Here is a 54,559-nt window from a genome sequence, read left to right on the forward strand (position 1 = left end):
AGCCTAACTATTGAACCAGAAACTCTCCGGTAAACCCGGGGCGGTTCAGATTGCCTCGTCGAAAGTCGATGAACTGTGGCCCCGTGCCAGCCCTTGGACGCTGTCAACAAAGTAGCTATTCACGACTTCACGGACGTCCGATGATCGCTCCTCGTAAAACTCTACCTCGTCGCGCCGCTGATCAGAGACATTTTCTTCGATCAAGTAGTTCCGACCGATACAACGTTCGTCAGGATCGGGTGACCTTGCGAGCAAAACGACTGAGTCGTTCAATTCTGTTCGAATGAACTGCACGACGTCTCCTGGGCTCTTTCAACACAAAACGGCGCCGGATAGCCGACGCCAGTGCACATAAACTATTCGATAGAACCGACGAAGAGAAGCCCTTCTGACTCGGCGTCGGCTGCTGAGCGCTGAAGGCATTTGCTATCAGGCGCTAACCAAGCACTCTGGGCAATTTGTACCGCTTGTCCAATGACTCACTTGGCGAGGCGAGCGCTGTCAGCGGCTGCAGTGGGCTATTGGTGACATCGGTAAAGCCGTACCTTAGCCTGGCATGATGTCGAGCCAAGCGTGGACAGATGCCGAGAACGACCTGATCGTCGCGGATTACTTCGCTATGCTGGCCGACGACGTGGCAGGCCGCCCCTACAACAAAGCGGAGCATCGGCGGCAGCTTCTACCGCGCCTGAACGACCGCTCGGACGGGTCCGTCGAGTACAAACACCAGTATGTCAGCGCCGTGCTCAAGGGACTCGGCGAGGCGTGGATCATGGGGTACAAACCTTCCTTCAACTTCCAGACCAGCCTGATCGTCGCAGTCTTGCGATGGTTGGCGCTCAACCCCGATTGGACGCAACGCACCCTCTCTTCGCGGCCACTCGAAGGTATCGCCGAGGCGGCGCAACTCTGGGTCGGGCCTGCACCTGCTCTGACCAACTAGCCACCGCCCGACGAGCTCGAGCAGATGCTCCACATCGCCAAGAAATTAGACGTGGCCGCGCGGGATGAACGCAACCGTGCCATTGGCAAGGCTGGGGAGGAACGTGTCTTGAAGCACGAGCGTGACACGCTGACTGCAGCGGGGAGGGAGGACTTAGCACAACAAATCCGCTGGGTGCCCGAAGAAGACGGGGATGGCGCGGGTTATGAAATTGCCAGTTTCGATGCAGACGGACGGCAGCGTCTCATCGAGGTGAAGATCACAAACGGGTGGGAACGCACGCCGTTCCATGTCTCGCGCAATGAACTTGCAGTGGCAGATGAACGGCACGAGGAATGGTGCTTGTTTCGCCTTTGGAACTTCGCACGAACGCCCAAAGATTTCGAGTTGCGCCCGCCGCTTGATGCGCATGTGTCGCTGACGGCGACCAGCTTTCAAGCAAGCTTTCACTGAATTGTCTTGACGAGAGAAGTCCAGCATGTCGTCGCGGGTGATGTTGGCGATCTCCTTGTTGCCGACGACAGCCACGAAGTTCTTCACCGCCTTCTTGCGCGGCGCTTCCCAGCGGCGCAGTTGGTCTTCGCTTTTGCCGAGGGTCCTCTCCTTGGCAAGCGTCCAATAAAGCTCCAGCGCCCTGGTAACCGTAATGCGCGGCTCAGGGACGGTGCCGAGAAGGGCAGCGGCTTCGATGGCATCGGGTTGCTTCACCGGGGCTGGGATCGCCTCGACGCGCTCGACGACTTCCTCAACCGGCAACTTGGCCACCGCCCCCACATCCAGATACCGAAAGCCGCGCGCCCGGGCGAGGTCGCGCGCGGCTTCGTAGCGGGCCTCTGCATCTTCACTGTTCCCGGCCAGCCGCGCCTCCCAGGCCTCGATCATCTGGGACCAGGCGCGATCCGCCTTGCTGCGCGCGATGGTCTCGGAATCGGTATGCAGGCTGATCCAGACGGTTTCGCGTGGCTCGATGCTCCGATACCGGCGCGGGACGCGACGGCGGAGGTGGTAGAGACGGCCTCGTTTTGCAATGCTCATGGCGGAGAGATCCCCCATTTGTGCAGCATATTGTGTAGCAAGATGTGCAGCAAATCAAGCGGACCAAACAACGCCATCAGCGCGAAAACGCCGAATTCCACCCTACTATCAGTTAGTTGTGTGGTAGCCTATTCGAGTAAAGTGGCGGAGACGAAGGGATTCGAACCCTCGAGACGGTTTCCCGCCTACTCCCTTAGCAGGGGAGCGCCTTCGACCACTCGGCCACGTCTCCGCTGACCTGCTTATTGGCTTGAAACGCGAGGCACAACCCGCAATCCGCATACGGCCCAGAACCCATATTCAGGCGGCCCGCGGCGTTGTAACAATATGCTTACGCATGCTTGCGTACATTGGAGCAGACAACTACATGCGCCCCATGGAGGACCGCGATGGACCTAGTCCGCGTCCAGTTTGAGTGCGAACACTGTGGGAGCACCGGTCTCGTCTTCGACCACCATCCGGCCGACGACACCATTGTCACGTGCGAGCAATGCAGCAAGGTCTTCGGGACCTTCAAGGAGCTCAAACGCAAAGCTGTCCGCAAGGCGGTCAACGCGATCATCGGTGACGTCGCTCACCGTATCAAGAAACGTTCGTGACAATTCGAACGAGCTGATCTTCATGGTTCCCTCTGGCGCAGGTTTTTCCATCAATACGGACGGCGCCCGCGTTCGGATCACCTGGAATCGCCAGAGTGCCAGAATGTCGCAGCCTGACGGCCGGGGGATCACTCTTCGGGCGCGATCTTGTCCTGCGTCTTCGTGTCGAAATCCGCGGCGGAATGGCGTTCGTGAAGCTGCAGTTCGGGCTCGCCGAAGGTGCGGTTGACCATGCGGCCGCGCAGGGTGGCTGGGCGCGCGTCGATGGTTTTTGCCCAGCGCTGCACGTGTTCATAGCTTTCGACGTCGAGGAATTCGGCGGCGGAATAAAGCCGCCCCAGCGCCAGCTGCCCGTACCACGCCCAGATCGCCATGTCGGCGATGGAATAGCTGCCCGCCATCCACTCGTTGTCCGCGAGGTGCCGGTCCAGCACGTCAAGCTGGCGCTTGGCCTCCATCGCGAACCGGTTGATCGGATATTCCCACTTCTCGGGCGCGTAGGCGTAGAAATGGCCGAACCCGCCGCCAAGATAGGGCGCGCTGCCCATCTGCCAGAAGAGCCAGTTCATCATCTCGGTCCGGGCGTGGCCACCGGGGATGAAGGCCCCGAACTTCTCGGCCAGGTGCAGCATGATCGAGGCGCTTTCGAACACCCGCAGGGGCGCATCGCCCGACCGGTCCATCAGCGCGGGGATCTTGGAGTTGGGATTGACCTCGACGAAGCCCGATCCGAACTGGTCGCCCTCGTTGATGCGAATGAGCCACGCGTCGTATTCGGCGTCATGGCCCGCCGCCAGAAGCTCCTCGAACAGCATCGTGACCTTCACGCCGTTGGGCGTGGCCAGCGAATACAGCTGGAAGGGATGCTCGCCGACCGGCAGCTCCTTCTCGTGCGTGGCGCCCGCGACGGGGCGGTTGATATTGGCGAATTGCCCGCCCGAGGCCGCCTCCCATTTCCAGACTTTCGGCGGCTCGTATGTGTCGGTCATGGGAAGGCTCCTGAGGGGTGCGTGTCGGCGCGCAGTCTAGCACGCGGGGCGCGCGAGGTGCGAGGGCATGGATGCGCAACGGCTCTTGCTCGACGCCACATCCGCAAAGGGGGTCGGCTGGCAAGCAGCCGACCTACGGCGCCGCTCTGCGGGTAGGTCGGCTGGTCCCCAGCCGACCCCGCCCAAAGGATCAGGTATTGAACAGGAAGTGCAGGACGTCGCCGTCCTTGACGGTGTAGCCCTTGCCCTCGGCCCGCATCTTGCCCGCTTCCTTGGCCGCCTGCTCGCCGCCCAGCGCGACGTAATCGTCGAAGGCGATGGTTTCGGCCCGGATGAACCCCTTCTCGAAATCGCCGTGGATCACCCCTGCCGCCTTCGGCGCCGAAGTGCCTGCCGGGATCGTCCAGGCCCGCGCCTCCTTGGGCCCGGCGGTGAAATAGGTCTCGAGGTTCAAAAGCTGGTAGCCCGCGCGGATCAGGCGATCGAGGCCCGGCTCTTCCAGCCCCATCTCGGACAGGAACATCTCCTGCTCGTCGTCGTCGAGCTGGCTGATTTCTTCCTCGATCCGGGCCGAGATGATGACATGCGCGTTGCCCTGGGCGGCGGCCATCTCGGCCACGGCGGCGGAATGTGCGTTGCCGGTCGCGGCCTCGTCCTCGGCCACGTTGCAGACGTAGAGGACGGGCTTGGTGGTCAGAAGCTGCAGCATCGACCATTGCCTGGCGTCTTCGTCCGACACCTCGACCGTGCGGGCGGGCTGGCCGTTTTCCAGGGCTTCCATCGCCGCCTTCATCAGGCGTTCCTGCTGCACCGCCTCCTTGTCGCCGCCGCGCACCTTGCGCACGATGTTCTGCAACCGCTTTTCGAGGCTCTCGATATCGGCCAGCATCAGTTCGGTTTCGATCGTCTCGGCATCGGCGACCGGGTCCACCCGGCCCTCGACATGTGTGACGTCGCCGTCCTCGAAACAGCGCAGCACGTGGGCGATGGCGTCGACCTCGCGGATATTGGCGAGGAACTGGTTGCCGAGGCCCTCGCCCTTGGACGCGCCCTTCACCAGCCCCGCGATGTCGACAAAGGTCATGCGCGCCGGGATCACCTGCCGGCTTTTCGCGATCTCGGCCAGTTTGTCGAGCCGCGCGTCGGGCACCGCCACGTCGCCCACGTTGGGTTCGATCGTGCAGAACGGAAAGTTCGCGGCCTGCGCGGCGGCGGTTTTGGTCAGGGCGTTGAAAAGCGTCGATTTTCCGACGTTCGGAAGCCCGACGATACCCATCTTGAAACCCATCTGCGCGCCCCTTTGCTGTGCCGCGCCCCTGTTAGAGCCGCGAACCGCAGGGCGCAAGGGCAGAGCCGCGCCATCGGCGGGCCGCGGTGCGTAGATCCGCACTGGGTGCTGCGCGCTTTATTGTTGCCAAACCCGAACGACGCCCAAGCGGTGCACCAAGATCTGCCAGATCGACGCGCCGGGGGGCGGCCCGTCGATGGCGCGGCGGCCTGCGGCCTTGATTCCGCGCCGGACCGGAGCTCCTATCGTCGCGGCCGCAATCGTGCTATTTTGCCAACATGCGACGCCCACCCAAACCCGAAAGCTTTGACCGGTTCTACATGTCCAAGGTCGCCCTTGGCGAAAATTGCGGCTGTGCCGAGCGGGTGATCGACCACCGCGATATCGAACGCGCCAAGCGCGACGCGGCCCTGCGCGGCCCCGGCCTCTTGACCCGCCTCTGGCGCCGCCTCTTCCGCTGACCGGCCACCCCGAACGCGGTAGCCTGCCCGCGACCTGACGGGAGCCACGACCATGAAGCTCAACCCCTACATCACCTTCGACGGCACCGCCCGCGCGGCCATCACCCATTACGCGCAGGTGTTCGACCGCGAGGTGCCCGACATGATGACCTTCGGCGACATGCCGGGCGACATGCCATGGGTGACCGACGCCAACCGCGACCGCATCGCGCATGCGCGGCTCGACCTCGGCGGCGTGATGCTGATGGTCTCGGATACCGGCGGGACCGAACCCTTCGCTGGCCATAACGGCATGGCGATCAATGTCTCGGTCGACAGTGTCGAGGATGGCCGCGCGCTGTTCGACAGGCTGAGCGACGGCGGCGAGGTCACCATGCCGTTCGAGCCCACCTTCTGGGCCAAGGGTTTCGGCACCTGCCGCGACCGCTTCGGCGTCGGCTGGATGGTGAATGTCGAGTAGGCGTTGACCTTTCCGCCCGCCCCCGGCACATCTGGCACGCCAGAAGGGGAGCGGACATGTCTCGGATCGACGCGAAATTTGCAGAACTGCGCAAGGCGGGGAAAAAGGCCTTTGTTTCTTACGTCATGGCCGGCGATCCCGATTATGACACCGCGCTGGAAGTGGTCAAAGGCCTGCCCGGCGCGGGCGTCGACGTGATCGAACTGGGCCTGCCCTTCACCGATCCCATGGCCGATGGCCCCACGATCCAGCTTGCGGGGCAACGCGCGCTCGAAGCAGGCATGACGCTGCAGCGCACGCTGCAGATGGTGCGCGATTTCCGCGAAGGCGACAGCGACACGCCCATAGTGCTGATGGGGTATTACAACCCGATCTATTCGCGCGGCGTCGACCGGTTCCTCGAAGAGGCGAAGGAAGCGGGCATCGACGGGCTGATCGTCGTGGACCTGCCGCCCGAGGAAGACAGCGAATTGTGCATCCCCGCGCAGGCGGCGGGCCTGAACTTCATCCGCCTCGCCACGCCCACGACCGACGACAAGCGCCTGCCCAAGGTGCTGCAGAACACGTCCGGTTTCGTCTATTACGTCTCGATCACCGGGATCACCGGGGCGGCGGCGGCGCAGTCGGGCGATGTCGGTCCGGAAGTCGCGCGCATCAAGGCCGCGACCGACCTGCCGGTGATCGTGGGTTTCGGCATCCGCACGCCCGAGACCGCGCGCGAGATCGCCTCGGTCGCCGATGGCGCCGTCGTGGGATCGGCCATCGTGTCGGAAATCGCCGAGGGCAAATCCCCGGCCGAGGTGCTGTCCTTCGTCAAATCCCTCGCCGACGGGGCCCATTCAGCGTGAAATACGCCGCGGGACCAGACGACCTGCTGACCACGGCCGAGATGCTTGGCATGACCGGGCTCGCCTTCATGCAGGGCGTGCTCGACGGCACCCTGCCCGCCCCACCCATCGGCAAGACGCTCAACTATCGCGTGACCGACGTCGCGCCGGGCGCGGTCACGTTCGAGGGCAGCCCGACCTTTGACCATTGCAACCCGATCGGCACGGTGCACGGCGGCTGGTACGGCACGCTGCTCGACAGCTGCATGGCCTGCGCGGTGATGACGATGCTGGAAAAGGGAACGGGCTATACCACGCTGGAATACAAGGTGAATATCACCCGTACCGTCCCGCTGGGCATGCAGGTCGCGGCGCGTGGCGTGGTGCAGCACATGGGCCGGTCCACCGGCGTCGCCAACGGAGAGTTGCGCGGGGTCGAGGATGGCAAGCTTTATGCGACCGGATCGACCACCTGCATCGTCCTGCGCCCCTAGGCGCTGACGCGGGCGCTTTTATTCTGCCGCAACATCCGACTTGGCGCGTGCCGCCATCTGGCGCGCACGCTCCAGCAAGGCCGGGCTCATCCGCTGGGTTGCCTTGCTGCGCTTGGTCTTGGGTTCGGGGGCCGGAGCGGGTTTGACCTCGTCCACCGGCGGCGCATCCTGCACCACGCTCAGATCGGCGCGTGCCGGGCGGACGGGCGTCACCTTTGCCTCAGCCACCGGCGCAGGCGCGGGCTCGGCCAGCGGCGGCAGCGCCGGGGCCTGCGCGGGCGTTTCAAGCTGGCGGGGGCGGAACGCGGCCACGTCGTCGGGACGCGCCCGGCGAAAGATCAGCATCGTCTGGTAGGTTGTGGTCGGCCCGTTCAGCGCGCTGCGCTCTTCGCAGGGCAGCGTGTCGCTGCGCTGGTATTCCCAGCCGCCTTCGGCCATCTCGTTCATCACGCGTTCCATGGCCAGCGCGAACCGGGCCTCGACGCCGCGAACGCCCCGCGCCTTCTGTCCGCGCTGCGGCGCGGGAACCACCTTGTATTCGAACGACGTCATGTTGCGTGTCAGCCCCGGATGAACCCGTACCAGCCTAGCAGGCGGCGCAGGCCAAATCCAAAACCGATCCGTCACAACACTGTTTACGGTTCGGAAATCACGTTGGCTGGAAAATGCGCGGCCGACGCAGTCGCAAGACCGCGCCGACCGTGCCGATGGTGATCCACGACACCTGGATCATTGCTGATGCCAGGTTCCACTCCGCCGCGAGGCTCACCAACACGAGGGACGCTGCCAATACATTGGAGAGGGGATACATCAGGCCCTGGCCTTCAATAAGCTCCAACTGCAGCGCGGCGAAACTCGCCATATACAATAAAAATCCGGCCACTCCCGCCGCCTTGCACAGCAGCACAACGTCGAGACCGTAAAGGTACTCATTGAACATCTTGATAAAATCTCTGCTTCAATACCCGTGACCTTGCCCGGTCAGGCGCGGCCCCACATCCCCCAAATGGGGTAAAATGAAGGCAAAGGGTCAGAGATATCGCAGGATCAGCGCCAGCGCGTCACGCCAGTGGCGAAAAAACAGAAGCTGGCCCGCGTCTTCGTAGAGCTTGAATTCGATCCACGGATGGGCGGCGGCATGTTCGGCAATCGTGTCGGGATGCATGCCGGGGTCCTGCAACCCGTTGAGCGAATGGTAGGGGAAGCGCCCCTCGCTCCATTTAAGCAGCTTCGGCAGGTCGGGGCCGTGCTCCCACAGGGTCTGCCGGGTAAAGCCGTCATGCGCGGAATGGGTGTCCGACAGGCAGACCTCGGACCCGGTCACCAGCGCCTCGAACACCTCTTCATCCTCGAAAGTGGCGATGTCGGCGGGGCTTTCGCCGAAGACCGAATGCACGAAGGCGCGCTTGCCGCCGCGCCGCGCAAGGTGGAACCCCGCCTTGACGAGGAACGGCAGCAGATGCGGCGTATACCGCGCGCCTGCCTGGATAAACCGGTGCCATTTGTGCATCCGCTCCACCTGTTCCGAGGTGACGCAGGGAAAGTACCCGCCCGCCGCGACGATGGCGGTGACGGTGCCGGGGCGCAGTTGTTCCAGCCGCAGCGCGATCATGTGATCGGCGGCCAGCGCGAGGACAGGGCAGGATGTGACGCCCTCCTCGTCCAGCACGCGGATGGCGTCGCGCGCCGCGACATCACCGAAATTCGCGCCCTTGGGTGTCGGGTCGGAATGGCCGAAGCCACCGCGCACCGGCACGATGACCTTCAGGCCGAGCCGCGCCGCCTCGGCCTCGGCCGACACGGTCCAGCGGACGAACCCGAAATCCATGTGGAAGAACAGGACCGGCGTGCCCTTGGGATCGCCGAGGATGAGGTAGTCGATGGCGCGGTCGTCCGCGTCGAACACGGTGCGGAAGGGCAAGGGCTCCAGCTGGCCAAGGCCCTGGCTGATGAGACGCGGGCCGGGCTGGGCGTCTTCGGTCGCGCCCGCGATGTCCATCATCGACAGGGCAAGGCGGATCAGTTCGATCTGGCTGCGGGTTTCGGTCTTGCCGAGGATCGCCTTGATCTGCGCCCGGACGGTTTCGACCGACCGGCCCCGCGTTTCGGCTATGTCCTTGACACTACAGCATTCCACCAGCAGGCGGACCACGTCCGTCTCGGCCGCGGACAGGCTGAACGCCTCGGCCAGGATGTCGCCGAACCCCTTGGGCCAGCGCAGGTCCGAGGTCACCGCGATCACGATGGGTTCGCCCGAGGCGCGGGCGGCGCGGCGCATGTGGAAGACGATGAACTGGCCTTCTTCCTCACGCCGGACGCGGAAGACCGACGGCTCGGAGGACGCATCGCCCAGCATCCGCGCGATCTGACGCGCAAGCGCCGCGCGGTCCTCGGCTTCGAGCGGGAAGGAGGTCAGCCGCGCGCCCTGCCCCGTGCCCAGGAGGTGCGCCGCGGCCTCGTTCAGCCCGGCCACGTCCAGCCGTTCCGAGATCACGACCGCCGCAACCGTGTCAAACTGTTGAAGCAAAAGCGCGATTTCGTCCGTGCTGCGCTTGGCGCCCATACCTTCGAGCACCGCGTCGGCGCGTTCGAAATGGCCCACGATCCCCGGCTCGTCCAGAAGCAGCGTGGCGTCCTGCGCCTGCCGCAGGGGGGCAACGGTACTTTCCCACTTGTCGAGAAGGTCCTCGTACCGCGACGGGTCAAGCGCCACGTCGTAGACGCGCCCGATCAGGTCGTCGATATCGGCGTCGCCGCCGTCTCTCTGGCTGGCCTTCGCGGTCATGATGCTCCCCTTGCCCGTTCGAGGATAGGCCGCCAAGGGCCCTCGGCAAAGGCGGGTATTCCGGACGAATTGGACGGATCGGGGAGAGTTATCCACACGCCTTGCACCCATGGGTGGTGCGCGTGTTCTGCTCAAACTGCACAGAACACCCCCCGAAAATGAGCAGATGGCCCGGCGCGCATTTCCCTTCGCCACGCCCTGCATTAGGCTCGCCCGAACGCCGCCCGGCAAAAGGACGCTCACCGGATGTTCCAGACCTTTTCCTCCTCTGCCTCTCCCGACCAGGGACCGCCCCGGCTGGCCGCGCTGCGCGGCGCGATGGAGGCGGCTGGGCTTGACGGGTTCCTCGTGCCCAAGGCCGACCGGCACCAGGGCGAATACGTGGCCCCGTGTGACGAGCGGCTGACATGGCTGACGGGGTTCACCGGGTCGGCAGGGTTCGCCTGTGTCCTGAAAGACGTGGCGGGCGTGTTCGTGGACGGGCGCTACCGGGTGCAGGTGCGGGCGCAGGTGGCCGACGTGTTCACGCCGGTCGACTGGCCCGAGGTGGGGCTGGCCGACTGGCTGAAGGCGCAGAACGCGACCGGCAAGCTGGGCTATGACCCGTGGCTGCACACGGTGCGGGAGGTCGAGGCGCTGGAACAGGCGCTGGACGGGCGCGACCTGGCGCTGGAGCCGGTCACGAACCTGATCGACCCGCTGTGGGCCGACCGGCCCGACCCGCCCGCCGCGCCGGTCGTCGATTACCCGGTCAGCCATGCCGGCACCTCGTCACGGGCCAAGCGCGCCTCTGCCGCCAAGACCTTGCGAGAGGCAGGACACCGCGCGGCGATCCTGACCCTGCCGGATTCGATCTGCTGGCTTCTGAACATCCGCGGCGCGGACATTCCGCGCATCCCCATCGTGCAGGCCTTTGCCGTCCTGCACGAGGACGGGCGGGTGACGGTCTATTCCAACCCGGCGAAGTTCGCGGGCCTTGACCCCGACCCGGACATCACTTTGCGCGACTGGCGGGATTTCGATGGTGACCTCGCGGCGCTTGACGGGCCTGTGCGGATCGATCCCCTGTCCTGCCCCGCCGCCGTGGCGCAGCGTCTGGACGCGGCGGGCGTGGCGGTGGCGAGGGGCGACGACCCGTGCGTTCTGCCCAAGGCCTGCAAGTCGGATGTGGAGATCGAGGGTTCCCGCGAGGCGCATCTGCGCGACGGCGCGGCGATGTGCGAGTTCCTGTGCTGGCTGGACGCGCAACCGGCGGGATCGCTGACCGAGATCGACGTGGTGCGCGCGCTGGAAGGCTACCGCCGGGCGACGAACGCGCTGCAGGACATTTCGTTCGAAACGATCGCGGGCGCGGGGCCGAACGGGGCCATCGTGCATTACCGCGTCACCGAAGAGACCAATCGCGGCGTCGGAGACGGCGAGTTGCTGCTGGTGGATTCGGGCGGGCAGTACCTTGACGGCACGACCGACATCACCCGCACCATCGCCATCGGCACCCCGCCCCAAGACGCGGCAGAGGCGTTCACCCGCGTCCTGCAGGGCATGATCGCGATCAGCCGGGTGCGGTTTCCGGGCGGTCTTGCGGGCCGCGACCTCGACGCGCTGGCGCGGGTGCCCTTGTGGGCCGCGGGGCAGGATTACGGCCACGGCACGGGCCACGGCGTGGGCGCCTACCTGAGCGTGCATGAAGGCCCGCAGCGCCTGAGCCGGATCAGCCACGTGCCCCTGCAACCGGGCATGATCCTGTCGAACGAGCCGGGTTTCTACCTTGAAGGCCGGTTCGGCATCCGGATCGAGAACCTGATCGTCGTGCAGCCCGCGCCCGACCTGCCCGGCGGCACGGTCGACGGCATGCTGCATTTCGAGACGATCACCTGGGTCCCCATCGACCGGCGCCTGATCCGGGTGGAGATGCTGACACGCGCCGAACGCGACTGGATGGATGCCTACCACGCGCAGGTGCGGGCGCGGATCGGCCCGCGATTGAGCGACGCCGCGACGGCATGGCTTGACGCGGCCACTGCCCCCCTGTGACAAGAAGCGGCAGCCTGTCCTGACATGCACCGGTTACACTGGTGCGTCAGACAGGCGTCACCGCGCGGAAAGGACACGACATGAGCAGCCATATCCGGATCGTCACGTCCCCCGGCACATGGGCCGTCCGCGCGGGTGGCGCGGTGCTGGGAGAGACCAAGTCCGCGCTGGAACTGACCGAGGGTGATTACCCGCCGGTGATCTATTTCCCGCGTGCTGATCTCGCCATGGCCTTCCTCGAACCGACCGACCACAGCACCGTCTGCCCGCACAAGGGCGAGGCGAGCTATTTTTCGATCGTGACGAAAAGCCAGACGCTGAAGAACGCCGCATGGTCCTATGAAGACCCGGCCGAGGGCGTGGAGGAGATCCGCGATCACATCGCCTTCTATCCCGGCGATTACGTGGCTATCGAACAGCTGTAGGCGCGGATCAGCTGTGTTCCTCGGCGGCGGTGGCCGCCAGCGCCTTGTTGTAGGCTTTCAGCGCATCCACCTGGTAGAGCGCGCCTTGCAGTTCGGGCGCGTGATCCTCTCCCGTCAGCGTGACCACCGGCAGGAAGGTGACCTCCATCCGGTCCATCAGCGGCAGGGCGGCCTCCAGCGTGGCGCTGGCATCGACATAGATGCCGTCGCGGATCATCTGCCAGCACGCCTCTTCATCCACCCGGCCCTCGCCCAGAGGCCGCATGACGCGGCCCACGCCGAACATCGCCAGCAGGTAGGCCTGCGGCCCGGCGGCGAGGTGGATGTTGCGGCGTTCCAGCTGGGTCAGGAAGAACGAGCGGTCGACGAGGCGGGAGGCAAGCGCCGTCGACATCGACACCGACACCATCACCGCCAGCCCGGTCTGCCAGTCGCCCGTCAGTTCGAACACGATCAGCGTGGTCGAGATCGGCGCGCCCAGCACCGCCGCCGCCACCGCGCCCATGCCCGCCAGCGCATAAAGCGTCACCGCGCCCGACGAGTCCGGGAAGACCGAGGTGGCGATCAGCCCGAAGGCAAGCCCCGTCAGCGCCCCCACCATCAGCGACGGCGAAAAGACCCCGCCGCCCATGCGCCCGCCCATGGTGACGGCCACCGCCACCACCTTGACCGCGCAGAACACCATCGCCTCGTAGACCAGCACGCTACCGGTCAGCGCCGCGATAGTCATCTCGTACCCCACGCCGATGATATGCGGGAAGGGGATCGCGATAGCGCCAAGGATCGCGCCCGCCACCACGGGCCGCATCCAGCGCGGCAAGCCCGACCGGGCCTGCAGGCCGGTGCCCGCGTCGTCGGCAATGAAGATCGCCTTCATCATCGCCACCGCCACCGTCCCGCTCACCAGTCCGAGGATCAGGAAGGCCGGCAGTTCCTGGTAGAATTCCAGCGCGCTGGTGGTGCCGAGGCTGAACTCGGTCACGTCACCGAAGACCAGCCGGTTGATGACGGTCCCTGCCGCCGAGGCGATCACGATGGGCGCGAAGGCGTGCAGCGCGAAGTGGCGCAGGATGACCTCGAGCGCGAAAAGGGCCCCCGCGATGGGCGCGTTGAACGAGGCCGACACCGCCGCCGCCACCGCGCAGCCCAGAAGGTCGCGCCCGGTGACCCCGTTGGCGTTCAACAGGTGACAGACCTTGGTCGAGATGAGCCCCGCAAGGTGCACCACCGGCCCCTCGCGGCCCGTGGAGCCCCCGGTGCCCAGCGTGATGAGCGACGCAAAGGCCGAGGCGAGGCCCGCGCGCCCTTCGACACGGCCATCGTTCAGCGCCGCGCCCTCGATCACGTCGGCGACCGACCGCACGCGCCCGTCGGGCGTGAAATGGTGCAGGATCTGGCCCACGACGAACCCGCCGAGGATCGGCACGATCAGGATCCAGTACCACGGCAGCGTCGCGGCAAAACTGTGGATCGTGGCGGTGCTGTCATTGCCGTAGACGGTGGTCTGCAACCATTCGATCCCGAACCGGAACCCCACGGCGGCCAGCGCGGCGGCGATCCCCACCGCCAGCGCGATGAACCAGAACTGGATCTGCCCCGGCCCGCGGTTGCGCAACAGCGTCCAGCCCGCGCCGATGCGCGTCGTTGCCCCCTGCAAGGCCCGTGACAAACCGACCGATCCGGCCACGGCTCCGCCTCCTTCACCCTCTCGCGCCGCGCGCCCTTCCCAAGCCATCCGCGCGCTTCTACTGTGCACGGCGGACGGGGAGGATACCATGACGATCGACACGGGGCTTGCGGCACTGTCGCCCTTGTTAGGCGAACGGCTCAGCCGGTCCAAGCCCGATCTGGACGCCCACGCCACGTCCGAGACGCACTTCGCCCCCGTCCGCCCGGACGCCGTGGCCTACCCCGAGACGACCGATGAGGTCGCAACCATCGTCGCCACCTGCGCCGAACACCTCTGCCCGGTGGTGGGCTGGGGCACCGGTACCGCGCTCGAAGGCCACGCGCTTGCCATCAAGGGCGGGCTGACCGTCGACTTCAGCCGCATGGACAAGGTGATCGAGGTCAGCCCCGAGAACATGACCGTGCGCGTCCAGCCCGGCTGCACCCGCGAGGCGCTGAACCTCGCCCTGCGCGACACGGGCCTGTTCTTCCCCGTCGATCCCGGCGCCAACGCCTCGCTCGGCGGCATGGCGGCGACCCGTGCCTCGGGCACGACGGCGGTGCGCTACGGCACGATGCGCGAAAATGTCGCGGGGCTCGAAGTGGTGCTGGCCGATGGCCGCATGATCCGCGCCGGCGGCGCGGTGCGCAAATCTTCGGCCGGGTACGACCTGACCGCGCTGATGGTCGGGTCCGAAGGCACGCTGGGCCTGATCACCGAACTGACCTTGCGCCTGCATGGCCAGCCCGAGGCGATCTCTGCCGCGATCTGCGCCTTTGCGACGATGGAAGACGCCGTCGCCGCCGTGACCGACACGATCCAGATGGGGGTGCCCATGGCGCGGATCGAGTTCCTCGACGCCGCCACCGTGCGCGCCTTCAACGCCTATGCGGGCGAGGACATGCCCGCCTGTCCGCACCTGATGCTGGAATTCCACGGCTCGGAAACACAGGTCGCCGAACAGGCACAGACCTTCGGCGAGATCGCCGCCGACCATAACGGGCGCGGTTTCCGCTGGTCATCGCACCCCGAAGAGCGCCGCGCGCTCTGGTCCATGCGCCACAACGGGTACTACGCGATCCTGCAATCGAAACCGGGCCACCGCGCGCTGGTGACCGATGTCTGCGTCCCCCTCGACCGGCTCGCCGAAGCGGTCGACGCCGCCCAAACCGACATCGCCACCTCCCGGATCGACGGCCCCATCCTCGGCCACGTGGGCGACGGCAACTTCCACGCCATCCTTTTGGTCAAGGAAGACGCCGACCTCGACGAAGCACACCGCTTGTCGGACCTGATGGTCCGCCGCGCTCTCGACATGGGCGGCACCGCGACCGGAGAACACGGCGTGGGCATCGGCAAGCTCGACTACATGGCCGCCGAACACGGCGCCGGATGGGACGTAATGGCCGATATCAAGCGCACGCTCGACCCCAATAACATCCTCAACCCCGGAAAACTCGTCCGTCTCAATGGCTGAGGCCGCTGGGGGCCAGCCCCCAGACCCCCGAGGTATTTTCAAACCAGAGAATGAACAGGACCTCGCCGCTGCTTCTTCGGTTCGGAAATACCTCGGGGGAGGTTTCGGAGGGGGCAGCGCCCCCTCTGAAGGCCTGCGTGGCCTGAACGCACTCAATAGCCTTGCGCGTCAGCGCGCCTTGAAGGTCAGGCGCGGGCGGACTGGATAAGGCGCAGGATGTCGGCGGCGGCTTCGGGGATGTTGGTGCCGGGGCCGAAGATCGCCTTGACGCCCGCATCGTGGAGGAACTGGTAGTCCTGCTGCGGGATCACGCCGCCGCAGATGACGATGATGTCTTCGGCGTCTGCTTCCTTCAGCGCCTTGACCAGTTGCGGGGCGAGCGTCTTGTGGCCTGCGGCTTGGCTTGAGATGCCGACGACGTGCACGTCGTTGTCGACGGCGTCCTGCGCGGCCTCGGCGGGGGTCTGGAACAGGGGTCCCACGTCCACGTCGAAGCCGATATCGGCAAAGGCCGTCGCGATCACCTTGGCGCCGCGGTCGTGGCCGTCCTGGCCCATCTTGACCACCAGCATGCGCGGGCGGCGGCCTTCGGCCTCGGCGAAGGCTTCGACATCCTTCTGGATGCGGGCGAAGCCTTCGTCGCCTTCGTAGGCCGCGCCGTAGACACCGGCCAGCGTTTTCACCTCGGCGCGGTGCCGGCCCCAGACTTTTTCCATCGCCATCGAGATCTCTCCTACCGTGGCGCGGTGGCGCGCGGCTTCGACCGCGGCCTCCAGCACGTTGCCGCCGTCCGTGCAGCGGCGGGTCAGTTCATCCAGTGCGGCCGTGCAGGCCTGCGCGTCGCGTGAGGCGCGGATGCTGTCGAGCCGCGCGATCTGGCTTTCACGCACCGCGACGTTGTCGACATCGAGGATGTCGATCGGATCCTCCTTGTCCTTGCGGTACTTGTTCACGCCCACGATCACCTCGTCGCCGCGGTCGATCATCGCCTGGCGTTGGGCCGCCGATTCCTCGATCCGCAACTTTGGCAGGCCCGAGGCGACGGCCTTGGTCATGCCGCCCATCTCGTCGATTTCCTCGATCATCTTCCACGCGGCATCGGCCAGATCCGCCGTCAGCTTCTCGACGTAGTAGGAGCCTGCCAGCGGGTCGACGACCTTGGTCACCCCCGTCTCTTCTTGCAGGACCAGTTGCGTGTTCCGGGCGATGCGGGCCGAGAAATCGGTGGGCAGCGCAATGGCCTCGTCAAGCGCGTTGGTGTGCAAAGACTGGGTACCACCGAGGACGGCCGACATCGCCTCGTACGCGGTGCGGATGACGTTGTTGTAGGGGTCCTGCTCCTGCAGCGACACGCCCGAAGTCTGGCAGTGGGTGCGCAGCATTTTCGACCGGTCGTTCTGCGCGCCCGCCTCGGTCATGATGCGGTGCCACAGGAGGCGCGCGGCGCGCAGCTTGGCCGCTTCCATGAAGAAGTTCATGCCGATGGCGAAGAAGAACGAAAGTCTCCCTGCGAACTTGTCCACGTCCATGCCCGCATCCACCGCGGCGCGGACGTATTCCTTGCCGTCCGCCAGCGTGTAGGCGAGCTCCTGCACGAGGTTCGCACCGGCCTCCTGCATGTGGTAGCCCGAGATCGAGATCGAGTTGAATTTCGGCATCTCGTTCGAGGTGTATTCGATGATGTCCGACACGATCCGCATGCTCGGTTCTGGCGGATAGATATACGTGTTGCGGACCATGAACTCCTTGAGGATGTCGTTCTGGATGGTCCCCGACAGGGCAGCGCGGTCCACGCCCTGTTCTTCGCCTGCCACGATGAAGGAGGCGAGCACCGGGATCACCGCGCCGTTCATCGTCATCGACACCGAAACTTTATCCAGCGGGATTCCGTCGAACAGGATCTTCATGTCCTCAACCGAGTCGATGGCCACGCCCGCCTTGCCCACGTCACCCACCACGCGTTCGTGGTCGCTGTCATAGCCGCGGTGCGTCGCCAGGTCGAAGGCGACCGACACGCCCTGTTGCCCGGCGGCGAGGTTGCGGCGGTAGAAGGCGTTCGATTCTTCGGCGGTGGAAAAACCCGCGTATTGCCGGATCGTCCACGGGCGGCCTGCGTACATGGTGGAGCGCACGCCGCGCGTGAACGGGGCCTCGCCCGGCATCGTCCCGAGGTGGTCGAGCCCCGCGAGGTCGCTTTCGTCGTAGACCGGTTGCACGGGGATGCCTTCCAGCGTGTGCCATGTCAGGTCGTCGAGCGGGCGGCCCCGCAATTCCTTCTCGGCGCGTGCGCGCCAGGCGTCTTTGTCGCTCATGTCATCTCGCCCTTTCCGGGTGTTTTCTGTTGAAGTGGGAAGGCGTCCGGTGCACATGGCCCGTCGCAATTCGGAAATTCGCGCCTATCTTTGGCTCAAAGGAGAGCTGCATGATCCGACCCGCCTGCATCGCCGCCGCGCTTGCGCTGGCCCCGGCCCTGTCCGCCGAGGAGGCCCCGGCCCCCGATCCCACCGCGCAGGCGGTGCTGGAAGAGGTGCCGGCGGCGGAACCGGCAGAAGAGGCCGCCGACGGGGACGAAGACGAGGAGGTGGTCGTGATCGTGGACATCGATGATCCGCTGACGCCGCTTTTCCGGGACGGCACCGATGTGGACCTTGCGCAGTTCAAGTGGATCGCGCGGCCCATCGTGGTCTTTGCCGACAGCCCGGCGGACCCGGCATACCAGCGCCAGATCGCGCTGTTGACCGAGCGGGCCGAGGATTTGCGCCTGCGTGACGTGGTGGTGCTGACCGATACCGATCCCGACGCCGCATCACCCCTGCGGCGCAAGCTGCGCCCGCGCGGGTTCATGCTGGCGCTGATCGGCAAGGATGGCGGCGTGAAGCTGCGCAAGCCCCTGCCGTGGGACGTGCGCGAGATTTCCCGCGTGATCGACAAGATGCCGATGCGGCAGCAGGAAATCCGCGACCGAAGGGGATTGTAGGCCATCCTCACAACCCCGCCCGCCCGGCGCGCGCCGCCCTGGGCCGGGGCGCCTTCACGTGCTTTTCGACCGCGGCAAGCGCCTCTTCTGCCAGTTGCAGCGCCGCGCGGCGCATGGCGATGTAGTCGCGGTACATGTTGACCCGCCGCTCGCCCGCCATCTGGCCGAAGGCCTGGCTGCGCATGTCGGCCACGAAACGGCGCAACAGCGCGTCCTGCGCGTAATAGGCGGCAATCGCCGCCGCCGGGCGCGGCGGCAGGTCGGCCAGCCGGGCCGCCTGCGCGGTGAAGACGGGCGGTTCGATCTGGGCGGGGATCATCGGGACGAAGCCGGGATTGGCCTGCATGATCTCGATCATCTGGCGGCCGTATTCCGACAGCACGTCATCGGGGCCACCCGCGGCCGCCGCCGCGCCGATCTCGGCATGCAGAAGCCGCATCAGCGTCTGACCTTCGGCATTGGCCTTGCGCGCGGACTCGACCACCGGGACCAGCCAGAACGCGCCCGCGAGGCCCACGCCCGCCACCACCTGCCAGAGCGCGGTGTCAATCGGCGCGACCACCGCCAGCGCGAAGAGCGCCACCCCCAGCAGCAGCACGAGCGGAAGGAAGATGGTGAGCACCATCCGCGCCACGACCTTGAGCGCCCCGCGCGCCGAAGGCCGTCGCAGCCAGCCCCAGACCAGCAACAGGACAGCCACCGCCGCGACCCACGCCCAGGGCGGGATCGCGGGCCATTCGGCGGGCAGCAGCGCCTGGGCCTGCGCCCATAGCTCGTTCACCTGTTCCATCACGCACGCTCCTTGCGAGGCCGCCCATCAGGGCGGATGAGCCGCCCCGACGCTATTCGAACTCCATGATCACCTCGTCCACGGCGAGGCTGTCGCCGGGGCCCGCGTTGATCCTGGACACCACGGCCTTCTTCTCGGCGCGGAGGATGTTTTCCATCTTCATCGCCTCGACGGTGCAGAGCGCCTGCCCTTCCTGCACCTCGTCGCCCACGGCCACGTCGACCTTCACGATCAGGCCGGGCATGGGGCAGAGCAGCATTTTCGAGGTGTCGGGCGGCAGTTTCTCGGGCATCAGGGCGGCCAGCTCCGCCTGCCGGGGCGTGCGCACGGTCACCTTCAGGTCCGCGCCGCGCAGGCGCAGGCGGAAGCCCTGGGTGATCTTGCCGACCTTCATCGTCAGCGGCCCTTCGGACGTGCTGATCCGCGCCAGCATGTCGCCGGGCGTCCAGTCGCTCGACACCCGGATCGAGGAGCCGTCGTCGAACGACACGGTCGATCCGTCCCGGTCCGCCGCGATGGTCACCGGGTAATCGGTGCCCTGCGCCGACACGACCCAGTTCTCGCCCACGTGGCGTTCGTGGTTGTCCATCCGGCCCGACAGGCGGGTGCGGCGGATCTCGGCCACGCGGTGCATCGCCGCCGCCGCCGCCGCGACCTTGCGCAGCATCGCGTCATCCAGCGTCACGCCTTCGAAGCCGTCGGGATATTCCTCGGCGATGAACGCCGTGGTGATCTCGCCCGACACGAACCGGGGATGGTCCATCACCGCCGAGCAGAAGGGCAGGTTGTGCCCGATCCCTTCGACCTCGAACGCGTCGAGCGCATCGCGCATGCCGTCGATCGCCTCGTCCCGCGTCGCGCCCCAGGTACAGAGCTTGGCGATCATCGGGTCGTAATACATGCTGATCTCGCCGCCTTCGTAGACGCCGGTATCGTTGCGCACGACGCGCGGGCCGTCCGCCACCTCGGCAGGCGGACGATACCGCGACAGCCGCCCGATGGAGGGCAGGAAGTTGCGGTACGGGTCCTCGGCATAAAGGCGGCTTTCCATCGCCCAGCCGTTGATCCCGATATCGGACTGCTTGAGCGACAGTTCCTCGCCATTGGCCACGCGGATCATCTGTTCGACCAGATCGACGCCGGTGATCAGCTCCGTCACCGGGTGTTCCACCTGCAGGCGCGTGTTCATTTCGAGGAAATAGAAGTTGCGCTCGCCATCCACGATGAATTCGACCGTCCCGGCCGAGGTATAGCCCACCGCGGCGGCCAGCGCGCAGGATTGTTCGCCCATCGCCTTGCGGGTCGCCTCGTCAAGGAAGGGTGACGGCGCTTCCTCGATCACCTTCTGGTTCCGGCGCTGGATCGAGCATTCGCGCTCGTTCAGGTAGATCGTGTTGCCGTGGCTGTCGGCCAGCACCTGGATCTCGATATGGCGGGGCTGGGTGACGAACTTCTCGATAAAGATGCGGTCATCGCCAAAGCTGTTCGCCGCCTCGTTCTTGGAGGACTGGAAGCCCTCGCGCGTCTCGTCGTCGTTCCACGCGATGCGCATGCCCTTGCCGCCGCCCCCGGCGCTGGCCTTGATCATCACCGGGTAGCCGATGTCGTTGGAGATCTTCACCGCCTCCTCGGCGTCCTCGATCAGGCCCATGTAGCCGGGCACCGTGCTGACGCCCGCCTCCTGCGCGATCTTCTTCGAGGTGATCTTGTCGCCCATCGACTCGATGGCACCGGCGGGCGGGCCGATGAAGGCGACGCCCTCTTTCTCCAGCGCCTCGGCGAAAAGCTTGTTCTCCGACAGGAAGCCGTAACCGGGATGCACCGCCTCGGCGCCCGTCTGGCGGATCGCGTCCATGATATTGTCGATCACGATGTAGGACTGGTTGGCGGGTGCGGGGCCGATATGCACCGCCTCGTCCGCCATCTGCACGTGCAGCGCCTGCGCGTCGGCGTCCGAATAGACGGCCACGGTGGCAATGCCCATCTTGCGCGCGGTCTTGATGACGCGGCAGGCGATCTCGCCCCGGTTGGCGATCAGGATTTTCTTGAACATCGTTTATGTCGTCCTTCGGTCGTCGAACAGGAAAACCCCCGCGCCGCGGTCAGGCGGCACGAGGGTCATGGCGGCGGAGAGGCCGCCGGAAGTGAAAAGGGTCAGCGGGTTACGGGCACAGGCCCACATCGTCGCAGAGCGCACCCGCCGCAGCGCCCGCAGCGGTGGCCGTGGCGACGTTGCCATCGAGGATAAGGGCCGCCGTGGCCCCGGTGAGCGCACCCGCCGTGGCGCGCTGGCCATCGGGGGTCTCGCAGGCCGACAGCGCCGCAAGCGCGGCGAGGCTGATCGCGAGTTTGTGCATGGGTCATCTCCTGCTCCGGGCGTCCGGACCTGTCCGGGCGCTTCACGCCGGAAAGGCGCCGGCCTGGCCGGGAACGGGCCAGACCGGCGGTCAGGGGAAGGGTCACCCGTCGCTCCAGCCCCAGAACACGGGCCTTCGACGGCGGGAGTGAGGCCACCCTGCGCAGGGCAGGGCCCAACCGGCAAGCGCGCAAACCCGCCTTTGCGGAATTGGGCCGTTTCCCGCCCAAGTTGTCTTTTCATGCGCAAGATCATGCCCACCACGTCCCGTCGAAAGCGTCCGGAAACGCCGCCCGCGCGGCGCGTTCGTCAAGGATCAGCATCGCCTCGTAATCGGTGGGGTCGAAGGGGTCGTCATAAGGCAGCACCTCGCGCCCGAAGAGCCAGCTGAGCCGCCCGGCATCGAGGTTGCCGCGTTCGAACGGTTCGTCCCCGAACAGCATCCACAGCGCCGCGACGAAGGCCGCGTCGGCGCGCCGGTCGGCGGGGCGCCGGTCGGCATAGCGTTCGCGCCGCACGATCGGTGTGGCGCCCTTGGGATTGGCGCGGCGCAGGGTGAACTGGAAATCGGTGCCCGGCAGGCGTCCGGGAAAGCCGCGATGCTTCAGCATGGGCGCACCTCGCGGGCACGCAGGCGGCAAAGCCGGACGGGCCCGGAGGCCCGTCCGTCAGTCTTACTTGTACTTGCCGGTGTAGACCGGTTCGACCGAGATCGGCTCGGGATCGACGACGACGAATTCCTCGTCATTGCCGCTGGCGCAAGCTGCAACGCCTGCCACCAGACCGAACGCGACCAGCAGTTTGATGCTCTTCGACATCCCACACTCCTGTGTCGTACACGCGCGGCACCACGGGCGAACGGCCCGCACCACACACACGCAGAGGTTAAGATCCCTGGGGGAGATCCGGGGGCGAAGATAGCCGATAGGCTGTGGAAAAGATACGCGCGGCAACGGCCGTGGGCGGGTTGTGGCCACAAAGCCGCAATCCACCGCGCACATGAAGGTCGTCTCGCAAGATATTGTGGCAGCATTAGAAAAGCTCCCAAATGCAGAGACCGTCCTGAACCGAGTAGGCTTCGAAGAACTGTGTCACGGATGCGTCGCTTTCGCCGAAATCGATGGCCCGCTCCATCAGCGACACGACGATCTGGCGCGGACGCGGGCCGACCTCGGACACCTTGGGCACGGCGTAGAACTGGCATAGGTGGACCATGTCGTCGGCCACCTCGACAAATGTCAGGCCGCGGCCCGCTGGCGAGATGTCGGGCGCGACGAACCGGAAGCGGTACATCAGCCCCTCGCCCGCCGCGTCGGACACGAAATCGTGGAAAGTCACGAACTGGCCGGACGGCACGAAGATCGGCGCGTCCTCGACATCGGCGAGGCCGGGGGCGGCAACCGCCGCGCCCATCGCTACGCCGCACAAGGCGGTGGCAAACCGGCCCCGGCACCCGGTTGCCCGGGCTCCTCCTGCCGGGGCCGCACGGTCGATGGCGCAAGACCAGACCGTTGTCCTGAAACCGCCGCTCATGTCGCGCACCTGATCCAGCGCGCGCGTGTCGCGGGATCCGCCAGCGCGTCCTGCAGGCGCAGGCGGTCGCGGGCGGTGGCGCGGGCGCCGTCGATCCGCCCGCCTGTGGATATCAGCATATCGGTGGCGCGCCTGTCCACCACCACGACCGGGGCAAAGCCGCGCAGGTGCTGCAGGCAGCGCCAGACATCCTGCCGGATCATGTGCGCCAGCGGCACCGGGCGCATATGCGGCAGCGTCGTCTCTGCCGCGATGTCGAACCGCACCGGCAGACGCCGCGACAGCGTCAGGCGCGCCCCGTCGCGCAAGATATGCCACCCGTTCTTCACCGCGCGCCCACCTGGTTGGGGGCCAGGCCCGTGGCCCTCATTTTCTCGGACCGATGGCGAAAACGCTGGCCACCCCCCAAGGTATTTCGGAACCGAAGAAGAACAGGCACGATCATGCGTGCGGCTCCTCTTCACGCGTGGCGAAGTCGGCGGGAGACGTGATCTCGACCAGTTCCATATCGTCGGAATGGCGCACCTCGCGGTGGACGATACCGGGCGGCTGGAGCACGCTGGATCCTTCGCGCAGGACCACTTCGCCGTGGCCCGCGTATTCGAAGATCACCCAGCCCTTGGTGACATAGACCATCTGGAAGCGCAGGTCGTGGGAATGCCACGCGCCGGGGCTTTCCTCCCCCGGCACGGCGCGGATGACGTGTGCTCCGAAATCGCCATCGGTGGCGTCCCTGATCCCGAGGTCGCGGTATTCGAAGAAGGCGCGCAGGCCCTGTCCTTCGAACTTGCCGTCATCGGCGTGGCGGATGGTGAGGGGCTGGGTCATGCCGCCCCTCCCCCGATCAGTGGTCGCGCAGTGCCTCGATCAGCTCGTCCTTCGACATGTCCGAGCGTCCGTCGATCTCCAGCTCCTGCGCCCGCTCGTACAACTCGTCCTTGGTCCATTCCTCGTAGGGTGGCGCCTTGCCGCCCTTCTCCGACGGTGACTGATCGTCCGAGGCCTGCGCATTCGCGATGCGCGCCGCCTTCTCCTTCGACGCGCCATCCTCGCGCAGCGCCTCGTAGGTCGCGTCGTCCTTCACGCTGGGTCCGTGATCCTTGGCCATGTTGCTCTCCTTTGCAGGACAAGCACCGGCATGTTGTCAAAGTTCCCATATCGCTTCTTCGGTTCAGAAATACCTCGGGGGTCCGGGGGCAGCGCCCCCGGCGGGTTCCGCTTTAGAGCGGAATGTTGTCGTGCTTCTTCCACGGGTTTTTCAGCTGCTTGCCGCGAAGTGAGGCAAAGGCCCGCGACACGCGGCGGCGGGTGGAATGCGGCTGGATCACTTCGTCGATGAACCCGCGTTCGGCGGCGACGAAGGGGTTGGCGAAGCGGTCTTCGTAATCCTTGGTGTGCTGCGCGATCTTGTCGGCATCGCCCAGATCGGCGCGATGGATGATCTCGGTCGCGCCCTTGGCGCCCATCACCGCGATCTCGGCCGTGGGCCAGGCGTAGTTGAAATCGCCGCGCAGGTGTTTCGACGCCATCACGTCATAGGCCCCGCCATAGGCCTTGCGGGTGATCACCGTGACCTTGGGCACCGTCGCCTCGCCATAGGCAAAGAGCAGCTTCGCCCCGTGCTTGATGACGCCGCCGTATTCCTGTGACGTGCCGGGCAGGAAGCCGGGGACGTCGACGAGCGTCAGGATCGGGATCTCGAAACAGTCGCAGAACCGCACGAACCGCGCGGCCTTGCGCGACGAGTCGATGTCGAGGCACCCGGCCAGCACCATCGGCTGGTTCGCGACCACGCCCACGGTCTGCCCTTCGAGACGGATAAAGCCGGTAATGATGTTCTTGGCGAAATCCTCCTGGATCTCGTAGAAATCCGCCTCGTCCGCGACCTTGTGGATCAATTCCTTCATGTCATAGGGCGTGTTGGGATTGGCCGGGATCAGCGTGTCGAGCGAGTTTTCCACCCGGCCCGGCGCGTCGAAGAAGGGGCGCACGGGCGGCTTTTCGCGGTTGTTGAGCGGCAGGAAGTCGACAAGGCGGCGGACCTCGGCCAGCGCCTCCACGTCGTTTTCAAACGCGCCATCGGCGACCGAGGATTTCTTGGTGTGGGTGGATGCGCCGCCCAGCTCCTCGGCCGTCACCACCTCGTTCGTCACCGTCTTCACCACGTCGGGGCCGGTCACGAACATGTAGGAGGTGTCCTTCACCATGAAGATGAAGTCGGTCATCGCGGGCGAATAGACAGCGCCGCCCGCGCAGGGGCCCATGATCACGCTGATCTGCGGCACCACGCCCGAGGCCATGATGTTGCGCTGAAACACCTCGGCATAGCCGGCAAGCGAGGCGACGCCTTCCTGGATGCGCGCGCCGCCTGAATCGTTGATGCCGATGATCGGCGCACCGTTCTGCACCGCCATGTCCTGGATCTTGCAGATCTTCTGCGCGTGGGTTTCGGACAGCGAACCGCCGAACACGGTGAAGTCCTGGCTGAATACGTACACCATGCGTCCGTTGATCGTGCCCCAGCCGGTCACGACGCCGTCACCGGCGGGACGGTTTTTCTCCATCCCGAAATCGGTGCAGCGGTGGGCGACGAACATGTCGAATTCCTCGAACGAACCCTCGTCGAGCAGCAGTTCGATCCGCTCCCGCGCGGTCAGCTTGCCGCGCGCGTGCTGCGCGTCGATCCGCTTTTGTCCACCACCGATGCGCGCGGCGGCGCGGCGCTCTTCCAATTCCTGCAAAACGTCGGTCATCGCCGCACTCCTTGAGACAGATTGCGGGACCTTACCGGCCCGGTCCGGAGGTCACCAGCGCTATGCGGCAAATTTGCAAAGTGTTTGCAACCTGATTTGGAAAACTCGCAAATCATGCAAATGCGCGCGGGTGGTTGGACTGGCCGCGTTCCGGGGATAGGAGTTGGGCATGACTCGCACCACGGCGGTGCGGTTTCTGGACCGCGATACGCCTCCTCACATCCTGACGCTCATCCTGATCGCCGGCCTGTCGGCGATGACGATGAACGTGTTCCTGCCGTCGCTTCCGGCGATGGCGATCTATTTCGAGACGGATTACGCGATCGTGCAGATGTCGGTCGCGATCTACCTTGGGGTGAACGCGGTCCTGCAACTGTTCATCGGGCCGATCAGCGACAACCTCGGGCGGAGGCCCGTCCTGCTGGCGGGTATCGTGATCTTCATGTTGGCGACGCTGGGTTGCGTCCTGGCGACGAATGTCTGGGTGTTCCTTGCCTTCCGCATGGCGCAGGCAGCCATCGTCGTGGGCATGGTGCTGAGCCGCGCCATCGCGCGCGACGTGTCGGGCACGACGGGGTCGGCCTCGATGATTGCCTATGTCACGATGGGGATGGCGGTGGTGCCGATGATCGCGCCGGCGATCGGCGGGTTCCTTGACGGGCTGTTCGGCTGGCAGGCGAACTTCTGGATGCTGTTCGGCCTTGGCGCGGTGACCTTCGTGATCTGCTGGTTCGACCAGGGCGAGACCAACCGCGCGTCGGGCCAGTCGCTGAAGGCGCAGTTCGCGGACCTGCCCGAGCTGATACGGTCGCCGCGGTTCTGGGCCTACGCGCTGGCCACGGCGTTCTGTTCCGGCGCGTTCTTTGCCTATCTCGGCGGCGCGCCCTTCGTGGGCACGGACGTGTTCGGCATGTCGCCCGAGCGGCTGGGCATCTTCTTTGGCGCGCCGGCGGTGGGGTATTTCCTTGGCAACGGGTTCTCGGGCCGTCACGCGGCGCGGTACGGCGTGAACCTGATGGTGCTGTGGGGCACGCTAATTTCCACCTTCGGGGTCGCGGTATCGGTGGCGCTGTACGTCGCGGGCCTTGGCAACGAGTGGACCTTCTTCGGCTTCATGACCTTCGTGGGCCTTGGCAACGGGCTGACCATCCCCAATGCCACGGCGGGCCTTCTGTCGGTGCGCCCGCACCTTGCGGGCACCGCGTCGGGCATGGGCGGGGCGATCATGGTGGGTGGCGGCGCGGCCCTGTCGGCGATGGCGGGTGCGCTGGTCGGGCCGGGCACGGGCCCCCTGCCCCTTCTGGCGCTGATGCTGGCCACCTCGGTCCTTGGCATCCTCGCCATCCTGTTCGTCTACTGGCGGGAGCGGCAATTGCGCGTGGCGTAAGGTTTGCAAACCCTGTAACACCGGTTTGCAACTGACCTGTGGAGCGCCCATGGCCCAGCCGAAACTCTATGCCGGACCCAAGCTGAGGGAGACGCGCACGGCGCTGGGCCTGACGCAGAAGGCGTTCGCCGCCAAGCTGGGCGTGTCGCTGCCCTATCTCAACCAGATGGAGAACAACAACCGGCCCGTATCGTCCACGGTCCTGCTGGCGCTGGCGCAGGATTTCGGGGTCGACATCGCCTCTTTCGGGTCGGGCGCGACCGAGCGGCTGGTCAGCGACCTGTCCGAGGTGCTGGCCGATCCGGTCTTCGACGGCGACAGCCCGCCCGCCGCCGACCTGCGGCTGGCGGCGGCCAATGCGCCGGGGCTGGCGCATGCCTTCCTCGCCCTGCACCGCGCCTATCGCGGCACGCATGAACGGCTGGCCTCGCTGGACGAGGCGCTGGGCCATGCCGACGCGCAGGCCCTGCCCTCGCCGTGGGAGGAGGTCCGGGATTTCTTCCATTACTGCGACAATTACATCGACGCGGTGGACCGCGCCGCCGAACATGCCGCGCGCGACTGGCCCGGCGACGGGCAGATCGCGGGCGCGGTGCAGGCGCGGCTGGACGGGCTGGGCGTCACCCTGCGGCTGGCCGATGGCGCGCCGCTGCGGCACTACGAGGCCGACAGCCGCATCCTGACCCTGTCCGCGCAATCGAGCGCCGAGACGCAGGTATTCCAGATGCTCTTGCAACTGGCGATGCTGACCCATGGCGCGCTGCTGGATGCCACGCTTGACCTCGCCCGGTTCCGGTCGGACGAGGCGCGCGCCATCGCGCGGATCGGGCTGGCCAATTACTTCGCCGGCGCGGCGCTGATGCCTTATGGGCGGTTTCTAGAGGCTGCCGGGGCCGAAAGGCACGACCTTGAGCGGCTGGCGCGGGGTTTCGGTGCCTCGATCGAGCAGGTGGCGCACCGGCTGTCGACCTTGCAGCGGCCCGAGGCGCGGGGCGTGCCCTTCTTCTTCGTCCGCGTCGACCAGGCGGGCACGATCACCAAGCGCCATTCCGCGACGCGCCTGCAATTCGCCCGGTTCGGCGGGGCCTGTCCGTTGTGGAACGTGCACCGCGCGTTCGAGACGCCGGGCCGGTTCCTGCGCCAGTTGGCCGAGACGCCGGACGGGGTGCGGTACTTCTCGCTCGCGCGCGAGATCTCGAAACCCGGCGGGTCGTTCGGTGCGCCCACCCGGCGGTTCGCCATCGCGCTGGGATGCGAGGTCGCCCATGCGGGGGCGCTGGTCTATGCCGACGGTATGGACCTGGGCCGCGCCGACGCGTTCGAGCCCATCGGCATCTCCTGCCGCATCTGCGACCGCGCGGGATGCCACCAACGCTCGGTCCCGCCCTTGGAGCGGCGGTTGCGGGTGGACCCCGATACGCGCGACATCCTGCCTTACGAGGTCGGCTGAGGTGCGCGCGCTGGCGCTGCTGATCGCGCTTTGGCCCGCCGCGTTATCGGCGCAGGGGCTGCTGGACCTGTTGCCGCTGGGCTGGCTGGAGCGGAAGATGCTCTATGCCTTCTCCCCGCTCGAAGAGACGCCGGAAAGCGTGGGGCTGGCCGGTGTGACGGCGCAGCGCGTTGGCGAGAGCGTGGGCTGGTCGGCGCCGCCCCGGCGCGCGGGCGGGCCGGTGATCTTCTACCTGCATGGCAATGCCGGCAACCTCGCCATCCGGGCCGAACGCTTTGCCGCCTTCCAAAGGCAGGGGTTCGGATTCGTGGCGCCCGCCTATCGCGGGTCGTCGGGCACGCCTGGGCAGCCCGGCGAGGCGGCGCTGGTCGCGGATGCGATGGAGGTGTGGCGGGCCGTGCCCCGGCTGGTGCCGGAGGGCGGTGGCGTGGTGATCTATGGCGAAAGCCTCGGGTCGGCGGTGGCGGTGGCGCTGGTGGCCGAAGGCGCTCGGCCGGGTGGCGTGATCCTCGAAGCGCCGTTTACGTCGATCCCCGACATGGCGCGGGCGGTGACGGATATGCCCGACCACCTGATCGCCCGCATCCGCGACACGTGGGACACGCGGGCGCGGGCGGCGGCGCTCGACGTGCCGCTGCTGGTGGTGCACGGCACGGCGGACGCGGTGGTGCCGGTGGCGATGGGACGGGAGGTGTTCGGCGCGGCGGCGTCACGGGACAAGGATTTCATGGCCGTGCCCGGCGCGGGACACCTGAATGTCTGGCAGCGGGACGTGACCCGGCGGATATGGCGGTTCGTGGAGGCATACGGACGCTGAGCCGCGTATCGCCGGGTCGCTGTGTATCAGCGCGGAATCAAGGCCGCAGGCCGCCGCGCATCGTCGGGCCGCCCCCCCGGCACGGCGATATGGCTGAAGGCAGCGCCACGCCCGAATAGCGTGCGGGACTTGCAGATATAAAGTGCTTCGCGGAACCTGTGGATCGCCGCACCGCGGCCCGACGCTGCGCGGCTTTACCGTTTGGCGCGGCGCCAGCCGGAGGCGCGCGCCTCGGCCTCGGTGCAGAACCAGCGCTCGCCACGTTCCTCGCGGATGCCGGTGCGTTCGTAATCGACCTGTCCCGGAACGTGGTAGATGCGCGAACCTTTGGACGAAACATTGCCCTTGATCCGGCACTCCGCCCGCACCGGCAGGCGGCCCACCGCCCGCGTCTGGCGATGCCATGACGGCTGCGTCATGTTGAAGGACCAGAGCCCCCGATCCGCCACCTCTGCCTGCTTTTCCGTCAGGTCATAGGCCATCGAATAACGCCGGTAGGCCCGCGCGAGGCCCGCCGCCACGATCTCTTCGCCCACGTCGCGGCCCGCCACGCGGCAGCGCGCCACCACGCGGCCATAGCGGTCACGGTCCACCGGCTCGCACCGCGCGACACGTCCACCATACATCGCGTTCACCTGCGCCGTCACCCACACGCCGCAGGCGAACCGGTTTCCCTTGGCATCACAGGTCTGGTCCTGTTCCGGCGCGTCGATCCCGTGCAGCCGCACCCGCGTGCCGCCGACGTCGAACGTGTCGCCGTCGATCACCCGCACCTTGCCCGCGAATTCAGCGCTTGCCGCACCCGCCAGCCACGCTGCCACGGCCACCGTGATGCACGCGTTAACGAATCTTAACATTTCGTTAACGTGGCAAGTCAGCCCACGGTTTTCAACGCAAGGCGGCAGCGAAGGTTAACGCTGCGCGGTCTGCCAGTCGGGATGCACGAAGGGTTCGAGGTTCGACGCGGGCAGCGGCACGCGGTCGAGGATGTGATCGGCCATCTTCTCTCCGACCATGATCGAGGGCGCGTTGAGGTTGCCGTTGGGGATGCGCGGGAAGACCGAGCTGTCGGCCACGCGCAACCCGTCGACGCCGATCACCCGGCCCTGCGGATCGACCACGGTCATCGGGTCGTCATAGGCCCCCATCCGGCAGGTGCCGCAGGGGTGATAGGCGCTCTCTACATGGTCGCGGATGAACTCGTTCAGGGCCATGTCGGACTGCACCGCGTCGCCGGGCTGGATCTCGTGATCGACGAAGGGCTGCATCGGCGCTTGCGCGAAAATCTCCCGCGTGAGGCGGATCGCGGTGCGGAACTCCTCCCAGTCCTTGGAGTCGGACATGTAGTTGAAGAGGATCTTCGGCGCGTCCTCGGCCCGAGCGGAGGCCAGCGTGACCTCCCCCCGCGAGACCGAGCGCATCGGCCCCACATGCGCCTGGAACCCGTGCCCGGAGGCGGCGATCTTGCCGTCGTAGCGCACCGCGATGGGCAGGAAGTGGAACTGGATGTCGGGATAGCGCACGCCCGCAGCAGAGCGGATGAAGCCGCCCGATTCGAACTGGTTCGACGCGCCCAGCCCGGATTTGAAGAACAGCCATTGCGCCCCCACCCACGCCTTGCCGAAAAGCGACCAGTGCGAGGCCAGCGTGATCGGCTGTTTCGAGGCGAACTGGACATAGACCTCGAGGTGGTCCTGCAGGTTCTTGCCCACGCCGGGACGGTCCGCCACCACGCTGATGCCGTGGCGCCGCAGCTCGTCCGCCGGGCCGATGCCCGACAGCATGAGGATCTTGGGCGTGTTGATCGACGAGGCGGCGAGGATCACCTCGCGCCGGGCGCGCAGGATCATCTTGCGCCCGTTGGCGCGCACGCGCAGGCCGGTGACGCGCTTGCCCTGCAGGGTCAGGCGGCTGGCCAGCCCCGTGACCAGCGTGCAGAGCCCGGTCTTGAGCGCCGGTTTCAGGTAGGCATTGGCCGCCGACCAGCGCCGCCCGTTATGCACGGTCATGTCCATCGGGCCGAAGCCTTCTTGCCGGTAGCCGTTGTAATCCTGCGTCTCGGCATAGCCCGCCGCCTTGGCCGCCTCGACAAAGGCAGCGTGCAGCGGGTTGTCGCGGGGGCCGCGGGTGACGTGCAGCGGCCCGTCGGTGCCGCGCCATTCCGGGTCGCCGCCATGGCCGCCGTCGTCCCATGTCTCCATCCTCTGGAAGTAGGGCAGGACGTCGGCATAGGACCAGCCATCGGCCCCTTGTTCGGCCCAGTGGTCGTAATCACCGGCATGGCCGCGCACGTAGACCATCCCGTTGATCGACGACGATCCGCCCACCACCTTGCCGCGCGGGCAGGCGAGCCGCCGCCCGCCCAGGTGCGGTTCGGGTTCGGACTGGTAGCCCCAGTCATAGCGGCGCATGTTCATGGGATAACTGAGCGCGGCGGGCATCTGGATGAACGGCCCGGCATCGGTGCCGCCATATTCCACCACGATCACAGAATGGCCCGCCTGCGTCAGGCGGTAGGCCATGGCGCACCCGGCGCTGCCCGCGCCGACGATGATGTATTCGGCGTGCATCATGGCCGGGGCATCCAGTAGCTGCCGCGCAATTCGTCCACCGGCACCATCGCGTGATCGCGGAACGCCGCGCGGGTCTGGAGGCGGTCGTAATAGGCGGAGAGGTTAGGCAGGTCGGGCCGCTCCCAGTCGAAGATGTGGTAGCGGTAAAGAACGTGGCCCACGCCCATGTCGGCGAAGGTGAACGCCTCCCCGGCAAGCCACGGCCCCTGCCCCAGCCGCGCATCGAGGATCCGCGCCAGCCGCGCCACCGCGCGCGAGGCCCCTGCCAGTTCGGCCGGGTCCTGATCCTCGGGCCGGGTGCGGACCTCGTAGGCGAAGATGCGGCCCAGCGTCGGCGCGAAGGTCAGCTTGCCCCATTCCGCCCAGACATCCAGCGGCGCGCGGCGCGCGGGGTCGGCGGGCCAGAGCGTGTCGTCGCCGTACCGCGCGCAGAGATAGCGGAAGATCGCGCCCGCCTCGAACAGGGTCAGGTCGCCGTCGCGCAGGACGGGGATGCCGCCATTGGGGTTCATGGCAAGGAAGTCGGGCGTGTCGAGCGGGGCGTAGCCGTGGCCATACTCCAGCCGCTCATGCGCCAGCCCCATTTCGCCGATGGCCCACATCACCAGTTGCACGTTCGACGACGACCGCCGCCCATAGACGGTCAGCATCAGAACGGCGCCTCGACGTCGCCCATGCGGACATAGACGGACTTGACCTGGCTGTAATGGTGGATCGCTTCCTTGGAATTCTCGCGCCCCACGCCCGACATCTTGACCCCGCCGAACGGCGCCTCGACCGGCGCATCGTTGTAGGTGTTGATGTAGCAGGTCCCCGCCTCGAACGCGTCGACGACGCGGTGGGCGCGGGCGAGGTCCGAGGTGAAGACGCCCGCCGCCAGCCCGAACTCGGTGTCGTTGGCACGGGCGATGGCCTCTTCCTCGGTCTCGAAATCGAGGACGGCCATGACCGGGCCAAAGATCTCCTCGCGGGCGATGGTCATGTCGTCGGTCACGTCGGCGAAGACGGTGGGCGCGATGTAGAACCCGTCACGGTCCATCCGCGCGCCGCCGGTGACCAGCCGCGCGCCTTCGGCCGCGCCTTTTTCGAGGTAGCCCAGCACGATCTTCATCTGCGCCTCGCTGACCATCGGGCCGAAGGTCGTCGCCTCGTCCAGCGGATCGCCGATCACGGCGCTGTCCAGCCGCTCCTTGAGACGGTTGAGGAACGCCTCCTTGATGCCCTTCTGGACGAAGACGCGGGTGCCGTTGGAGCAGACCTGCCCCGAGGAATAGAAATTGCCGAGGATCGCGCCGCCCACGGCGTTGTCGAGGTCGGCATCGTCGAAGATCAGGAGCGGCGACTTGCCGCCCAGTTCCATCGTGACGTGTTTCATGCCGTCGGCGGCGGCGGCATAGACCTTGCGCCCGGTCGGCACCGACCCGGTCAGCGACACCTTGTCGACACGGCGGTCGCCCACCAGCGGCGCGCCCACCGTGCCGGTGCCCTGGATCACGTTGTAAAGCCCGGCGGGCAGGCCCGCCTCGTGCAGGATCTCGGCCACTTTCAGGGCGCAGAGGGGCGTCGTTTCGGACGGTTTGAACACCATAGCGTTGCCCATGGCGAGCGCGGGCGCGCCTTTCCAGCAGGCGATCTGGGTGGGGTAGTTCCACGCGCCGATGCCGACGCAGAGGCCGAGCGGTTCGCGCCTGGTATAGACCCAGTCCTGCCCCAGCGGGATGTGTTCACCCGTCACCGTCGCGGCCAGCCCGCCGAAATATTCCAGCGCGTCCGCGCCCGAGGTTGCGTCGACGTACAGCGTCTCGGACAGCGGTTTACCGGTGTCGCAGGATTCGAGGATCGACAGTTCGCGGTTGCGCTCGCGGATCATGTCGGCGGCGCGACGCAGGATGCGGCCCCGTTCGGTGCCGGACATGGCGGCCCATGCGGGCTGCGCGGCGCGGGCGCTGGCAATCGCCTGTTCGAGGATCGCGGGCGTCGCCTCGTACACCGTGGCGATGGTCGCGCCCGTATGGGGATAGATCACCGGGATCGCCGCGCCGGCCGTATCCTCGACATACCGCCCCGCGATGAAATGGCTGGCCTTGGGTTGCGGGTCGACGCCTTCGATCATGGCTTTGGGTCCTTGTCGTGTGTTCTGACCCTTGGCTACCACGCCCGCCGCACCGCGCAAGGCCCGGAACCGACGCAACGGCGCGGAATCAAGGCTGCTGGGGTGAGGTACGGACCCAAGGGCGGGAAATCGGGCGGAAGTTTTTTTCCGGGCGCGGAATCAAGGCCGCAGGCCGCCGCGCATCGATGGGCCGCCCCCACGGCACGTCGATTCGGTTGGGCTTGGCACGTCGCTGAGGAGGAGTGCGGGTTTGGCAGGGATAAAGTGCGTAGCTGGACCGGCGGTCGACGTACCGCGGCCCGACGATGCGCGGCTACACCTTGGTCTGGTGCGGATGCGGCGTGACCGCCTGCCGTTTCAGGACAGCCTCGCGCCAGGTGATGAAGGTCACGGCGGCGAGGATCACCACGCCGCCGAGTATCACGAACCCGTCGACCGGTTCGGCAAAGACCAAAGCGCCCAGCAGGACGGCCCAGATCAGTTGCAGGAAGGTGACGGGCTGGGTGACGGTCACGGGCGCGGCCCGGAAGGCGAGCGTCATGGCGTAATGCCCGCCGGTGGCGAAGATCGCCACGGCGAACAGCATCCCCAGTTCCCACAGCGTCGGCCAGACCCAGACGGCGATGGCAAAAGGCGCCAACCCGATGGTGACGGTGATCGACAGCATGCCGACGACAACGGCGGGCGCGACCTCGTCCGACACGATCTTGGCGGTGAGGTAGCTGACCGCGAACAGGACCGCCGTCGCCAGCATGGCGAGGTGGCCGGTGTTCACCTCGCGGAAACCGGGGCGCAGGATGATCGCCACGCCGACCAGCGCCACGATCACCGCGATCACGCGGCGTGCGGCCAGCCGTTCACCTAGGAACAGCGCCGCCCCCAGCGTGACGTAGACGGGCGAGAGGTAATTCATCGCCGTGACCTCGGATATCGGGATGCGCGTCATGGCGTAGAACCACAGGATCACCGCCACGGTGTGTCCCGCGCCGCGCAGGGTAAACAGCTTCCAAAGCCGCGCATCCAGTTTCGCCGCCCGCATCGGGCCGATCATCGGGACCAGGAAAACGAGGCCCAGCACGTAGCGCAGGAACGCCTGTTCGGCGGCGGGGATACGCGCGCCCAGCACCTTTACCAGCGCCGTGACCGCGACGAAGCACAGGCCCGCCGTGGCCATCCAGAGAATGCCCGAAAGGGGCCGCTGCGCTGCCGGAGAGGTCATGCCACCTTGTCGGACGGCACGCGCGGATGTTCAAGGGGGCGACGGGTGACAATCACCCGCCCTACGGGGCGCCGCGTCACAGCACCAGCTTGAGCGCGATCGCCCACATCACCAGCGCGATCACCGCGTCGAGCACCTGCCAGCTGCGCGGCCGCTCGAAAAGCGGAGCAAGGAGCCGCGCGCCGTAGCCCAGCGAGAAGAAGAAGACGAAACTCGCCACCACCGCGCCCACGCCAAAGACGCTCGGTTCGGGGAAGGTGGCCGCGATGGAGCCCACGAGGATCACCGTGTCGAGGTAGACATGCGGGTTCAGCCAGGTCAGCGCGAGGCAGGTCATAAGCGCCGGGCCAAGCGCGCGGGTGGCGGTGCCGCCCGTCTGCATCGCCTGCCCGCCGCGCCACGCCGCCAGCGCGTTGCGCGCGCCGTACCAGACAAGGAACGCCGCCCCGCCATACCGCATCGCCGGTTCGAACCACGGCGCCACGTCCAGCAGCGCGCCAAGGCCCACGACGCCCGCCGCGATCAGCACCGCGTCGGACAGCGCGCAGGCAAGGCAGACGGCAAAGACATGTTCGCGCCTGAGCCCCTGCCGCAGGACGAACGCGTTCTGCGCCCCGATCGCGAGGATCAGGCCGAACCCCGTCGCGAAGCCGCTGAGAAATCCTTCCATGATCCGCGCTTAGCGGCAGACCGCCGACGCGGCAAGGGGCAGGTTTTCCCAACTTGCGGCCGCGCGCCGCCTGCGGTTTCCTGCTGTCGAGGGGTTGGGTGAAGGGGTGAAACGATGACTGTCACGCGCCGCGCCATGATTCTGGGCACGCTGGCCCTTGCGGGCTGCGGGGCCGCACCCGCGCCTGCCCCGCGCGGCACCCCGCGCGCAACCGGTGCCGCGCGGTTCCGCGCCGTGCCGAACGCGGGCCATGCCGCGTGGCTGCGCGGATTCCGTGCCCGCGCCATCGCCAGCGGCCTGCCCGCGGGCGTGGTCGACCGCGGTCTTGCCGGCGCGGGGTTCATCCCCGAAGTCGTGCGGCTTGACCGCAACCAGACGGAAAACGTGCGCACGCTGGAAGACTACCTCGCCATTGCCACTTCGGACACGCGCATCGCGGACGGGCGGCGCGAACTGGCCCGGCGACGCGCGCTTCTGGGCCAGATCGAGGCGCGTTACGGCGTGCCCGCCAACGTCGTGACCGCAATCTGGGGGCTGGAAAGCCGCTATGGCACGCGGATGGGCGACATCCCCGTCACCTCGGCCCTGTCGACACTGGCCTATGACGGGCGGCGCGGCGCTTTCTTCGAACGCCAATTGCTCGCCGCCCTGCGCATCCAGGCGCGCGGCGACATCGCGCCGTCGCGGATGCTGGGAAGCTGGGCGGGCGCGATGGGCCACACCCAGTTCATCCCGACCACGTTCGAAGCTTATGCCGTCGATTTTCGGGGCGACGGGCGGCGCGACATCTGGGCCCCGAACGATCCCACCGACGCGCTGGCCTCGGCCGCGGCCTACCTGTCCCGCTCGGGCTGGCGGCGGGGTGCACCATGGGGGCTGGAGGTGCGGGTGCCTGCGGGCTTGCGCGGCTCGTCCGGATCCTCGCGGTCGGTCGCGGCGTGGCGGGCGGCGGGCGTGACCCGCGCGCGCGGCGGCACGGTGCCCGATCACGGCACGGCACGGCTCGCCATCCCCCAGCCCGGAGGCCCGGCCTTCCTGACCTTCGCCAATGCCCGCGTCCTGCGCCGCTACAACAACTCGCTGAAATACGTCCTCGGCGTGGGCGTGTTGTCCGACCGGATCGCGGGCGGACCGCCGCTGGAACAGGGGTTCGGACGCAACGCGGCGGGCCTGACACTGGCCGAGCGCAAGGAAATCCAGCGCCTTCTGACGCGCCGGGGCTACGACGTGGGCGAGGCCGACGGCGTGATCGGCGCCAAGACCGAGGCCGCCATTCGCGACTTCCAGCGCCGCGCGGGCCTGACGGTGGACGGCAAGGCGACGCCCGCGCTGTTGCGGGCGTTGCGGTGATCTACTTTACTATAATAGAAGATATATTTATCCAATCAGACAGAAAATCTGATGAACTTAGTGAAGTTAATGAGCGAAATTCAATCAATATCTGATTTAGAAATCTGGCTTGAAGACCAGAGCCCTCAAGTGTCCCAAGCGCTTGCAGCTCGTTGCGCATTACGGACATTTCCAGTTGTCGTAAAATATGGATATATGCCAACCGGAAAATTCGATTCTGGGCAAAATCTCCTTAACTTCATTCGCAACACTTTGGTGCCTGTTGCTGCCAGCCTTTCTCCAAGAAACAAGAAAACACTAAGTATATTTTTTGCCTCGAATTTCGCCCTCTAGTGGCCAACTTGAGCAACCGGGCACCGATTTAGCACCAGTGCTTTTTTCAGCAATCGAAACTAGCCTTTGCGCAGCAGATTCAGTTTCCAGATTTCGTACATATCACCACCGAGCACGCGCTGCAGTTGCACGCAGCGCCAACGCAGCACAATTGGCATCGTCGAAAGAGCGTGCGTCAAACGCGCGCCAAGTAGCAATTACGTCCGCATTTGCAGATGCAATTACAGACCCACAAGCAATATTTTCAAATAGGTTATGGTTATCGGACGCCCAAATAATTGACCTTTTGGATAGCTGGACGACATTCCAAAACCATAATCTACCGATATGGGCTTGGTGGTCGCGATGGTACGCTGGGTTTCTGGAGGGTCAGACACCACCATGGGAAGTATTGCGCGACGTGGCATTGCTAGGCGTCGATGTGTGGGACGCCGGGCCAAAACGCGTTGCCGAAGAAGTTGCGAAGATAGAGGCCGCACACGGCGGTGGTCAGCCTTTGGACAAAGAAAGACTGCAAGAGCATGTTCGAAAGCTCATCCGTAATCGCGCCATGACTCTGACGATGGCACAAGGCGGAAGCGAGCTTATTGCGAACGCAATCCATGCATACAAAAAAGCCGGCCCAGCAAACGCATTGCCTGAAGGCTTAGAGCGGTTTGAAGATCTGCCCGCTCATTTCAAGGCAATACGGGAGACTCTGGATTCAGATCGCCCACTGACAGATCTCGAAGAAGCTTTGATCATCGAAATCCAACGGCTGCACGCGACCATCAGTCGTTTGGAATCTGAGGCCCGAGCGGCCAAGGAAAAGGGGCTGGGCCGTCAGTTCTGCGAGACGTGGGTGAATGGCATGGCCAGCACGCTTTCTGACAAATGGTTCCTCGGCGGTTTGGGATTGTTCACCGCCCACTTTACGGGCCTCGATGTCTCAGACCTCACATTTCAGAACTTGCGCGGTTATATCAGTGAAATCATGTCGGCTGCTCCGAACGATGCGACAGCGACACCTAAGATGACAACGGACATTTGACGCCGCCCGCGCTGTTGCGGGCGTTGCGGTAGGCCACGATTTTGAAGGGGGTCGGCTGGCGAGCAGCCGACCTACGTAGGTCGGGTGATCTTCACCCGACCCCGCTCAAAGCTGGTTGAGGACTTCGTCCGAGGCTTCGAAGTTCGTCGTGACGCGCTGGATGTCGTCATCGTCTTCGAGCGCGTCGATCAGCTTCATCAGCTTCTGCATGCCGTCGAGGTCCAGTTCGGTCGTGGTGGTGGGTTTCCAGACGAGCTTGGTCTCTTCGGACTCGCCCAGTTCCGCCTCGAGCGCGGTCGCCACGTCGTTCAGGTCGGTGTCGGCGCACCAGATCACGTGGCCGTCTTCGGAGCTTTCCACGTCTTCCGCGCCCGCCTCGATCGCGGCCATGAGAACGGTGTCGGCATCACCGACCTCGACCGGATACGTCACCTCGCCCTTGCGCTCGAACATGAACCCGACCGAGCCCGTCTCACCAAGGTTGCCGCCGTTCTTGCCGAAGGTCGACCGCACGGTCGACGCGGTGCGGTTGATGTTGTCGGTCATCGCCTCGACGATCACCGCAACGCCGCCGGGGCCGTAGCCCTCGTACCGGATTTCCTTGTAATCCTCGGCATCGCCGCCCATCGCCTTCTTGATCGCGCGGTCGATGTTGTCGTTGGGCATGGATTGCGACTTGGCCTGTTTCACGGCGAGGCGCAGGCGCGGGTTCTTGTCGGGGTCCGGGTCGCCCATCTTGGCGGCGACGGTGATCTCTTTGGACAGTTTCGAGAACAGCTTCGAGCGGGCGGCGTCCTGCCGGCCCTTGCGGTGCTGGATGTTTGCCCATTTTGAGTGGCCTGCCATGCGCCTTGTCTCCGGTTCGCGTCGCGTTGGGCCGCTTTCTAGTCAGGCGGGCGCGGGCTCGCAAGCCCGGCTCACATCTGGGGCAGTTTCCGGCCCTCGGCGGCGGCGACGGATGCCTTGGCGATCCGGTCGGCGCGGGTGGCGGGCCGCCTGGCCTGCGCGATCCAGCGCAGCACGTTGCGGCGGTAGGACGGCGCGCTGGCGTCCCATCCCGACGTTGCTTGCGCCGCCTTCAGGGCCTGCGCCAGGTCGTCCGGCACCTTGAGCGCGTCGACCTCCGGCAGGGCCTCCCACGTACCCGCGTCCTTGGCCCTTGCGACGGCGGTCTCTCCAGCGGCATGCATCCGGCCCTCGGCGCGAAGACGGTCCACGCGGGCGCGGTAGCTTTGCGCCCAGCCCTGCTGCTTGCGCGGAGAGATCAGTTGGCCCGTGCGCGCCTCGTCCACCGCGTAGCGGCGTCCGTCGATCCAGCCGTATGCGATCAGCGCATCGAGAACCGCGTCGCGGGAGACGTATTTGCCCGGTACGGCCTTCTTGTACGTCACGAGGATCACCGAAGCCTCCTGCCCGTGATGCGCGTCGAGCCAGTCCCACAGCGCCGCCTCGCTCGCGACTTCGACCAATTCAAGATGTTTCGGCCAGGACATGCCGCCTCCCCTTGCACCTCTCCGGAGTTTGACAACATGGTGCGGCCATGACCCAAGACCAGATCATCCTGTTTTCGCTGTTCGGTATCGTGTTCGGAATGCTTCTGTGGGGGCGGTTCCGGTATGACCTCGTGGCCTTTGCCGCGCTCATGGTGGGGGTGGTGCTGGGCGTGGTGCCGACCAAGGACGCCTTTTCCGGCTTTGGCCACCCCGCGACGATCATCGTGGCGCTGGTGCTTGTGGTGTCGGCGGGGCTGGTGCGGTCGGGCGCGGTGTTCCTGATCACGCGGACCATGGTGGATTCAAGCCGCGCGATGGGCGCGCATATCGCGCTGATGGGCGGGATCGGCGGCGTGCTGTCGGCCTTCATGAACAACGTCGCGGCGCTGGCGCTGCTGATGCCGGTCGACATCCAGACCGCGCGCAAGGCGGGGCGCGCGGCGGGGCTGACGCTGATGCCTTTGTCCTTTGCCACGATCCTCGGAGGCATGGTCACCCTGATCGGGACGCCGCCCAACATCATCATCGCGCAGATCCGCGCCGACACGCTGGGCGAGCCCTTCGCGATGTTCGATTTCGCGCCCGTGGGCGGGACGGCGGCGATCGCGGGCCTCGCCTTCGTCGCGCTGATCGGCTGGCGCCTGATCCCGCAGCGCGAGGATACCCAGACCGGGCCCGAGGACCTGACCGCCTATCTTGCCGAACTGGTGGTGCCGAAGGACTCGAAACTGATCGGGCAGCGCGTGCGCGACCTTGAAGAGGCCGCCGACAAGGCGGACGTGGTCATCGTTGGCCTGATCCGCGACGGCAAGCGCCGCGCGGGCGTGGCGCGGAATGCTAGCCTGCAGGCGCAGGACGCGCTGGTGATCGAGGCGACGCCCGAGGCGATGGATGAATTCCGCACCGCCCTGACGCTCGATTTCGCGGACGAGACGCGGGAAGAGCACCTGCGCGCCGAGGGCGAAGGCGTGTCGCTGGTCGAGGTCGTCGTGACCGACACGTCGCGGCTGGCGGGACGGTCGGCGCAGACGGTGGGGCTGGCCTGGCGGCAACGCACGATCCTTCTGGGCATCGCGCGGCAGGGCCGGCGCATCACCAAGCAGATGCGCAAGACCGACCTGCAGCCGGGTGACATCCTGCTGCTGCTGATCCCGTCGGACAACGTGGATGACGTGGTGCGCTGGCTGGGCTGTTTGCCGCTGGCCAATCGCGGCCTCGCCGTGACCGAGAATACCAAGACATGGGCCGCCATCGGCATGTTCGCAGGCGCGGTCGCGGCGGCCTCCTTCGGGCTGATCTACCTTCCTGTGGCGCTTGGCCTCGTCGTGGTGGGTTATGTCCTGACCCGCATCCTGCCCATCACCGAGATCTACGACCACATCGAGTGGCCGGTGGTCGTGTTGCTGGGGTCGATGATCCCGCTGGGTGCCGCACTGGAAACGTCCGGAGGGACCGAGCTGATCGCGGACGGGCTGGTGTCGCTGACCGACGGCCTGCCGCCCTGGGCGATCCTGACGGTGCTGATGGTGGTGACGATGACCCTGTCGGACGTGCTGAACAACACCGCGACCACCATCGTCGCCGCGCCCGTGGGCATCCAGATGGCGAACTCGCTGGGCGTGTCGGCCGACCCGTTCCTGATGGCGGTGGCCGTGGCGGCCTCGGCCGCGTTCCTCACACCCATCGGGCACAAGAACAACACGCTGATCCTTGGCCCCGGCGGATATCGCTTTGGCGATTACTGGCGCATGGGACTGCCCCTGGAAATCATCATCGTGGCCGTATCGGTCCCCGCCATCCTGATCTTCTGGGGCTTCTGAGCGGCACAATTTTCCTGCGAAAATTGTGGGACAGAGATTTTTCCTGCGAAAAATCTCCGTCGCGGCGTCAGAGCGGCCAGATGAACGGAATCACCGCGCTGGCAAGCAGGCCCACGGTCAGGTTCAGCGGGATGCCCACGCGCATGAAATCGGTGAACCTGTAGCCGCCGGGGCCATAGACCAGCATGTTCGTCTGGTAGCCGATGGGGGTCGCGAAACTGGCCGATGCCGCGACCATGACGGCCACGACAAGCGGGCGCGCGTCGATGCCCATCGCCTCGGCCAGCCCGATGGCCACGGGCGTCACCACGACCGCGACGGCGTTGTTCGACACCAGTTCGGTCAGGACCGAGGTCAGCAGGTAGACCGCCCAGACCAGCAGGAAGGGCGGCATCCCGGTCAGCGCGGGCGCGATCCAGCCCACGATCAGCGCCACCGCGCCCGAGGCCTGAAGCGCCGCACCGACCGCCAGCATGGCGAAGATCAGCGCAAGGAGGCGACCATCGACGAAGGAAAACGCCTCGTCCGCGTCGATGCAGCGCGCCAGGAGCACGACCGCCACGGCGAGGATCGACAGCAGGAAGATGGGCGCGACGCCAAGGCCCGCCAGCGCCACCAGCGCCACCAGCGCGCCCAGCGCCACCGGCGCGTGGCCCCGGCGATAGGCCTGTACCGAGGGTTTCGAGACATCGACCATGTCCATGTCATGCGCCAGCCGCTGGATGTCGCCCGGCGATCCTTCCAGCAGCAGCGTGTCGCCGACGCGCACGATGATGTCGTCAAGCTGCCGCCCGATATTCTGCGACCGCCGGTGCACCGCCAGCGGGTAGACGCCGTAGCGCCGCCGCAGGCGCAGCGATCCCAGCGACCGGCCCACCATCTTGCAACCCGGCGTCACCAGCACCTCGACCGTGGTGGTTTCCACCGCCGAGACCTGGTCGACGCGGCGCAATTCCTTGTTGCTTTGCAGCGACAGAAGCTCTGTCATCTGGGTGCGCAGAACCACGCGGTCGCCCACCTCCAGCGTGACACCGGCGAGGTTGCGGCGAAGCGAGACGTCGCCCCGGATCACGTCGATCAGGCGCACGCCGTCGCGCTTGAACAACTGCACACCCGTGACCTCGCGGCCGACCAGGTTCGAATCCGGCGGGATCACGGCCTCGGTGAAGAACTTCATGCGGCTGCGGTCGCTCAGAAGCTGCGCCATGGAATCGCGGTCGAGCAGCAGGCGGGGCGCGATGAAGCGCAGGTAAAGCATGCCCCACACGACGAGGATCAGGCCCAGCGGAGTGACCTCGAAGATGGTGAAGGGTTGCAGGCCCTCGGCCCGCGCGACGCCGTCCACCAGCAGGTTCGTCGAGGTCCCGATCAGCGTCAGCGTGCCGCCGAGGATCGCGGCATAGCTGAGCGGGATCAGCAGTTTCGAGGCCGAAAGGCCCATCGTCTTGGCCAGTTGCACGAAGACCGGGATCATCACCACCACGACGGGCGTGTTGGACACCACCGCCGACATGCCGATCACGAAGGCCATCAGCACCGCGACGGCCAGCGCGGGCGAGCGGGCGGCGTAGCCGTCGGCAAAGCGGGTGAAGGCGTCGAGCGCACCGGTGCGCACCAGCGCACCCATCACGATGAACATCGCCCCGATGGTCCATGGCGCGGGGTTCGACAGCACCGAAAGCGCATCGTCGTAGGGCAGGACGCCCGTCACCAGCAGCACCGCGACGCCGCCCAGCGCCACCACCTCGGTCGGGTAGGCCTCGCGCACGAAAAGCACGAACATCAGCGCGACGACGCCCAGCGCGATCAGCGCCTGCGTGGTGGCATCGAAGGCGAAGAGGTCGGTCATGCGCCCGCCCCCACCAGCCCGCGCCGCACCTCGCGCGGCTGGACAAGGAACAGGCCCAGCATCATCACCGCAAGCGCGATCCAGAGGCCCCCGGTATACCGCTCACCAAGGATCAGCATCGACCAGATCACGCCGAAGGCCGTGACCAGATACGCCACCTGCGCCGAGAAGACCGCCCCCGCCCGTCCGACCAGCGCGACGTAACCGGCATAGACAACCGCGTGGATCGAGGAGGTGAGCAACAGGCCCAGATCGGCGATGTCGTAGGGTGGGCGCGGGTCGATCCACTGGCCGGAGATCAGCGCCAAGGGCAGGACCAGCACCGCGCCCAACGCCGACGCGCCGAACAGCACCTGCACCGGATCAAGGCCCGCCGTGCCGTATTTCGCGACCACGTTGCCCTCGATCCCGTAGAAAAAGGGCGCGATCAGGGCCACGAGCACCCAGAGGCTGAGCGCCGCCGCCGACAGCGTCAGGCCGGGGGCCGACAGGATCACCACACCCGCAAGACCGCACAGAAGGCCCGTCATGCGGGTCCAGCCGAAGCGGTCGGCGCCGAGGATCAGCGCGATGGGAAAGGCGAACATCGGCACGGTCGAGATCGCGATCGCCATGATGCCCGCCGGCAGGTGGAACGCAGCCTGGTAGGATGCCGAATTGGGAATGATCGTGCCGATCACCGCAATGAGAAGCCATACGCCGACCTGCACCCGCGTGGGCCGAAGCGGCAGCCGCCCGCGCACCACCAGCACCGCGCCAAGGATCACGACCCCGATCACCATCTGCCAGAAGATCAGGCCGAAATGGCCGTAGCCGGTGGACACGGCAAGCTTGGTCAGGGGAATGGTCATCCCCCACCCCGCCCCCATGGCGAGCAGCGCCAGAAGCGCCGCGCCCCGGCTCATGCCGGGCCCGCCTGCGCCAGCCTGCCGCCGACGCGCACCATCTCGATCCGGGTGGCATGGCCGGTGGCGTCGTCGGTTTCGACATAGACGCCGGCAAGGGTCGCCTCGCCCAGCGCGGGCGAAAAGCGCGCCTTGGGCATGCCGGTGATGAAGCGGCGCATCGGTTCGGCCTTGTCCATGCCGATCACGGAATTGTAGTCGCCGCACATGCCCGCATCGGTCAGGTACGCCGTCCCGCCCGGCAGGATCTGCGCATCACCCGTGGGCACGTGGGTGTGGGTGCCGACGACGAGGCTCGCCTTGCCGTCGCAGAAATGGCCCATCGCCATCTTTTCCGAGGTCGCCTCGCAATGCACGTCGACGATCACCGCCTTCGCCTGCCCGGCGAGCTTTTTCAGCGCCGCCTCGACCGCGCTGAACGGGTCGTCGAAGGGGCGTTTCATGAAGACCTGCCCCAGCACCTGCACCACCAGCACCTTGCGCCCGCGCGTCGCCTCGAACAGGCGCGCGCCGCGCCCCGGCGCGCCCTTGGCATAGTTGAGCGGGCGCAGGATGCGGCTGTCTTCCTCGATCGCCTGCAGCATGTCCTTCTGGTCGAAGGCATGATCGCCCAGCGTCACGCAATCGGCGCCCGCCGCGAAGAGGCCGGCGGCATGCGCGGCGGTCAGGCCGGCGCCGTTCGACGCGTTCTCGCCGTTCACGACGACGAAATCGAGCGACCACGCGTCGCGCAGGCGGGGGAGATGTTCGGTGATCGCGGCGCGCCCCGCGCGGCCCATGACGTCACCGAGAAAGAGAAGTCTCATGGCGATTGGCTTAGCACCGGGACCGGAATGGGCAAGCCCAAAGCAGACCTGACGATGCGGGTTGGGCGGGGCAAGGCCGTTGCAACGGCCTTGAAACGATCTTCGAAGATCGTTTCACCGCGAGATGGTGAGGATGCGCGCCTCGGTCACGACCAGGTCGAGCGGCTGGTCGGTCGCTTCCATCGGCAGCGCCTCGGCCTCCTGCGCGTCCCAGGCAAAGCCGATCGCCAGAACCGGCCCGCGCGCGCGCAGCCCTTCGAGCGTGCGGTCATAGAACCCGCCGCCATATCCCAGCCGGTCGCCCGACGCGGTGAAGGCCACCAGCGGCACGACCACGATCTCGGGCACGACCCAGTCGTCCTGCAGCGGGATCCGCGCGCCGAACGGGCCGTCGCGCATGGGGCCGTCGGGTGTCCAGCGGCTGAACTTCAGGGGCTGTCCCTCGCCCGTGATGACCGGCACCGCGACGGGGCCGTGGGCGGTGGCCTCGGTCATGGCGGGGCGCGGGTCGATCTCGGTGCGGATGGGCATGTAGCCCGCCAGCGGTGCGCCACGATACCCCGCCAGCACCTCGGACAGGCGGGCGGCGGGTGCGGGGTGGCCCGCGTCGCGCGCGGCCTTGCGGCGGGCGAAGGCCGCCTTGCGCGCATCCGCCTTCTGGTCGGCAAGGTCGGTCACAGCAGAACGATCACGGCAAGGCCGAGGAAGGCAAAGAAGCCCACTACGTCGGTCACCGTGGTCACGAAGGCGCCCGAGGCAAGCGCGGGGTCGATGCCCAGCTTTTCCAGCACGATGGGAATACCGGTGCCCGCCAGCCCGGCCACGACGAGGTTGACGACCATCGCCGCCGCGATGACGTATCCCAGCGCTGGCGAGCCGAACCAGATCACGCCCACGATCCCCATCACCACGGCAAAGACCACGCCGTTGATCAGCCCGACAAGGCATTCCCGCCGGATCACCCGCCAGACGTTCGCGCCGGTGAGGTCCTTGGTGGCCAGCGCGCGCACCGCGACGGTCAGCGACTGCGTGCCCGCGTTGCCGCCCATCGACGCGACGATGGGCATCAGCACCGCCAGCGCCACCACCTGCGCGATCGCCGCCTCGAACTGGGCGATGACCAGCGAGGCGAGGATCGCCGTGACAAGGTTCACGCCCAGCCACGGCAGGCGCTGGCGCGTCGTGTCCACGACGTTGTCGCTGAGGCTCGATTCCTCGCCCACCCCGGCGAGGCGCAGGATGTCTTCCTCGTGCTCTTCGTCCAGCACCGCCATCGCGTCGTCGATGGTGATCTGGCCCACCAGCCGTTCATCGGCATCGATCACCGGGGCCGAGATCAGGTGGTACTGGTTGAAGGCATAGGCCACGTCGGCCTCGTCCTGCAGGACGTCGATCTTGTGGAACGTGTCCTCGGTGATGTCGGCGAGCGGTACCGCGCGGGGCGAGGCCATCAGCTTGCCCAGCGTCACGTTCGCCACCGGCCGCATCCGCGGATCGACCAGCGTGACGTGGTAGAACTGTTCCGGCAGGTTCTCGGCGGTGCGCAGGAAGTCGATGGCATCACCGACCGTCCAGTGTTCGGGCGCCATCACCACCTCGCGCTGCATCAGGCGGCCGGCGGAATACTCGGGATAGCTGAGCGATTGTTCGACCACGGCGCGGTCGTCGTCGTCCAGCGCGTCAAGGATCGCCTCCTGCTGCGGTTCCTCGAGGTCTTCGAGCAGGTCGACCACGTCGTCGCTGTCCAGCTCGCGCACGGCATCGGCCAGCACGGCGGGCGACAGGGCCGCGATCACCTCTTCGCGGATGCTTTCATCCAGTTCCGACAGGATCTCCCCGTCGAACTCGCGCCCGTACAGGCGGATCAGGCGGGTCCGGTCGAAGGCGTTGACCTGTTCCAGCAGGTCGGCGATGTCGGCCGGGTGCAGCGGGTCCATCAGCGCCACGAGCGCCTCGCGATCCTCGGTGTCGAGCGCCTGCAGGATCGCGCTCACATCCTTGCGGGACAGCGCGTAATCGTCGGCTTGCGGGCTTTCCGGGGGGATGGTGTCCGGGTCGGTGTCTGACATCTTGCCCCCCATTCCAGTTTGTGCGCGTAGTGGCGCGGCCTGTGCGGGGGACAGATATGCCGAAGCTAGTGAAGGGTCAAACGCTTGAGGCGCTGGCGGACCCTTTCGCGGTCCCCCCGACAGAGGCGTTCCGCCACCGCCGGCGCGGCGGCGTGCTGGTGGACGAGGGCGGGCGTATCCTTGCCGTGGACGAGGCCGAGGCGCTGGAACCCCACGCCGACACCGTGACCGACCATGGCGATGCGCTGATCCTGCCGGGTTTCATCGACGCCCACATGCACTACCCCCAAACCCGCATCATCGCGAGCTGGGGCAAGCGCCTGATCGACTGGCTTGAGGGCTACACCTTCCCCGAGGAGGCGCGGTTCGGCGATCCGGCCCATGCCGCCGCGGTGGCGGGTGACAGCCTCGACCTCGCACTGGCGCATGGCACGACGACGCTGTGTTCCTATGCCACGATCCATCCCGGTTCGGTCGACGCCTTCTTCACGGCGGCGCAGGCGCGGGGCATGCGGGCGCTGGCGGGCAAGACCTGCATGGACCGCAACGCGCCCGAGAACCTGCGCGACACCGCGCAATCGGCCTTCGACGACAGCAAGCGCCTGCTGGATCGCTGGCACGGCGTCGACCGGCTGGGATACGTCATCACGCCGCGCTTTGCCCCCACCTCGACCGAGGCGCAGATGGAAGCGCTGGGAGCGCTCTGGGCTGCGCATCCCGACTGCCTGATGCAGACGCACCTGTCCGAGCAGGTCGAGGAGATCGCGTGGGTGCGCGACCTGTACCCATGGGCGCGCGATTACCTCGACGTCTACGAACGGTTCGGCCTGCTGGGCGCGCGCGGGGTCTACGGCCACGCGATCCACCTTGAACCGCGCGAGATCGACCGGCTGGCCGAGGTTGGCGCGGGGCTCGCCCACTGCCCCACGTCGAACACCTTCATCGGGTCGGGCTGCATGGCGGTGGCATCGCTGCGGATGCGCGGGATCGGCGTGGGGCTGGCCACCGATACCGGCGGCGGGTCGTCCTTTTCGATGCTGCGCACCATGGGCGCGGCCTACGAGGTGGGGCAACTGGCGGGCACCGCGCTGCATCCCGCGCAGCTTCTGTGGCTTGCCACGGCGGGGTCGGCGCGGGTTCTGCACCTGTCCGACCGGATCGGCACGCTGGCGACGGGGATGGAGGCCGACCTTTGCGTGCTCGACCTCGCCTCCACCCCCGCCATCGCGCAGCGCGCGGCGCGGGCCGATGACATCTGGGACGCGGTCTTTCCCACGATCATGATGGGCGATGACCGGGCCGTGACCGCGACCTATATCGGCGGCACCGCCCGCGCCTGATTGTTGCCCACATCGCCCCAATTCTGCCCAATTCAGGCGTTAGGTGCATCTGAGGCTACAAAACAAAGAGGCATGTGGGCGCCATGCACCGTGAATCCTTCGAGCATATGAAGCGGGCCTTCGACCGCCATCTCCAACCCCTCCCCGCGGGCCGGGTGATCGAGATCGGATCGAAAAGCCGCAAGGCCGAGTACCGCCAGCTTTTCACCAAGAAGGGCTGGACCTATATCGGCGCGGACCTTGGCGAGGGCCCCAACGTGGACCTCGTGTTCGAGGACCCGTTCCGCTTCCCGCTGGAGGACGCGTCATTCGATGCCGTGATCTCGGGCCAGATGCTGGAACATAACACCATGTTCTGGCTGTCCTTCATCGAAATGGCGCGGATCCTGAAAATGGGCGGGCACATGATCCACATCGCGCCGTCGCGCGGGCCGGAACACCGCGCGCCCACCGATTGCTGGCGATTCTACCGCGACGGGATGCAGGCGCTGGCGGATTGGTGCGGGATGGAACTGATCCACGCCCAGACCGACTGGTCCCGCGGCGATATCGAGCGCACGGCAGAGGTTCGCCCCCGCTCCGCCCGCCGCCTCGCCCGGCAGGTCACGTTCGAGGACAGCGACTGGGGCGACACGATCGGCGTCTTCCGCAAGACCGAGGAAACCGGGGCCTGCACCGGCATGGACTACATCCGCAAGTTCGCCGAAAGCTTTGGCGCCGCCCCGAAGAAAGAGCGCGCGGCCTGACCGCGCGCCGGTTGGCTTAACCGATCTCGATCACGACTTTGCCGGTCGAGGCGCGGGAGCGCAAAAGCTCCAGCCCTTCCTCGGTCCGGTCGAGCGGCAGGATATGGCTCACATGCGGGCGCAGCTTGCCCGCGCGGTACCAGCCCAGCAGCACTTTCAGGCTGTCGGTGATGACCTCGGGGCGGAAGGCCATGTAACCGCCCCAATACATGCCCAGAACGCTGAGGTTCTTGACCAACAGGTGGTTGGCGGGGATTTGCGGCACCTCGCCGCTGGCGAATCCGATGGGCAAAAGCCGCGCCTCGGGCCGGGCGGCGCGGAAAGCGGCCTTCCATTGCTCGCCCCCCACCGGGTCGTACAGCACGTCCAGCCCGCCAAGTGCCTTCAGCGCGCCGCGCAGGTCGCCCTCGGTCGCGTCGATCAGGTGGTCGGCGCCCGCCTCCTCCGCCGCGCGCAGCTTGTCGGCGCCGCGCGCCACCGCGATCACCCGCGCACCCATCAGCTTGCCCAGTTCCACCGCCGTCAGGCCCACGCCGCCCGCGGCACCCAGCACGCAGAGCGTCTCTCCCGGCTGCAACCGCGCCCGGTGGTCAAGCGCCACGTGGCTCGTGCCATAGGCGATCTGGAACGCGGCCGCGTCGGTCATCGACATCCCGTCCGGCAAAACGACCGCGCGATCGGCGGGAAAACAGCCGATTTCGGCCAACCCGCCCTGCCCGCCGAACACCGCGACCCGCGTTCCCACCGCCGGAGAAGTGACGCCTTCACCCAGCGCCGTGACCTCACCGGCAACTTCCATTCCCAGTATGAAAGGAAGGTCCGGCGTGTCCTGGTAGGTTCCCTTGATCATCAGCAGATCGGCGAAGTTCAGCCCGCATGCGGCGATGCGCATCTGGATCTCTCCGGGGCCCGGTTGCGGCTCCGGCGCGTCAGCCAATGTGACGTTACGTAACTGATCGCGAACGATAATGGCGCGCATCGGCATCTCCTCGACCTGGGCAATTCCGGTATCCTGAACCGGGTCTGACGCTTTTGATGAATTGCCACCGCGACGTCGACAGTCTTTTGCACCTTGGCCGGATTATTTCCAAAACTTTGTGTCAACTGCCCCGTTTTTTGCCCGCGCTACTTGAATTGTCTTGCAATTTTGTCGACCTCTGGTAGCGAAGGCGAGGTCGAGGGGTGCACGACCGTGCTAACGAAATAGTTGCAAAATTCGGGGCATACTGCTCTGGATAGGTGCTAAAAGAAAATAAAGAGGACGACCCGTATGACCCACCCTGTTGACGTGCATGTCGGCAAACGGATCCGCCACCGCCGTTGGCTCGTTGGTATGACGCAGCAACAGCTGGCCGAAAAGGTCGGAATCAAGTTCCAGCAGATCCAGAAATACGAGACCGGCGCGAACCGCGTCAGCGCATCGCGGTTGTGGGATATCGCCGATACGCTCGACGTGCAGATCGGCTTTTTCTTCGAAGGTCTCGGCAATGAAGACGACGCCAAGGTCAAGGACGCGATGCCGTCCGACCTGCTCGGCGACAAGGAAGCGCTCGACCTGGTGCGGTCGTATTACGCGATCCCCGAAAACCAGCGCCGCCGCCTGTTCGAACTGGCACGGGTCCTGAGCGACGTCGCTTGATCCGAACCGCCCGGCACGTCACAAGGGGATGATCCCCCAGGACGGACGGCCGGGCATGACACCTGATGACTTCGACACCATGCGCGACGTGGCGCATGCCATGGCGGACGCCGCGCGCGGCGCGATCCTGCCGCATTTCCGGGCCACGGGCCTGACAGCCGACAACAAGGACGACGCCGGGTACGACCCGGTCACCGTCGCGGACCGCGCGGCCGAAGAGGCGATGCGCGCGATCCTGGCAGACGCCCGACCCGACGACGCCATCCTGGGCGAGGAATTCGGGACGCGGGACGGCACGTCGGGCCTGACATGGGTGCTCGACCCGATCGACGGCACCCGCGGTTTCGTGTCGGGCACGCCCACATGGGGCGTGCTGATCGCGCTCGCCGACGCGACCGGCCCGGTCTATGGCCTGATCGACCAGCCCTATATCGGGGAGCGGTTCGAAGGCGGCGGCGGCATCGCCCGCATGGCCGGTCCGATGGGCGCGCGCGCGCTGCGAACCCGCGACACCGCCACGCTGGCCGACGCCACGATCTTCACCACCTTCCCCGAGGTCGACACACCCGCCGATGCCGCCGCCTTCGCGCGTGTCGCGGACAGGTGCCGCCTCACCCGGTACGGCATGGATTGCTACGCCTACGCGCTGCTTGCCGCCGGACAGGTGGACCTCGTGATCGAGGCGGGGCTTGCCGCCTACGACATCCAGGCCCCCATCGCGGTGATCGAGGCCGCGGGCGGGATCGTGACCGACTGGCAGGGACGCCCGGCGCATGCCGGCGGTACCGCGCTGGCCGCCGCAACGCCGGACCTGCACGCCGCTGCGATGGAGCTGTTAAACCGGGGCGAGGCCGCCCATCAGGGCGGATGAGCGCCCCGCCCCTCCTGGTCCGCGACGCCCATGTGCTGACCATGGACGACGCGGGCACCGAACTGCCCCGCGCGTCGATCCTCGTGCGTGACGGGCGCATCGCGGCCATCGCTCCCGACCTCGACGCGCCCGGTGCCGACACGCTGGACGCGCGCGGCTGCCTCGTCACGCCGGGCCTCGTCAACACCCATCACCACCTGTTCCAGACGCTCACCCGCGCGGTGCCCGACGCGCAGGACGCGCTGCTCTTCGGCTGGCTCAAGACGCTTTACCCGATCTGGTCGCGGTTCGGCCCCGACCATATGCGCGTCTCGGCCCTGACGGGCCTTGCCGAACTGGCGCTGTCGGGCTGCACGATGTCGTCGGACCACCTCTACCTCTTCCCGAACGGCGCACGGCTCGACGACACGATCGGGGCCGCGACCGAGATCGGGCTGCGCTTCCACGCCACGCGCGGGGCCATGTCCATCGGGCAAAGCGCGGGCGGCCTGCCCCCCGACACGCTGGTCGAGGACGAGGCGGCGATCCTCGACGACTGCATCCGCGTGATCGACACCTTCCACGACCCCGCCCCCGACGCGATGATCCGCGTGGGCGTGGCGCCGTGCTCCCCCTTCTCGGTCAGCCGCGAACTGATGCGCGACGCGGCGCTCCTGGCCCGCGACAAGGGCGTCATGCTGCACACCCACCTCGCCGAGAACGACGAAGACGTCGCCTATTCGCTGGAAACCTTCGGCTGCCGCCCCGGCCAGTATGCCGAGGACCTCGGCTGGACCGGCGAGGATGTCTGGCACGCCCATTGCGTCAAACTCGACGGGGCCGAGATCGACCTCTTCGCGCGCACCCGCACCGGCGTCGCGCATTGCCCCTGTTCCAACTGCCGGCTGGGATCGGGCATCGCGCCTGTCCCCGCCATGCTGCGCGCCGGCGTGCCGGTGGGGCTGGGCGTGGACGGGTCCGCTTCGAACGATATCGGCTCGCTCGTGGGCGAGGCGCGGCAGGCGATGCTGCTGGCCCGCGTCGCGGGCGGGGCCAACGCCATGAGCGCGCGCACCGCGCTGCGTCTCGCCACCCGTGGCGGGGCCGAGGTGCTGGGCCGGGGCGACACATGCGGGCAGATCGCGCCGGGCTTCTGCGCCGACCTCGCGGTGTGGGACATGGGCGACGTGTCCGCCGCCGGAAGCTGGGACCCGGCGGCGCTGCTGCTGGCCGGGCCGCAAAAGGTGCGCGATCTTTACGTGCAGGGCCGCCGGATCGTGGCGGACGGACGGATTACCACGGTCGACCTGCCCCGCATCCTCGACCAGCAGCGCGCGCTGGCCGAAGGGCTTGCGCGCGGGGCGTGACCTAGCTCACCGATTTCAGGCGCGGTTGCGGCATGTGGGCGGCATAGGCCGACCGGATCATGTCGGACAGCGCACGCACCACCGCGCCGCCGGTTTCGCTGACATACATGTTGATGGACTGTTCCGGCAGGTCCGGCAGGCCGCCACCGGCGGGCACCGGGGACAATTGCGGCGGTTCGGTTCCCGCAAGGGCCGCCGTCACGGCAAGATCGGCGCTGACGGTCGCCTCGATCGTGCGGTCGCTGCCCGTCTCGACCGCGTGTTCCCACGCGATGTCGGCGGCATCCAGCACCCGCTGCGCGATGGGGCGGAACTTGCAATGCGCGCTGAACGCGATGCGCAGGGGCCGCGACTTGTGGGCCGACCCGCCCGGCGCGCTGTTCCATTGCAGGGGCAGCGTGACCAGCCGTTCGCCGTTGCCTTCGGTCTCTTCCTCGGTGGTCAGGATCAGGTCCATCTCCCCCCGCGCGAAATCGTCCTTCAGCCGGTTCGTGAACAGCGAGGACAGGTGCACCTTCACGCGCGGGTATTCCGCGTCGAAGCGTTGCAGGACCTGCGGGATCACCGGGTAGATCACGTCATGCGGCACGCCGAACCGGATCTCGCCCTCGAAGGCGTGGTGGGTGAGCGTGGCGAAGACGTCGTCGTTCAGATCGACCATGCGCCGCGCGTGGCTGAGCAGCTTCTCGCCCGCAGGCGTCAGCGCGATGCGCCGGTTCGACCGGTCGAGCAATTGCGTGTCCAGCAAATCCTCCAGCCGCTTGAGCTGCATCGACACAGCAGATTGGGTGAGGTTCAGAAACCCCGCCGCCCGCGTCACGCCGCCCGCATCGGCCAC

53 protein-coding genes, 1 tRNA gene and 2 pseudogenes (1 of these 56 cut by a window edge) are annotated in these 54,559 nt (G+C 66.8%); 21 read left to right on the forward strand and 35 right to left on the reverse strand.

Annotation, left to right across the window (positions count from 1 at the left end; translation table 11 throughout):
- Positions 1-559: 559 nt before the first annotated feature.
- Positions 560-1,396, forward strand: a pseudogene (locus ATO11_RS15845) (protein NO VEIN domain-containing protein).
- A gap of 420 nt (positions 1,397-1,816) precedes the next feature.
- Here ATO11_RS15845 and ATO11_RS22535 read toward each other — a convergent pair.
- From ATO11_RS22535 to ychF, 5 genes and pseudogenes are all read right to left on the reverse strand, one after another.
- Positions 1,817-1,996, reverse strand: a pseudogene (locus tag ATO11_RS22535) (DUF6538 domain-containing protein); the annotation flags it as partial.
- Positions 1,997-2,120: 124 nt separating this feature from the next.
- Positions 2,121-2,210, reverse strand: a tRNA-Ser gene (locus ATO11_RS15855).
- 163 nt (positions 2,211-2,373) lie between these two features.
- Complete coding sequence (locus ATO11_RS15860; protein ID WP_134643141.1) at positions 2,374-2,601, reverse strand: hypothetical protein; 228 nt, start codon at positions 2,599-2,601, stop codon at positions 2,374-2,376.
- A gap of 104 nt (positions 2,602-2,705) precedes the next feature.
- Positions 2,706-3,566, reverse strand: coding sequence for a glutathione-dependent disulfide-bond oxidoreductase (gene yghU, locus ATO11_RS15865; RefSeq protein ID WP_050531897.1), 861 nt, complete (start codon positions 3,564-3,566; stop codon positions 2,706-2,708).
- A gap of 190 nt (positions 3,567-3,756) precedes the next feature.
- The gene (gene ychF, locus ATO11_RS15870) at positions 3,757-4,854 is read right to left on the reverse strand and encodes a redox-regulated ATPase YchF (protein WP_050531898.1); all 1,098 of its coding nucleotides are present in this window, start codon (positions 4,852-4,854) and stop codon (positions 3,757-3,759) included.
- 278 nt (positions 4,855-5,132) lie between these two features.
- Here ychF and ATO11_RS15875 point away from each other — a divergent pair, with 278 nt between their 5' ends.
- Genes ATO11_RS15875 through ATO11_RS15890 form a run of 4 tightly spaced genes read left to right on the forward strand, consistent with a single transcriptional unit; the run spans position 5,133 to position 7,096 of the window.
- Positions 5,133-5,315: a hypothetical protein gene (locus ATO11_RS15875; protein WP_050531899.1), complete on the forward strand. Its 183-nt coding sequence runs from the start codon at positions 5,133-5,135 to the stop codon at positions 5,313-5,315.
- A 52-nt stretch (positions 5,316-5,367) separates the two neighbouring features.
- On the forward strand, positions 5,368-5,775 hold the full coding sequence (locus tag ATO11_RS15880; RefSeq protein ID WP_050531900.1) for a VOC family protein: 408 nt from the start codon (positions 5,368-5,370) through the stop codon (positions 5,773-5,775).
- A gap of 56 nt (positions 5,776-5,831) precedes the next feature.
- The gene (gene trpA / locus ATO11_RS15885) at positions 5,832-6,623 is read left to right on the forward strand and encodes a tryptophan synthase subunit alpha (protein WP_050531901.1); all 792 of its coding nucleotides are present in this window, start codon (positions 5,832-5,834) and stop codon (positions 6,621-6,623) included.
- A complete protein-coding gene (locus ATO11_RS15890) occupies positions 6,620-7,096 on the forward strand; it encodes a PaaI family thioesterase (protein WP_423212715.1) in 477 nt (158 codons plus the stop codon). Before trpA ends, ATO11_RS15890 begins: the two co-directional genes overlap by 4 nt.
- 18 nt (positions 7,097-7,114) lie before the next feature.
- On the opposite strand, the gene ATO11_RS15895 is transcribed toward ATO11_RS15890, so the two are convergent.
- The 3 genes from ATO11_RS15895 to ATO11_RS15905 all read right to left on the reverse strand — a co-directional run bounded on the left by ATO11_RS15895 (position 7,115) and on the right by ATO11_RS15905 (position 9,881).
- Positions 7,115-7,648, reverse strand: coding sequence for a DUF4177 domain-containing protein (locus tag ATO11_RS15895; RefSeq protein ID WP_050531902.1), 534 nt, complete (start codon positions 7,646-7,648; stop codon positions 7,115-7,117).
- Between the two features lie 97 nt (positions 7,649-7,745).
- Positions 7,746-8,036 carry a CBU_0592 family membrane protein gene (locus tag ATO11_RS15900; RefSeq protein WP_050531903.1) on the reverse strand — a complete coding sequence of 97 codons (291 nt, stop codon included), beginning with the start codon at positions 8,034-8,036 and terminating at the stop codon, positions 7,746-7,748.
- Positions 8,037-8,126: 90 nt separating this feature from the next.
- Complete coding sequence (locus tag ATO11_RS15905) at positions 8,127-9,881, reverse strand: bifunctional helix-turn-helix transcriptional regulator/alpha/beta hydrolase (RefSeq protein WP_050531904.1); 1,755 nt, start codon at positions 9,879-9,881, stop codon at positions 8,127-8,129.
- Between the two features lie 246 nt (positions 9,882-10,127).
- Between ATO11_RS15905 and ATO11_RS15910 the strand changes: the two genes are divergently transcribed.
- Together ATO11_RS15910 and ATO11_RS15915 are read left to right on the forward strand one after the other, a co-directional pair.
- Positions 10,128-11,915 (forward strand): aminopeptidase P family protein, encoded by a 1,788-nt coding sequence (locus ATO11_RS15910; RefSeq protein ID WP_050531905.1) that lies wholly within the window; start codon positions 10,128-10,130, stop codon positions 11,913-11,915.
- 80 nt (positions 11,916-11,995) lie between these two features.
- Complete coding sequence (locus tag ATO11_RS15915; RefSeq protein ID WP_050531906.1) at positions 11,996-12,340, forward strand: DUF427 domain-containing protein; 345 nt, start codon at positions 11,996-11,998, stop codon at positions 12,338-12,340.
- Positions 12,341-12,347: 7 nt separating this feature from the next.
- On the opposite strand, the gene ATO11_RS15920 is transcribed toward ATO11_RS15915, so the two are convergent.
- Positions 12,348-14,075, reverse strand: a complete 1,728-nt coding sequence (locus ATO11_RS15920) for a chloride channel protein (protein ID WP_082176394.1) — start codon at positions 14,073-14,075, stop codon at positions 12,348-12,350.
- Positions 14,076-14,115: 40 nt separating this feature from the next.
- On the opposite strand from ATO11_RS15920, the gene ATO11_RS15925 reads away from it, so the two are divergent.
- The gene (locus ATO11_RS15925) at positions 14,116-15,486 is read left to right on the forward strand and encodes an FAD-binding oxidoreductase (protein ID WP_050531907.1); all 1,371 of its coding nucleotides are present in this window, start codon (positions 14,116-14,118) and stop codon (positions 15,484-15,486) included.
- Between the two features lie 185 nt (positions 15,487-15,671).
- On the opposite strand, the gene scpA is transcribed toward ATO11_RS15925, so the two are convergent.
- Entirely contained in the window at positions 15,672-17,798 is a 2,127-nt protein-coding gene (scpA, locus tag ATO11_RS15930) for a methylmalonyl-CoA mutase (RefSeq protein ID WP_050531908.1), read from the reverse strand.
- Positions 17,799-17,908: 110 nt separating this feature from the next.
- Between scpA and ATO11_RS15935 the strand changes: the two genes are divergently transcribed.
- Positions 17,909-18,463, forward strand: a complete 555-nt coding sequence (locus ATO11_RS15935; RefSeq protein ID WP_050531909.1) for a DUF4174 domain-containing protein — start codon at positions 17,909-17,911, stop codon at positions 18,461-18,463.
- Positions 18,464-18,470: 7 nt separating this feature from the next.
- On the opposite strand, the gene ATO11_RS15940 is transcribed toward ATO11_RS15935, so the two are convergent.
- The 10 genes from ATO11_RS15940 to ATO11_RS15980 all read right to left on the reverse strand — a co-directional run bounded on the left by ATO11_RS15940 (position 18,471) and on the right by ATO11_RS15980 (position 25,895).
- The gene (locus ATO11_RS15940) at positions 18,471-19,253 is read right to left on the reverse strand and encodes a hypothetical protein (protein ID WP_050531910.1); all 783 of its coding nucleotides are present in this window, start codon (positions 19,251-19,253) and stop codon (positions 18,471-18,473) included.
- Between the two features lie 52 nt (positions 19,254-19,305).
- Positions 19,306-21,306: an acetyl-CoA carboxylase biotin carboxylase subunit gene (locus tag ATO11_RS15945; RefSeq protein WP_050531911.1), complete on the reverse strand. Its 2,001-nt coding sequence runs from the start codon at positions 21,304-21,306 to the stop codon at positions 19,306-19,308.
- Positions 21,307-21,415: 109 nt separating this feature from the next.
- On the reverse strand, positions 21,416-21,610 hold the full coding sequence (locus ATO11_RS15950; protein ID WP_050531912.1) for a hypothetical protein: 195 nt from the start codon (positions 21,608-21,610) through the stop codon (positions 21,416-21,418).
- Between the two features lie 250 nt (positions 21,611-21,860).
- Positions 21,861-22,220 carry a hypothetical protein gene (locus tag ATO11_RS15955; protein ID WP_050531913.1) on the reverse strand — a complete coding sequence of 120 codons (360 nt, stop codon included), beginning with the start codon at positions 22,218-22,220 and terminating at the stop codon, positions 21,861-21,863.
- A gap of 63 nt (positions 22,221-22,283) precedes the next feature.
- A complete protein-coding gene (locus ATO11_RS22205; protein WP_165586993.1) occupies positions 22,284-22,427 on the reverse strand; it encodes a hypothetical protein in 144 nt (47 codons plus the stop codon).
- Positions 22,428-22,641: 214 nt separating this feature from the next.
- Positions 22,642-23,022 (reverse strand): DUF6497 family protein, encoded by a 381-nt coding sequence (locus tag ATO11_RS15960; protein WP_050531914.1) that lies wholly within the window; start codon positions 23,020-23,022, stop codon positions 22,642-22,644.
- A 116-nt stretch (positions 23,023-23,138) separates the two neighbouring features.
- Positions 23,139-23,471 (reverse strand): hypothetical protein, encoded by a 333-nt coding sequence (locus ATO11_RS15965; RefSeq protein ID WP_050531915.1) that lies wholly within the window; start codon positions 23,469-23,471, stop codon positions 23,139-23,141.
- 112 nt (positions 23,472-23,583) lie between these two features.
- Complete coding sequence (locus tag ATO11_RS15970) at positions 23,584-23,970, reverse strand: cupin domain-containing protein (protein ID WP_050531916.1); 387 nt, start codon at positions 23,968-23,970, stop codon at positions 23,584-23,586.
- 16 nt (positions 23,971-23,986) lie between these two features.
- Positions 23,987-24,250 carry a DUF7218 family protein gene (locus ATO11_RS15975; protein ID WP_050531917.1) on the reverse strand — a complete coding sequence of 88 codons (264 nt, stop codon included), beginning with the start codon at positions 24,248-24,250 and terminating at the stop codon, positions 23,987-23,989.
- A gap of 112 nt (positions 24,251-24,362) precedes the next feature.
- Positions 24,363-25,895, reverse strand: a complete 1,533-nt coding sequence (locus ATO11_RS15980) for an acyl-CoA carboxylase subunit beta (protein WP_050531918.1) — start codon at positions 25,893-25,895, stop codon at positions 24,363-24,365.
- A gap of 169 nt (positions 25,896-26,064) precedes the next feature.
- Here ATO11_RS15980 and ATO11_RS15985 point away from each other — a divergent pair, with 169 nt between their 5' ends.
- The 3 genes from ATO11_RS15985 to ATO11_RS15995 are packed head-to-tail and all read left to right on the forward strand — an operon-like array spanning position 26,065 to position 29,549.
- Positions 26,065-27,282 carry a multidrug effflux MFS transporter gene (locus tag ATO11_RS15985; protein ID WP_050531919.1) on the forward strand — a complete coding sequence of 406 codons (1,218 nt, stop codon included), beginning with the start codon at positions 26,065-26,067 and terminating at the stop codon, positions 27,280-27,282.
- A 49-nt stretch (positions 27,283-27,331) separates the two neighbouring features.
- Positions 27,332-28,732: a helix-turn-helix domain-containing protein gene (locus ATO11_RS15990; protein WP_050531920.1), complete on the forward strand. Its 1,401-nt coding sequence runs from the start codon at positions 27,332-27,334 to the stop codon at positions 28,730-28,732.
- 1 nt (position 28,733) lies between these two features.
- Entirely contained in the window at positions 28,734-29,549 is an 816-nt protein-coding gene (locus tag ATO11_RS15995) for an alpha/beta hydrolase (protein ID WP_050531921.1), read from the forward strand.
- Positions 29,550-29,743: 194 nt separating this feature from the next.
- Here ATO11_RS15995 and ATO11_RS16000 read toward each other — a convergent pair whose 3' ends face one another.
- The 6 genes from ATO11_RS16000 to ATO11_RS16025 all read right to left on the reverse strand — a co-directional run bounded on the left by ATO11_RS16000 (position 29,744) and on the right by ATO11_RS16025 (position 36,124).
- Complete coding sequence (locus ATO11_RS16000; protein WP_050531922.1) at positions 29,744-30,406, reverse strand: thermonuclease family protein; 663 nt, start codon at positions 30,404-30,406, stop codon at positions 29,744-29,746.
- 54 nt (positions 30,407-30,460) lie between these two features.
- Positions 30,461-32,119, reverse strand: coding sequence for a choline dehydrogenase (betA, locus tag ATO11_RS16005; RefSeq protein ID WP_050532095.1), 1,659 nt, complete (start codon positions 32,117-32,119; stop codon positions 30,461-30,463).
- Complete coding sequence (locus tag ATO11_RS16010; protein WP_050531923.1) at positions 32,119-32,772, reverse strand: glutathione S-transferase family protein; 654 nt, start codon at positions 32,770-32,772, stop codon at positions 32,119-32,121. Before ATO11_RS16010 ends, betA begins: the two co-directional genes overlap by 1 nt.
- A complete protein-coding gene (betB, locus tag ATO11_RS16015) occupies positions 32,772-34,235 on the reverse strand; it encodes a betaine-aldehyde dehydrogenase (protein ID WP_050531924.1) in 1,464 nt (487 codons plus the stop codon). Before betB ends, ATO11_RS16010 begins: the two co-directional genes overlap by 1 nt.
- 313 nt (positions 34,236-34,548) lie before the next feature.
- Positions 34,549-35,454, reverse strand: a complete 906-nt coding sequence (locus ATO11_RS16020; RefSeq protein WP_050531925.1) for a DMT family transporter — start codon at positions 35,452-35,454, stop codon at positions 34,549-34,551.
- Positions 35,455-35,530: 76 nt separating this feature from the next.
- Positions 35,531-36,124 carry a LysE/ArgO family amino acid transporter gene (locus tag ATO11_RS16025; protein ID WP_050531926.1) on the reverse strand — a complete coding sequence of 198 codons (594 nt, stop codon included), beginning with the start codon at positions 36,122-36,124 and terminating at the stop codon, positions 35,531-35,533.
- A gap of 114 nt (positions 36,125-36,238) precedes the next feature.
- Here ATO11_RS16025 and ATO11_RS16030 point away from each other — a divergent pair, with 114 nt between their 5' ends.
- From ATO11_RS16030 to ATO11_RS16035, 3 genes are all read left to right on the forward strand, one after another.
- The gene (locus ATO11_RS16030) at positions 36,239-37,474 is read left to right on the forward strand and encodes a lytic murein transglycosylase (protein ID WP_050531927.1); all 1,236 of its coding nucleotides are present in this window, start codon (positions 36,239-36,241) and stop codon (positions 37,472-37,474) included.
- Between the two features lie 51 nt (positions 37,475-37,525).
- Positions 37,526-37,807, forward strand: coding sequence for a hypothetical protein (locus ATO11_RS21845; protein ID WP_134643143.1), 282 nt, complete (start codon positions 37,526-37,528; stop codon positions 37,805-37,807).
- A gap of 400 nt (positions 37,808-38,207) precedes the next feature.
- Positions 38,208-38,837: a hypothetical protein gene (locus ATO11_RS16035; protein ID WP_134643144.1), complete on the forward strand. Its 630-nt coding sequence runs from the start codon at positions 38,208-38,210 to the stop codon at positions 38,835-38,837.
- Between the two features lie 105 nt (positions 38,838-38,942).
- Here the strand turns inward: ATO11_RS16035 and ATO11_RS16040 are convergent, their stop codons facing one another.
- Both ATO11_RS16040 and ATO11_RS16045 read right to left on the reverse strand, forming a co-directional pair.
- A complete protein-coding gene (locus ATO11_RS16040; RefSeq protein ID WP_050531929.1) occupies positions 38,943-39,683 on the reverse strand; it encodes a YebC/PmpR family DNA-binding transcriptional regulator in 741 nt (246 codons plus the stop codon).
- Positions 39,684-39,754: 71 nt separating this feature from the next.
- Positions 39,755-40,330 (reverse strand): YdeI/OmpD-associated family protein, encoded by a 576-nt coding sequence (locus ATO11_RS16045; protein WP_050531930.1) that lies wholly within the window; start codon positions 40,328-40,330, stop codon positions 39,755-39,757.
- A gap of 47 nt (positions 40,331-40,377) precedes the next feature.
- Between ATO11_RS16045 and ATO11_RS16050 the strand changes: the two genes are divergently transcribed.
- Positions 40,378-42,150: an SLC13 family permease gene (locus ATO11_RS16050; protein ID WP_050531931.1), complete on the forward strand. Its 1,773-nt coding sequence runs from the start codon at positions 40,378-40,380 to the stop codon at positions 42,148-42,150.
- A gap of 67 nt (positions 42,151-42,217) precedes the next feature.
- Here the strand turns inward: ATO11_RS16050 and ATO11_RS16055 are convergent, their stop codons facing one another.
- The 5 genes from ATO11_RS16055 to mgtE all read right to left on the reverse strand — a co-directional run bounded on the left by ATO11_RS16055 (position 42,218) and on the right by mgtE (position 47,779).
- The gene (locus ATO11_RS16055; RefSeq protein ID WP_050531932.1) at positions 42,218-43,999 is read right to left on the reverse strand and encodes an SLC13 family permease; all 1,782 of its coding nucleotides are present in this window, start codon (positions 43,997-43,999) and stop codon (positions 42,218-42,220) included.
- The gene (locus ATO11_RS16060) at positions 43,996-44,904 is read right to left on the reverse strand and encodes a DMT family transporter (RefSeq protein ID WP_050531933.1); all 909 of its coding nucleotides are present in this window, start codon (positions 44,902-44,904) and stop codon (positions 43,996-43,998) included. Before ATO11_RS16060 ends, ATO11_RS16055 begins: the two co-directional genes overlap by 4 nt.
- Positions 44,901-45,710: a TIGR00282 family metallophosphoesterase gene (locus ATO11_RS16065; protein ID WP_050531934.1), complete on the reverse strand. Its 810-nt coding sequence runs from the start codon at positions 45,708-45,710 to the stop codon at positions 44,901-44,903. Before ATO11_RS16065 ends, ATO11_RS16060 begins: the two co-directional genes overlap by 4 nt.
- Before the next feature lie 114 nt (positions 45,711-45,824).
- Positions 45,825-46,388 (reverse strand): 5-formyltetrahydrofolate cyclo-ligase, encoded by a 564-nt coding sequence (locus tag ATO11_RS16070; protein ID WP_050531935.1) that lies wholly within the window; start codon positions 46,386-46,388, stop codon positions 45,825-45,827.
- On the reverse strand, positions 46,385-47,779 hold the full coding sequence (gene mgtE, locus ATO11_RS22315) for a magnesium transporter (RefSeq protein WP_050532096.1): 1,395 nt from the start codon (positions 47,777-47,779) through the stop codon (positions 46,385-46,387). The genes ATO11_RS16070 and mgtE overlap by 4 nt, the downstream gene beginning before the upstream one ends.
- Before the next feature lie 56 nt (positions 47,780-47,835).
- Between mgtE and guaD the strand changes: the two genes are divergently transcribed.
- Positions 47,836-49,119 carry a guanine deaminase gene (guaD, locus tag ATO11_RS16080; protein ID WP_050531936.1) on the forward strand — a complete coding sequence of 428 codons (1,284 nt, stop codon included), beginning with the start codon at positions 47,836-47,838 and terminating at the stop codon, positions 49,117-49,119.
- Positions 49,120-49,202: 83 nt separating this feature from the next.
- On the forward strand, positions 49,203-49,865 hold the full coding sequence (locus ATO11_RS16085) for a methyltransferase domain-containing protein (protein ID WP_050531937.1): 663 nt from the start codon (positions 49,203-49,205) through the stop codon (positions 49,863-49,865).
- 16 nt (positions 49,866-49,881) lie between these two features.
- Here the strand turns inward: ATO11_RS16085 and ATO11_RS16090 are convergent, their stop codons facing one another.
- Entirely contained in the window at positions 49,882-50,844 is a 963-nt protein-coding gene (locus ATO11_RS16090) for an NADPH:quinone oxidoreductase family protein (protein ID WP_050532097.1), read from the reverse strand.
- Between the two features lie 291 nt (positions 50,845-51,135).
- Between ATO11_RS16090 and ATO11_RS16095 the strand changes: the two genes are divergently transcribed.
- From ATO11_RS16095 to ATO11_RS16105, 3 genes are read left to right on the forward strand one after another with little or no spacing between them, the layout of a single operon-like run.
- Positions 51,136-51,504: a helix-turn-helix domain-containing protein gene (locus tag ATO11_RS16095; RefSeq protein WP_050531938.1), complete on the forward strand. Its 369-nt coding sequence runs from the start codon at positions 51,136-51,138 to the stop codon at positions 51,502-51,504.
- A 55-nt stretch (positions 51,505-51,559) separates the two neighbouring features.
- Positions 51,560-52,375, forward strand: a complete 816-nt coding sequence (gene hisN / locus ATO11_RS16100) for a histidinol-phosphatase (RefSeq protein ID WP_050532098.1) — start codon at positions 51,560-51,562, stop codon at positions 52,373-52,375.
- A complete protein-coding gene (locus ATO11_RS16105) occupies positions 52,372-53,721 on the forward strand; it encodes an 8-oxoguanine deaminase (protein WP_050531939.1) in 1,350 nt (449 codons plus the stop codon). Before hisN ends, ATO11_RS16105 begins: the two co-directional genes overlap by 4 nt.
- Position 53,722: 1 nt before the next feature.
- Here the strand turns inward: ATO11_RS16105 and ATO11_RS16110 are convergent, their stop codons facing one another.
- Positions 53,723-54,559, reverse strand: partial view of a LysR family transcriptional regulator gene (locus ATO11_RS16110; protein ID WP_050531940.1) — the 3' portion only. 42 nt of this gene lie beyond the right edge of the window; 837 of the gene's 879 nt are visible here — the last part of the coding sequence; its start codon lies beyond the right edge, outside the window; the stop codon is at positions 53,723-53,725.

Source organism: Pseudaestuariivita atlantica (genome assembly GCF_001205715.1).
Lineage (GTDB): Bacteria > Pseudomonadota > Alphaproteobacteria > Rhodobacterales > Rhodobacteraceae > Pseudaestuariivita > Pseudaestuariivita atlantica.

What these genes read in the sequence shown, in the direction of transcription:
- ATO11_RS15860 (WP_134643141.1), bottom strand. Translation starts at nt 2,601, where the DNA reads ATGAAGATCAGCTCGTTCGAATTGTCACGAACGTTTCTTGATACGGTG.
- yghU (WP_050531897.1), bottom strand. Translation starts at nt 3,566, where the DNA reads ATGACCGACACATACGAGCCGCCGAAAGTCTGGAAATGGGAGGCGGCC.
- ychF (WP_050531898.1), bottom strand. Translation starts at nt 4,854, where the DNA reads ATGGGTTTCAAGATGGGTATCGTCGGGCTTCCGAACGTCGGAAAATCG.
- ATO11_RS15875 (WP_050531899.1), top strand. Translation starts at nt 5,133, where the DNA reads ATGCGACGCCCACCCAAACCCGAAAGCTTTGACCGGTTCTACATGTCC.
- ATO11_RS15880 (WP_050531900.1), top strand. Translation starts at nt 5,368, where the DNA reads ATGAAGCTCAACCCCTACATCACCTTCGACGGCACCGCCCGCGCGGCC.
- trpA (WP_050531901.1), top strand. Translation starts at nt 5,832, where the DNA reads ATGTCTCGGATCGACGCGAAATTTGCAGAACTGCGCAAGGCGGGGAAA.
- ATO11_RS15895 (WP_050531902.1), bottom strand. Translation starts at nt 7,648, where the DNA reads ATGACGTCGTTCGAATACAAGGTGGTTCCCGCGCCGCAGCGCGGACAG.
- ATO11_RS15900 (WP_050531903.1), bottom strand. Translation starts at nt 8,036, where the DNA reads ATGTTCAATGAGTACCTTTACGGTCTCGACGTTGTGCTGCTGTGCAAG.
- ATO11_RS15905 (WP_050531904.1), bottom strand. Translation starts at nt 9,881, where the DNA reads ATGACCGCGAAGGCCAGCCAGAGAGACGGCGGCGACGCCGATATCGAC.
- ATO11_RS15910 (WP_050531905.1), top strand. Translation starts at nt 10,128, where the DNA reads ATGTTCCAGACCTTTTCCTCCTCTGCCTCTCCCGACCAGGGACCGCCC.
- ATO11_RS15915 (WP_050531906.1), top strand. Translation starts at nt 11,996, where the DNA reads ATGAGCAGCCATATCCGGATCGTCACGTCCCCCGGCACATGGGCCGTC.
- ATO11_RS15920 (WP_082176394.1), bottom strand. Translation starts at nt 14,075, where the DNA reads ATGGCTTGGGAAGGGCGCGCGGCGCGAGAGGGTGAAGGAGGCGGAGCC.
- ATO11_RS15925 (WP_050531907.1), top strand. Translation starts at nt 14,116, where the DNA reads ATGACGATCGACACGGGGCTTGCGGCACTGTCGCCCTTGTTAGGCGAA.
- scpA (WP_050531908.1), bottom strand. Translation starts at nt 17,798, where the DNA reads ATGAGCGACAAAGACGCCTGGCGCGCACGCGCCGAGAAGGAATTGCGG.
- ATO11_RS15935 (WP_050531909.1), top strand. Translation starts at nt 17,909, where the DNA reads ATGATCCGACCCGCCTGCATCGCCGCCGCGCTTGCGCTGGCCCCGGCC.
- ATO11_RS15940 (WP_050531910.1), bottom strand. Translation starts at nt 19,253, where the DNA reads ATGGAACAGGTGAACGAGCTATGGGCGCAGGCCCAGGCGCTGCTGCCC.
- ATO11_RS15945 (WP_050531911.1), bottom strand. Translation starts at nt 21,306, where the DNA reads ATGTTCAAGAAAATCCTGATCGCCAACCGGGGCGAGATCGCCTGCCGC.
- ATO11_RS15950 (WP_050531912.1), bottom strand. Translation starts at nt 21,610, where the DNA reads ATGCACAAACTCGCGATCAGCCTCGCCGCGCTTGCGGCGCTGTCGGCC.
- ATO11_RS15955 (WP_050531913.1), bottom strand. Translation starts at nt 22,220, where the DNA reads ATGCTGAAGCATCGCGGCTTTCCCGGACGCCTGCCGGGCACCGATTTC.
- ATO11_RS22205 (WP_165586993.1), bottom strand. Translation starts at nt 22,427, where the DNA reads ATGTCGAAGAGCATCAAACTGCTGGTCGCGTTCGGTCTGGTGGCAGGC.
- ATO11_RS15960 (WP_050531914.1), bottom strand. Translation starts at nt 23,022, where the DNA reads ATGGGCGCGGCGGTTGCCGCCCCCGGCCTCGCCGATGTCGAGGACGCG.
- ATO11_RS15970 (WP_050531916.1), bottom strand. Translation starts at nt 23,970, where the DNA reads ATGACCCAGCCCCTCACCATCCGCCACGCCGATGACGGCAAGTTCGAA.
- ATO11_RS15975 (WP_050531917.1), bottom strand. Translation starts at nt 24,250, where the DNA reads ATGGCCAAGGATCACGGACCCAGCGTGAAGGACGACGCGACCTACGAG.
- ATO11_RS15980 (WP_050531918.1), bottom strand. Translation starts at nt 25,895, where the DNA reads ATGACCGACGTTTTGCAGGAATTGGAAGAGCGCCGCGCCGCCGCGCGC.
- ATO11_RS15985 (WP_050531919.1), top strand. Translation starts at nt 26,065, where the DNA reads ATGACTCGCACCACGGCGGTGCGGTTTCTGGACCGCGATACGCCTCCT.
- ATO11_RS15990 (WP_050531920.1), top strand. Translation starts at nt 27,332, where the DNA reads ATGGCCCAGCCGAAACTCTATGCCGGACCCAAGCTGAGGGAGACGCGC.
- ATO11_RS16000 (WP_050531922.1), bottom strand. Translation starts at nt 30,406, where the DNA reads ATGTTAAGATTCGTTAACGCGTGCATCACGGTGGCCGTGGCAGCGTGG.
- betA (WP_050532095.1), bottom strand. Translation starts at nt 32,119, where the DNA reads ATGCACGCCGAATACATCATCGTCGGCGCGGGCAGCGCCGGGTGCGCC.
- ATO11_RS16010 (WP_050531923.1), bottom strand. Translation starts at nt 32,772, where the DNA reads ATGCTGACCGTCTATGGGCGGCGGTCGTCGTCGAACGTGCAACTGGTG.
- betB (WP_050531924.1), bottom strand. Translation starts at nt 34,235, where the DNA reads ATGATCGAAGGCGTCGACCCGCAACCCAAGGCCAGCCATTTCATCGCG.
- ATO11_RS16020 (WP_050531925.1), bottom strand. Translation starts at nt 35,454, where the DNA reads ATGACCTCTCCGGCAGCGCAGCGGCCCCTTTCGGGCATTCTCTGGATG.
- ATO11_RS16025 (WP_050531926.1), bottom strand. Translation starts at nt 36,124, where the DNA reads ATGGAAGGATTTCTCAGCGGCTTCGCGACGGGGTTCGGCCTGATCCTC.
- ATO11_RS16030 (WP_050531927.1), top strand. Translation starts at nt 36,239, where the DNA reads ATGACTGTCACGCGCCGCGCCATGATTCTGGGCACGCTGGCCCTTGCG.
- ATO11_RS21845 (WP_134643143.1), top strand. Translation starts at nt 37,526, where the DNA reads ATGAACTTAGTGAAGTTAATGAGCGAAATTCAATCAATATCTGATTTA.
- ATO11_RS16040 (WP_050531929.1), bottom strand. Translation starts at nt 39,683, where the DNA reads ATGGCAGGCCACTCAAAATGGGCAAACATCCAGCACCGCAAGGGCCGG.
- ATO11_RS16045 (WP_050531930.1), bottom strand. Translation starts at nt 40,330, where the DNA reads ATGTCCTGGCCGAAACATCTTGAATTGGTCGAAGTCGCGAGCGAGGCG.
- ATO11_RS16050 (WP_050531931.1), top strand. Translation starts at nt 40,378, where the DNA reads ATGACCCAAGACCAGATCATCCTGTTTTCGCTGTTCGGTATCGTGTTC.
- ATO11_RS16055 (WP_050531932.1), bottom strand. Translation starts at nt 43,999, where the DNA reads ATGACCGACCTCTTCGCCTTCGATGCCACCACGCAGGCGCTGATCGCG.
- ATO11_RS16060 (WP_050531933.1), bottom strand. Translation starts at nt 44,904, where the DNA reads ATGAGCCGGGGCGCGGCGCTTCTGGCGCTGCTCGCCATGGGGGCGGGG.
- ATO11_RS16065 (WP_050531934.1), bottom strand. Translation starts at nt 45,710, where the DNA reads ATGAGACTTCTCTTTCTCGGTGACGTCATGGGCCGCGCGGGGCGCGCC.
- mgtE (WP_050532096.1), bottom strand. Translation starts at nt 47,779, where the DNA reads ATGTCAGACACCGACCCGGACACCATCCCCCCGGAAAGCCCGCAAGCC.
- guaD (WP_050531936.1), top strand. Translation starts at nt 47,836, where the DNA reads ATGCCGAAGCTAGTGAAGGGTCAAACGCTTGAGGCGCTGGCGGACCCT.
- ATO11_RS16085 (WP_050531937.1), top strand. Translation starts at nt 49,203, where the DNA reads ATGCACCGTGAATCCTTCGAGCATATGAAGCGGGCCTTCGACCGCCAT.
- ATO11_RS16090 (WP_050532097.1), bottom strand. Translation starts at nt 50,844, where the DNA reads ATGCGCGCCATTATCGTTCGCGATCAGTTACGTAACGTCACATTGGCT.
- ATO11_RS16095 (WP_050531938.1), top strand. Translation starts at nt 51,136, where the DNA reads ATGACCCACCCTGTTGACGTGCATGTCGGCAAACGGATCCGCCACCGC.
- hisN (WP_050532098.1), top strand. Translation starts at nt 51,560, where the DNA reads ATGACACCTGATGACTTCGACACCATGCGCGACGTGGCGCATGCCATG.
- ATO11_RS16105 (WP_050531939.1), top strand. Translation starts at nt 52,372, where the DNA reads ATGAGCGCCCCGCCCCTCCTGGTCCGCGACGCCCATGTGCTGACCATG.